41 protein-coding genes, 8 pseudogenes and 1 riboswitch are annotated in these 48,469 nt (G+C 55.5%); of the genes and pseudogenes, 24 read left to right on the top strand and 25 right to left on the bottom strand.

The window, feature by feature from the left end; genetic code table 11:
* From bioC to uvrB, 3 genes and pseudogenes are all read left to right on the top strand, one after another.
* On the top strand, positions 1 to 736 hold a 736-nt coding region (bioC, locus tag GM30_RS08315), incomplete at its 5' end, for a malonyl-ACP O-methyltransferase BioC (protein WP_072094072.1).
* A pseudogene (gene bioD, locus GM30_RS08310) lies at positions 729 to 1,345 on the top strand (dethiobiotin synthase). The gene bioC and the pseudogene bioD, both read left to right, overlap by 8 nt.
* A 548-nt stretch (positions 1,346 to 1,893) precedes the next feature.
* Positions 1,894 to 3,909: an excinuclease ABC subunit UvrB gene (uvrB, locus tag GM30_RS08305; RefSeq protein WP_049848230.1), complete on the top strand. Its 2,016-nt coding sequence runs from the start codon at positions 1,894 to 1,896 to the stop codon at positions 3,907 to 3,909.
* A gap of 173 nt (positions 3,910 to 4,082) precedes the next feature.
* On the opposite strand, the pseudogene pmrB reads toward uvrB, so the two are convergent.
* The 4 genes and pseudogenes from pmrB to yvcK all read right to left on the bottom strand — a co-directional run bounded on the left by pmrB (position 4,083) and on the right by yvcK (position 8,431).
* Positions 4,083 to 5,125 (bottom strand): annotated as a pseudogene (pmrB, locus tag GM30_RS08300) (two-component system sensor histidine kinase PmrB).
* Positions 5,125 to 5,796: a two-component system response regulator PmrA gene (pmrA, locus tag GM30_RS08295; RefSeq protein ID WP_049848229.1), complete on the bottom strand. Its 672-nt coding sequence runs from the start codon at positions 5,794 to 5,796 to the stop codon at positions 5,125 to 5,127. Before pmrA ends, pmrB begins: the two are co-directional and overlap by 1 nt.
* Complete coding sequence (gene eptA, locus GM30_RS08290; protein WP_049848228.1) at positions 5,793 to 7,433, bottom strand: phosphoethanolamine transferase EptA; 1,641 nt, start codon at positions 7,431 to 7,433, stop codon at positions 5,793 to 5,795. The genes pmrA and eptA overlap by 4 nt, the downstream gene beginning before the upstream one ends.
* A gap of 97 nt (positions 7,434 to 7,530) precedes the next feature.
* Positions 7,531 to 8,431: pseudogene (gene yvcK, locus GM30_RS08285) on the bottom strand (uridine diphosphate-N-acetylglucosamine-binding protein YvcK).
* A gap of 226 nt (positions 8,432 to 8,657) precedes the next feature.
* A riboswitch (molybdenum cofactor riboswitch) is annotated at positions 8,658 to 8,790 on the top strand.
* Here yvcK and moaA point away from each other — a divergent pair.
* The 6 genes from moaA to GM30_RS08255 all read left to right on the top strand — a co-directional run bounded on the left by moaA (position 8,778) and on the right by GM30_RS08255 (position 12,282).
* Complete coding sequence (gene moaA / locus GM30_RS08280) at positions 8,778 to 9,767, top strand: GTP 3',8-cyclase MoaA (protein ID WP_148097660.1); 990 nt, start codon at positions 8,778 to 8,780, stop codon at positions 9,765 to 9,767. (Overlaps the previous riboswitch by 13 nt.)
* Positions 9,768 to 9,803: 36 nt before the next feature.
* Positions 9,804 to 10,316: a molybdenum cofactor biosynthesis protein B gene (gene moaB / locus GM30_RS08275; RefSeq protein ID WP_049848232.1), complete on the top strand. Its 513-nt coding sequence runs from the start codon at positions 9,804 to 9,806 to the stop codon at positions 10,314 to 10,316.
* Positions 10,317 to 10,319: 3 nt separating this feature from the next.
* Positions 10,320 to 10,805: a cyclic pyranopterin monophosphate synthase MoaC gene (gene moaC, locus GM30_RS08270; protein WP_049848227.1), complete on the top strand. Its 486-nt coding sequence runs from the start codon at positions 10,320 to 10,322 to the stop codon at positions 10,803 to 10,805.
* The gene (gene moaD / locus GM30_RS08265; protein ID WP_049848226.1) at positions 10,798 to 11,043 is read left to right on the top strand and encodes a molybdopterin synthase sulfur carrier subunit; all 246 of its coding nucleotides are present in this window, start codon (positions 10,798 to 10,800) and stop codon (positions 11,041 to 11,043) included. The genes moaC and moaD overlap by 8 nt, the downstream gene beginning before the upstream one ends.
* A 1-nt stretch (position 11,044) precedes the next feature.
* On the top strand, positions 11,045 to 11,497 hold the full coding sequence (moaE, locus tag GM30_RS08260; protein ID WP_049848225.1) for a molybdopterin synthase catalytic subunit MoaE: 453 nt from the start codon (positions 11,045 to 11,047) through the stop codon (positions 11,495 to 11,497).
* Positions 11,498 to 11,577: 80 nt separating this feature from the next.
* Positions 11,578 to 12,282 (top strand): Bax inhibitor-1/YccA family protein, encoded by a 705-nt coding sequence (locus GM30_RS08255; RefSeq protein WP_049848224.1) that lies wholly within the window; start codon positions 11,578 to 11,580, stop codon positions 12,280 to 12,282.
* 37 nt (positions 12,283 to 12,319) lie between these two features.
* Here the strand turns inward: GM30_RS08255 and GM30_RS08250 are convergent, their stop codons facing one another.
* The 3 genes and pseudogenes from GM30_RS08250 to GM30_RS08240 form a co-directional block, all read right to left on the bottom strand.
* Positions 12,320 to 13,282, bottom strand: coding sequence for a lysylphosphatidylglycerol synthase domain-containing protein (locus tag GM30_RS08250; protein WP_049848223.1), 963 nt, complete (start codon positions 13,280 to 13,282; stop codon positions 12,320 to 12,322).
* Positions 13,282 to 14,515, bottom strand: a pseudogene (clsB, locus tag GM30_RS08245) (cardiolipin synthase ClsB). The gene GM30_RS08250 and the pseudogene clsB overlap by 1 nt, the downstream one beginning before the upstream one ends.
* Positions 14,512 to 15,273: an endonuclease/exonuclease/phosphatase family protein gene (locus tag GM30_RS08240; RefSeq protein ID WP_049848222.1), complete on the bottom strand. Its 762-nt coding sequence runs from the start codon at positions 15,271 to 15,273 to the stop codon at positions 14,512 to 14,514. The pseudogene clsB and the gene GM30_RS08240 overlap by 4 nt, the downstream one beginning before the upstream one ends.
* A gap of 132 nt (positions 15,274 to 15,405) precedes the next feature.
* On the opposite strand from GM30_RS08240, the pseudogene GM30_RS24050 reads away from it, so the two are divergent.
* Positions 15,406 to 15,775, top strand: a pseudogene (locus GM30_RS24050) (YbhQ family protein); the annotation flags it as partial.
* Between the two features lie 12 nt (positions 15,776 to 15,787).
* Here GM30_RS24050 and GM30_RS08235 read toward each other — a convergent pair.
* The 5 genes and pseudogenes from GM30_RS08235 to GM30_RS08215 all read right to left on the bottom strand — a co-directional run.
* Positions 15,788 to 16,810, bottom strand: a pseudogene (locus tag GM30_RS08235) (ABC transporter permease); the annotation flags it as partial.
* A gap of 61 nt (positions 16,811 to 16,871) precedes the next feature.
* A complete protein-coding gene (locus GM30_RS08230; protein ID WP_049848221.1) occupies positions 16,872 to 18,008 on the bottom strand; it encodes an ABC transporter permease in 1,137 nt (378 codons plus the stop codon).
* Positions 17,998 to 19,692, bottom strand: coding sequence for an ATP-binding cassette domain-containing protein (locus GM30_RS08225; RefSeq protein WP_049848220.1), 1,695 nt, complete (start codon positions 19,690 to 19,692; stop codon positions 17,998 to 18,000). Before GM30_RS08225 ends, GM30_RS08230 begins: the two co-directional genes overlap by 11 nt.
* Position 19,693: 1 nt before the next feature.
* Positions 19,694 to 20,680 (bottom strand): secretion protein HlyD, encoded by a 987-nt coding sequence (gene hlyD, locus GM30_RS08220; RefSeq protein WP_049848219.1) that lies wholly within the window; start codon positions 20,678 to 20,680, stop codon positions 19,694 to 19,696.
* On the bottom strand, positions 20,677 to 21,300 hold the full coding sequence (locus tag GM30_RS08215) for a transcriptional regulator (protein WP_049848218.1): 624 nt from the start codon (positions 21,298 to 21,300) through the stop codon (positions 20,677 to 20,679). The genes hlyD and GM30_RS08215 overlap by 4 nt, the downstream gene beginning before the upstream one ends.
* Positions 21,301 to 21,521: 221 nt before the next feature.
* Between GM30_RS08215 and rhlE the strand changes: the two genes are divergently transcribed.
* From rhlE to ybiB, 3 genes are all read left to right on the top strand, one after another.
* Complete coding sequence (rhlE, locus tag GM30_RS08210) at positions 21,522 to 22,880, top strand: ATP-dependent RNA helicase RhlE (protein WP_049848217.1); 1,359 nt, start codon at positions 21,522 to 21,524, stop codon at positions 22,878 to 22,880.
* 94 nt (positions 22,881 to 22,974) lie between these two features.
* Entirely contained in the window at positions 22,975 to 25,119 is a 2,145-nt protein-coding gene (gene dinG / locus GM30_RS08205) for an ATP-dependent DNA helicase DinG (protein WP_049848216.1), read from the top strand.
* Positions 25,120 to 25,138: 19 nt separating this feature from the next.
* Positions 25,139 to 26,104, top strand: a complete 966-nt coding sequence (gene ybiB, locus GM30_RS08200; RefSeq protein WP_049848215.1) for a DNA-binding protein YbiB — start codon at positions 25,139 to 25,141, stop codon at positions 26,102 to 26,104.
* A 90-nt stretch (positions 26,105 to 26,194) separates the two neighbouring features.
* On the opposite strand, the gene GM30_RS08195 is transcribed toward ybiB, so the two are convergent.
* The 3 genes from GM30_RS08195 to GM30_RS08185 all read right to left on the bottom strand — a co-directional run bounded on the left by GM30_RS08195 (position 26,195) and on the right by GM30_RS08185 (position 27,358).
* Positions 26,195 to 26,419, bottom strand: coding sequence for a YdgH/BhsA/McbA family protein (locus tag GM30_RS08195; RefSeq protein ID WP_049848214.1), 225 nt, complete (start codon positions 26,417 to 26,419; stop codon positions 26,195 to 26,197).
* 283 nt (positions 26,420 to 26,702) lie between these two features.
* Complete coding sequence (locus GM30_RS08190; RefSeq protein WP_049848213.1) at positions 26,703 to 26,969, bottom strand: DksA/TraR family C4-type zinc finger protein; 267 nt, start codon at positions 26,967 to 26,969, stop codon at positions 26,703 to 26,705.
* A gap of 125 nt (positions 26,970 to 27,094) precedes the next feature.
* Positions 27,095 to 27,358 carry a YdgH/BhsA/McbA-like domain containing protein gene (locus GM30_RS08185; RefSeq protein ID WP_049848212.1) on the bottom strand — a complete coding sequence of 88 codons (264 nt, stop codon included), beginning with the start codon at positions 27,356 to 27,358 and terminating at the stop codon, positions 27,095 to 27,097.
* Between the two features lie 310 nt (positions 27,359 to 27,668).
* On the opposite strand from GM30_RS08185, the gene GM30_RS08180 reads away from it, so the two are divergent.
* On the top strand, positions 27,669 to 28,145 hold the full coding sequence (locus tag GM30_RS08180; RefSeq protein WP_049848211.1) for a hypothetical protein: 477 nt from the start codon (positions 27,669 to 27,671) through the stop codon (positions 28,143 to 28,145).
* Positions 28,146 to 28,450: 305 nt separating this feature from the next.
* Here the strand turns inward: GM30_RS08180 and GM30_RS08170 are convergent, their stop codons facing one another.
* Positions 28,451 to 29,065 carry a flavin reductase family protein gene (locus tag GM30_RS08170; protein ID WP_049848209.1) on the bottom strand — a complete coding sequence of 205 codons (615 nt, stop codon included), beginning with the start codon at positions 29,063 to 29,065 and terminating at the stop codon, positions 28,451 to 28,453.
* A 96-nt stretch (positions 29,066 to 29,161) separates the two neighbouring features.
* Between GM30_RS08170 and rlmF the strand changes: the two genes are divergently transcribed.
* Positions 29,162 to 30,088: a 23S rRNA (adenine(1618)-N(6))-methyltransferase RlmF gene (rlmF, locus tag GM30_RS08165; RefSeq protein ID WP_049848208.1), complete on the top strand. Its 927-nt coding sequence runs from the start codon at positions 29,162 to 29,164 to the stop codon at positions 30,086 to 30,088.
* Here the strand turns inward: rlmF and ybiO are convergent.
* The 6 genes and pseudogenes from ybiO to GM30_RS08135 form a co-directional block, all read right to left on the bottom strand.
* Entirely contained in the window at positions 30,085 to 32,181 is a 2,097-nt protein-coding gene (gene ybiO / locus GM30_RS08160) for a mechanosensitive channel protein (protein WP_049848207.1), read from the bottom strand. The two genes, rlmF and ybiO, sit on opposite strands and share 4 nt — an antisense overlap.
* A gap of 118 nt (positions 32,182 to 32,299) precedes the next feature.
* A pseudogene (gene glnQ, locus GM30_RS08155) lies at positions 32,300 to 33,016 on the bottom strand (glutamine ABC transporter ATP-binding protein GlnQ); the annotation flags it as partial.
* Complete coding sequence (glnP, locus tag GM30_RS08150; protein ID WP_049848206.1) at positions 33,013 to 33,672, bottom strand: glutamine ABC transporter permease GlnP; 660 nt, start codon at positions 33,670 to 33,672, stop codon at positions 33,013 to 33,015. The gene glnP and the pseudogene glnQ, both read right to left, overlap by 4 nt.
* A 93-nt stretch (positions 33,673 to 33,765) precedes the next feature.
* Positions 33,766 to 34,512: a glutamine ABC transporter substrate-binding protein GlnH gene (gene glnH / locus GM30_RS08145; protein ID WP_049848205.1), complete on the bottom strand. Its 747-nt coding sequence runs from the start codon at positions 34,510 to 34,512 to the stop codon at positions 33,766 to 33,768.
* A gap of 360 nt (positions 34,513 to 34,872) precedes the next feature.
* The gene (dps, locus tag GM30_RS08140) at positions 34,873 to 35,376 is read right to left on the bottom strand and encodes a DNA starvation/stationary phase protection protein Dps (protein WP_049848204.1); all 504 of its coding nucleotides are present in this window, start codon (positions 35,374 to 35,376) and stop codon (positions 34,873 to 34,875) included.
* 130 nt (positions 35,377 to 35,506) lie between these two features.
* The gene (locus GM30_RS08135; protein ID WP_049848203.1) at positions 35,507 to 36,190 is read right to left on the bottom strand and encodes an EamA family transporter; all 684 of its coding nucleotides are present in this window, start codon (positions 36,188 to 36,190) and stop codon (positions 35,507 to 35,509) included.
* Between the two features lie 354 nt (positions 36,191 to 36,544).
* Between GM30_RS08135 and ompX the strand changes: the two genes are divergently transcribed.
* The gene (gene ompX, locus GM30_RS08130) at positions 36,545 to 37,060 is read left to right on the top strand and encodes an outer membrane protein OmpX (protein WP_038159858.1); all 516 of its coding nucleotides are present in this window, start codon (positions 36,545 to 36,547) and stop codon (positions 37,058 to 37,060) included.
* Between the two features lie 63 nt (positions 37,061 to 37,123).
* Here the strand turns inward: ompX and GM30_RS08125 are convergent, their stop codons facing one another.
* Positions 37,124 to 38,707, bottom strand: a complete 1,584-nt coding sequence (locus GM30_RS08125) for a phosphoethanolamine transferase (RefSeq protein ID WP_049848202.1) — start codon at positions 38,705 to 38,707, stop codon at positions 37,124 to 37,126.
* 282 nt (positions 38,708 to 38,989) lie between these two features.
* Positions 38,990 to 39,115 carry a manganase accumulation protein MntS gene (mntS, locus tag GM30_RS24045; RefSeq protein WP_072091805.1) on the bottom strand — a complete coding sequence of 42 codons (126 nt, stop codon included), beginning with the start codon at positions 39,113 to 39,115 and terminating at the stop codon, positions 38,990 to 38,992.
* A gap of 185 nt (positions 39,116 to 39,300) precedes the next feature.
* Here mntS and mntR point away from each other — a divergent pair, with 185 nt between their 5' ends.
* The 3 genes from mntR to GM30_RS08110 all read left to right on the top strand — a co-directional run bounded on the left by mntR (position 39,301) and on the right by GM30_RS08110 (position 42,022).
* Entirely contained in the window at positions 39,301 to 39,774 is a 474-nt protein-coding gene (gene mntR / locus GM30_RS08120) for a manganese-binding transcriptional regulator MntR (RefSeq protein ID WP_049848201.1), read from the top strand.
* Positions 39,771 to 40,880, top strand: a complete 1,110-nt coding sequence (locus GM30_RS08115) for an SLC13 family permease (RefSeq protein WP_049848200.1) — start codon at positions 39,771 to 39,773, stop codon at positions 40,878 to 40,880. The genes mntR and GM30_RS08115 overlap by 4 nt, the downstream gene beginning before the upstream one ends.
* 101 nt (positions 40,881 to 40,981) lie before the next feature.
* Complete coding sequence (locus GM30_RS08110; protein WP_049848199.1) at positions 40,982 to 42,022, top strand: aldo/keto reductase; 1,041 nt, start codon at positions 40,982 to 40,984, stop codon at positions 42,020 to 42,022.
* Positions 42,023 to 42,342: 320 nt separating this feature from the next.
* Here GM30_RS08110 and GM30_RS26580 read toward each other — a convergent pair whose 3' ends face one another.
* Positions 42,343 to 42,519 (bottom strand): hypothetical protein, encoded by a 177-nt coding sequence (locus tag GM30_RS26580; protein WP_162212985.1) that lies wholly within the window; start codon positions 42,517 to 42,519, stop codon positions 42,343 to 42,345.
* Between GM30_RS26580 and GM30_RS08105 the strand changes: the two genes are divergently transcribed.
* From GM30_RS08105 to GM30_RS27840, 5 genes and pseudogenes are all read left to right on the top strand, one after another.
* Complete coding sequence (locus GM30_RS08105) at positions 42,509 to 43,249, top strand: bile acid:sodium symporter family protein (RefSeq protein ID WP_238582622.1); 741 nt, start codon at positions 42,509 to 42,511, stop codon at positions 43,247 to 43,249. The genes GM30_RS26580 and GM30_RS08105 overlap by 11 nt on opposite strands.
* The gene (locus GM30_RS08100) at positions 43,246 to 43,665 is read left to right on the top strand and encodes a GlcG/HbpS family heme-binding protein (RefSeq protein ID WP_049848198.1); all 420 of its coding nucleotides are present in this window, start codon (positions 43,246 to 43,248) and stop codon (positions 43,663 to 43,665) included. The genes GM30_RS08105 and GM30_RS08100 overlap by 4 nt, the downstream gene beginning before the upstream one ends.
* Positions 43,662 to 44,315, top strand: coding sequence for an aspartate/glutamate racemase family protein (locus GM30_RS08095; RefSeq protein WP_049848197.1), 654 nt, complete (start codon positions 43,662 to 43,664; stop codon positions 44,313 to 44,315). The genes GM30_RS08100 and GM30_RS08095 overlap by 4 nt, the downstream gene beginning before the upstream one ends.
* An 862-nt stretch (positions 44,316 to 45,177) precedes the next feature.
* Positions 45,178 to 45,402, top strand: coding sequence for a hypothetical protein (locus GM30_RS08085; RefSeq protein ID WP_049848195.1), 225 nt, complete (start codon positions 45,178 to 45,180; stop codon positions 45,400 to 45,402).
* Between the two features lie 2,402 nt (positions 45,403 to 47,804).
* Positions 47,805 to 48,469 (top strand): annotated as a pseudogene (locus GM30_RS27840) (hypothetical protein); the annotation flags it as partial.

The raw sequence follows: 48,469 nt of genomic DNA, 5'->3' as shown, positions 1-48,469 counted from the left end.
GGCCGTGGCAGCCGCCTTTGGCCGCGCGGCCTCGCATTATCAACAGCACGACGAACTGCAACGCCGCAGCGCAGCACGGCTGCTGTCACAGTTGCCGCCGCACACGTTTTCCCGCGTGCTGGACGCCGGTTGCGGGCCGGGTTCGGTCAGCCGCTACTGGAAAGACGCGGGCAGTGAGGTGACAGCGCTGGATCTGTCGCCGCAGATGCTCGAGCAGGCCCGCCAGCAGCAGGTGGCGCATCACTACGTGGCGGCGGATATCGAAGCGCTGCCGCTCGCCGACGCGCAGTTTGATCTGGTATGGAGCAATCTCGCCGTGCAGTGGTGCGACGATCTCAACGCCGCGCTGAGCGAGCTGTACCGCGTTGTGCGTCCCGGCGGGGTGCTGGCGTTTACCACCCTGGTAGCCGGATCAATGCCGGAACTGAATCAGGCCTGGCAGACGGTAGACGATCGTCCGCACGCGAACCGTTTTCTTCCCGAGGAGACGCTCTGTACGGCGCTGTCCCGCTGGCAGGGACATTCCCGGGTGGAATCCATCACCCTGTCGTTCCCTGACGCGCTGAGCGCGATGCGCTCGCTGAAAGGCATTGGTGCGACGCATCTGCACGAGGGACGATCAGAACAGCTATTAACCCGGGGCAAGCTTCAGGCGTTACAGCTCGCCTGGCCGCAGCAGGTGGGCGTTTGCCCGCTGACGTATCATCTTTTTTGGGGAGTGATTGAACGTGTCTGAACGTTATTTTGTGACCGGTACGGATACCGAAGTCGGGAAANGGCTAAAAGCCGGTGGCTTCCGGCAGTGAATTTACCCCGGCGGGGCTGCGTAACAGCGACGCGCTGGCATTACAGCGCAACAGCACCGTTTCCCTGCGCTATGAACAGGTCAATCCTTACACCTTTGAAGAGCCGACGTCACCGCATATCGTCAGTGCTGACGAACAGCGTCCTATTGACGCAGAAACGCTCTCCGCCGGGCTGCGTGAACTGGAAACGCTGGCCGACTGGGTACTGGTGGAAGGGGCGGGCGGCTGGTTTACGCCGCTGTCGCCATCGCTCAGTTTTGCCGACTGGGTGACGGCGGAACGGCTGCCGGTGATCCTGGTGGTGGGTGTTAAGCTGGGNGGTGCAGCAGGCGGGGCTGCGTCTGGTGGGCTGGGTGGCGAACGATGTGACACCGCCGGGACGACGTCATCAGGAATACATGGCAACGCTGACGCGCATGCTACCGGCGCCGCTGCTGGGGGAAATCCCCTGGCTTGCGGGTAACGTTGAAAAAAACGATCTCGGCGGCTATCTCGATCTCAGTAAACTGGATCGGACTATTGATCAGATTTGTGATTAGGATCGCACCCGGATCTGACCCGCGCGTTAGCGAAAAAACATCAAAAAATAGCGATAAATATTTTTTGCCATGGAGGTTTCGTTGCTGAGGCATTTTCGCCGTTAAGCCCGGGATATGGCCTGGGCGCAGTTATCCACTATTCCTGTGGATAACCTTGTGTATTAGAGTTAGAAAACCTGCGGCAAACGAGAGACCACGCGGCTTACGCCTGAATTGCTGCGAAAGACGGCTTTTCGGAATTATTCTTTAAAATTAGCGAGTTAGATAAAAGCAATGGCTGTAAGAAAAGTGTCACGCCTTGCCATAAAAGTTTCATTACCTGACTTGACAAATGTTAAAAGAGAAAAAATTCTGGGGATAACCTGGGTTGTCTGGTGTTTTATATCGTCGCGGTGAAAATTACGCTGTGACTCTCGCCCCCTAAAGGGTGAGTAACAGAGATACGATAATACGTTACTGTTTTTATATCCAGTATTTTTAGTTGGCAAAATGGCACGTGGCGAGTAAAATTACTCACCTGCCGTCCATTCCTTCACAGGTCGCCATTCATGAGTAAACCGTTCAAGCTGCATTCCGCGTTTCGACCGTCAGGCGATCAGCCTGCGGCCATCAACAAACTGAAAGAGGGGCTGGAAGATGGTCTGGCGCATCAGACGCTGCTTGGTGTAACGGGCTCGGGTAAAACCTTTACCATTGCCAACGTGATTGCCGACCTTCAACGCCCGACGATGGTGCTGGCGCCCAACAAAACGCTGGCGGCGCAGCTGTATGGTGAAATGAAGGAATTTTTCCCCGAGAACGCGGTGGAGTATTTCGTCTCCTACTACGATTACTACCAGCCAGAAGCTTACGTGCCCAGCTCAGATACGTTCATTGAGAAAGACGCGTCGGTGAACGAACACATTGAACAGATGCGACTTTCCGCGACCAAAGCGTTGCTCGAGCGGCGCGATGTCATCGTGGTGGCGTCAGTATCGGCGATCTACGGCCTCGGCGACCCCGATCTGTACCTGAAAATGATGCTGCATCTGACGGTGGGTATGATCGTCGATCAGCGCTCTATCCTGCGTCGTCTCGCCGAACTGCAGTACACGCGTAACGATCAGGCGTTCCAGCGCGGTACGTTCCGCGTGCGCGGCGAGGTGATTGACGTGTTCCCGGCGGAATCTGACGACATCGCGCTGCGTATTGAGCTGTTCGATGAAGAAGTCGAACGCCTGTCGCTGTTCGACCCGTTAACCGGTCATATTGAGTCCACCATCCAGCGCTACACCATCTACCCGAAAACGCACTACGTCACGCCTCGTGAGCGTATTGTGCAGTCGATGGAAGAGATAAAAATCGAGCTGGCGGACCGCCGTAAAGTGCTGCTGGCGAACAATAAACTGCTTGAAGAGCAGCGTCTGAGCCAGCGTACACAGTTCGATCTGGAAATGATGAACGAACTGGGCTACTGCTCCGGCATCGAAAACTACTCGCGCTTTCTTTCCGGGCGCGGGCCTGGGGGCGAGCCGCCGCCGACGCTGTTTGACTACCTGCCCGCAGACGGGCTACTGGTTATCGACGAATCCCACGTTACTATTCCGCAAATCGGTGGGATGTACCGCGGCGACCGCGCCCGTAAAGAGACGCTGGTGGAATACGGTTTCCGTTTGCCGTCGGCGCTGGATAACCGTCCGCTGAAATTTGAAGAATTTGAGGCGCTGGCACCGCAGTCAATTTACGTTTCCGCTACGCCGGGCAATTACGAGCTGGAGAAATCCGGCGGCGATGTGGTGGATCAGGTCGTGCGTCCGACAGGGCTGCTTGATCCGGTCATTGAAGTCCGGCCGGTGGCGACACAGGTGGACGATCTGCTCTCTGAAATCCGTACCCGTGCGGCGATCAATGAACGCGTGCTGGTCACCACGCTTACCAAACGCATGGCGGAAGATTTAACCGAATACCTCGAAGAGCACGGCGAGCGCGTGCGCTACCTTCACTCGGATATTGATACGGTAGAACGCATGGAGATTATTCGTGATTTGCGTCTCGGCGAGTTCGACGTGCTGGTGGGGATCAACCTGTTGCGAGAAGGGCTGGATATGCCGGAAGTGTCGCTGGTTGCCATCCTGGATGCCGACAAAGAAGGCTTCCTGCGCTCCGAACGTTCGCTGATTCAGACCATTGGCCGTGCGGCGCGAAACATCAACGGTAAAGCGATTCTGTACGGCGATAAAATCACCCCGTCGATGGCAAAAGCCATTGGCGAGACGGAGCGTCGCCGTGAGAAACAGCAGCGCTACAACGAAGAAAACGGCATCGTGCCGCAGGGGCTCACCAAGAAAGTGGTGGATATCCTGGCGCTCGGCGCGGGGCTTGCGAAAACCAAAGCGAAAGGGCGCGGCAAGCTGCGTATCGTTGAGGAAGACAGCGTTGCGTTAACGCCGAAAGCGCTGCAGCAGAAGATCCACGAGCTGGAAGGGCAAATGATGCAGCACGCGCAGAACCTCGAATTCGAAGAGGCGGCGGCGATTCGCGATCAGCTCCATCAACTGCGTGATTTGTTTATTGCGGCGTCGTAATTTCTGACGGTATAGCCTGGCTTAATGTTCGCTTAATATAATCCGGCGACACTATCCTCAGTTTAATGAGGATAGTGCCCATGCCAAAATTACTTGCTCGTGAATATCTCGCTGTACTGGTCTCGCTGCTATTGATGACCGGTTTTGCTTACCACTGGGCCGTTACGTACTGATTAACGCTGCAGCGCGTGGAACCGGACCCATGCGCGTGCTCCGGCAGCGGGTTTTCGGTTATTGAGGAAGAATTTTNCCCAAGCCCGATGCCGCCGTAACGGCTGTCCATCCGCACGAAAGCTTTGCTGAGTTCGCCGCTTTTCGCTTCATCAATCCCCGGCCCTTCATCTTCCACCGCCAGAATCGGACCGGCGTCATATTCGACGCTGATCGTAATGGTGGAGCCTTCCGGGCTGTAGCGGTGGGCGTTTTCCACCAGGTTTCGCAACAGCACGCGCAGCAGGGTAGCGTCCCCCTGAACCGCCGCTTCCCGCGCTGACGGTTTCACCACCAGTGTTTGCTGGCGTTGCGCAAGAATGCGTTCCAGCTCAGGGCGTTCCACGTCCACCACATCGTCATCAAGATTTACCCGTTGATAGCTGCCCGCCGAAAAGGACTGGCCAACGCGCGCCAGTTGTAGCAACTGGGCAATGCTCTCTGTCATCTGATCGAGCCGCTGCAGCAGCGGTGCGACCTGAATGGCGTGAGATTTTGCCATCAGTTCCAGGTGCAAACGCAGCCCGGCAAGCGGTGTGCGCAGCTCGTGCGCGACGTCGGCGGTAAACAGGCGTTCACGCTCCAGCGTCTGCGTCAGACGGGAAACCAGATCATTAATGGCCGAGGTAACGGCTTCCACTTCGCTGACGTTATTAGCAATGCAAATGGGTTGCAGGTTATCCGGCGTGCGGGTTTCCAGCTCTTTTTGCAGATCGGACAGCGGACGGGTGATGCGTTTCACCGCCTGCACACAAATAAACAGCGCCAGCCCGATGATCAACAGGCTGGGGATCAGCAGGCTGGCCACGGCTTCGCGCACTTCATGCTGAATGTGCTTGCGGTTGTTATGGCCTTCGATGGCGCTCTGCACCAGCAATTGGATCTGCTCTTCGCTTTCGTGCCACAGCCAGAACACGCTGATGAGTTGGCATACCACCAGCACCGCCCCAATCGTCAGCAGCAGCTTGCTGCGCATCGTCCATTTTTGCGTCGAGAAAAGCGCCATCAATCCGCCTCAGGACCAGTAACCAGCATGTAGCCAAAGCCGCGTACGGTGCGGATGCGGAATTTGCCTACTTTGTCGCGCAGGTTATGGATATGCACCTCCAGCGTGTTGGTGGCGGGTTCGTTGTCCCAGCTGTAAATATCGTTGTAGAGAATTTCGCGATGCACCGGGCTGCCCGCTTTCAGCATCAGGCGGGAAAGCAACGCGTACTCTTTCGGCGTCAGCTCCAGCGCTACGTCGCCCAGCCAGACCTGACGGCGGGTGACGTTCAGGCGCAGGTTATCCACCTTCACTTCGCTGTCGCCCTGATTATGATGACGGCGGAGCAGGGCGCGGATGCGGGCGTTCAGCTCTTCGAGCGCAAACGGCTTCACCAGGTAATCGTCAGCGCCAGTATCCAGACCGGCGATGCGATCGCTGATGGTATCGCGCGCGGTGAGGATCAGCACCGGCTGGGTGAATTTTTCACGTCTCAGTCGCGCCAGAAAATGCAGACCGTCTTCGTCCGGCAAGCCTAAATCAAGGACCACCAGGCTGTAATGCCCGTTGGCAATCGACAGCGCAGCGTCATGCGCGGTAGCCACCCCGTCGCAGGCGTAACCCTCGCTTTGTATTGCCAGGATCAGCCCCTGTAACAGCAGCTCGTCGTCTTCAATGACTAATATTTTCATCGGCTTTCTCCTCTGCATGGCGCAAGAATATCGTCCGCTGCCTGATATTCCCGGGTCCCGACCCCAAGTATACCCAACATCGTCGAGAAGAGGTTATCCTGCGAATAGGGACGAGCGGCGGCACGCGTTTTCAGACACGAGTAATTAATGCCATAGCGCTGCTGATAATCCTCCGACAACCAGAGCAGCATCGGCACATGTTTTTGTGTTTCCGGGGCGATGGAATAAGGCAGACCGTGCAGGTACACGCCATTTTCCCCCAGCGATTCGCCATGGTCAGAGAGATAAACCAGGCTGGTGGTGAATGTGTCCTGTTTCGATTTCAGCAGGGAGATGGCCTTGTCGATAATATAATCCGCATACAGCACGGTATTATCGTAGGTATTAATCAACTGCTGTTGCGAACAGGTCTGGATTTCATTGGTATCGCAGGTCGGCGTAAATTGACGGAACTGCGCCGGATACCGGTTGTAATAAGTCGGGCCGTGACTGCCGATGGTATGCAGAACAATAATGCCGTCGTGCTGCAGGTTATTAATGTACTTATCGAGATCATGGAACAGCACCTCGTCTTTACATTCCCCTTCAATACACTCTCCCGGAAGGTTCATTTGCGTAATATCCTGATGCGGAACGCGGTCGCACGCGCCTTTACAGCCGCCGTCGTTTTCGTTCCACAGCACCTGAATACCCGCGCGCTGCAGCACGTCGAGCAATCCTTCCTGATGGTGCGCCAGCTCTTCATCGTATTTCGTCCGCGGCATATTCGAAAACATGCACGGCACCGATACGGCGGTGGCGGTACCACAGGAGGCGGTTTGCGGAAAATAGACCACATTGTCTTTTGCCAGTCGCGGGTTAGTATCCCGGGAATAACCGCCGAGAGAGAAGTTATCCGCGCGTGAGGTTTCCCCGACGATCAAAATAGTGAGGTTTTTACGCGGCCCGTTTTGCATTTCCGGGCGCTGTTTTGCATCTTCACCAATTCTCACCAGAGGCAGATTATCCATGCGGTTATGCGCATACCAGGAGTTCACCGCCGTAATACTGTTCGAAGGGTTTAACGCTTTCACCAGCTCTTTATTATTACGAAACAGCGACGCGTAATCTTTATAAAACAGCAGTGCGACGACCACGATCAGCAACGCGGAAACGCCGATATTTAACATGCGACGCAGAATGCCGCCCCACACTGGCGCGTTTTTTTTGGTTTTAATCCACCACGCAAGGATGATCACCAGCACGCCGGAAAGCAGCAGCGTCAGTACCATTTTGGTCGACAGCAGGGCATAACTTTCGGCAGGCGTGGTATCAAAAATATTGGTAATCATCGAGCGGTCAATGATCACCCCAAACGTCAGAATGAAATACTGCGCGGCGGCGCTGACCAGCACAAACAGAGTAATAAACAGACGCTCAAGAAATAAGAATGAAGACAGCGTCAGCACAATATTGATGACGCAAAACGCCACCACCGGCATGGTTAAAAAGACCAGCCAGTTATGCAGCGTATTTACCGGTAAGTCGGTAAAGGCTTGCTTATAAAAAGCAACGTTAAGAAACAGCGCAATGTAGAGCGCGAACAACATAATAAAAGTAAGCTGCCCGAGCACCGGGCGCCGTAAGAATGAGCGCATGACGAGATCCTGCTGATAACGATTGGCACATCGTGACAGCAGTTTTTTAAGACAACCTTAAGACCTTAATAAATCCTTCATACTTCAGGCAGCAGGTTTAACCCAGCGCCTGGATCGCTTTTTCCAGCGCCAGGTGCAGCAGATGGCGGTCATGGCGATACGGGATATCGCTGGCTTCGAGGATGTCTTTGATGACAATGCGATCGGTCACTGCGGAAGCATCTACTTTCGGGCCGACCACCAGCGCGTCGATCACCTGGCGGCCAACGTAGTGCTCCATCAGCGCCAGCTTGTCGGTGAGCGTTAAACTGGCGGCGGCGGGGCTCAGCTCGCGGCCGAGATTACCAATGTACACCATCGGCGCGGGGGTACGGCGCAGCGCCTGCGCTATCTCTTCCACTAACAAAATAGGCATCAGGCTGGTGTAAAAACTGCCGGGGCCGATGAGAATTAAATCGGCTTCTGCAATCGCCTGTACCGCTTCACGGGTGGCGGGCACGTTCGGGTAGAGCATCAGCTCTCTCGGCGGTATTTTCAGCTGATCAATATTCACTTCACCGTAGATTTCGTGACCCTCGTCATCTAGCGCCATCAGGTCGACCGGGGTTTCCGACATCGGAATAAGCGAAGCGTCGACTTTGAGGAGATTTCTGATTAAATTGATCGCCTCTAAAGGACGGATACTCAGGTGATCCAGCGCCTTTAACATCAGATTTCCGAGGTTATGACCAGAAAGTTCGCCATTACCGCCAAAACGGTACTCAAACATCGCCGAAGCGACGCTGGGTTCGGTGATCAATTGATTGAGACAGTTGCGCATGTCGCCCCACNCCTTCAGCGCGGCGAATGCGCCCGGTGGAACCGCCGTTATCGGTGGTGGTGACGATGCCGGTTAAGCGGGAACCTAACGAGGAAAGCGAGGACATCACGCGCCCGAGTCCATGGCCTCCGCCGAGTGCGACAACACGATCAAGATCCGCCAGAGTGCGAGTGCGCATACCAATTCCTTCCGTCAGGTGAGTGCCATAAAATACCCGATCTACCTCTAAAAGACGATAATTCGCCTGAGCTAAAATGATGCATATCAATGCAAAAGGGCGTTTTTTACGTATTCTGTAGTAAATATGCACGATCATGTCGCTATGTATATAATTATATAGCGAAAGCGCACGTGGCGAAAGTCGTCTGTACGCGCTACTATCGGCATACCAGTCTTAGCATAACGCTAAGGAAAAACACTCTAGCCTTTGTGCCTACGTCCCCGGATATGGCGCTCTGGCCGTGGCGAAAGCCACCAGGGTACAGGAAGAAATGACTGTGCCTCCCGTATTTGGAAAGGTGTACATGGCCACACAACTGACTGATGCTTATGCACGCAAGTTTTACTATTTGCGCCTGTCGATCACCGATGTGTGCAACTTCCGTTGCACTTACTGTCTGCCTGATGGCTACAAGCCCAGCGGCGTCAACAATAATGGCTTTTTAACGGTCGACGAAATTCGTCGTGTGACTCGTGCGTTTTCCGCGCTCGGCACGGAAAAAGTGCGCCTCACCGGCGGCGAACCTTCGTTACGTCGTGATTTTACCGACATTATAGCTGCCGTTCGTGAAAATCAGGATATCCGCCAGATTGCAGTGACCACCAACGGCTACCGTCTGGCGCGGGATGCTGCCGCCTGGCGCGATGCGGGATTAACAGCGGTAAACGTCAGCGTTGATAGCCTCGACGCGCGTCAGTTTCATGCGATCACCGGGCAGGACAAGTTTCAGCAGGTGATGGACGGCATTGACGCCGCCTTTGCGGCTGGCTTTGAAAAAGTGAAGGTCAACACCGTGCTGATGCGCGATGTCAACCATCATCAGCTCGACACCTTTCTGGCGTGGATCAAACCGCGCCGCATCCAGCTTCGTTTTATCGAGTTAATGGAAACCGGCGAGGGTAGCGACCTGTTCCGCAAGCACCATATTTCCGGCATGGTGCTGCGTGATGCGCTGCTCAGACGCGGCTGGATCCACCAGCTCAGACACCATAGCGACGGTCCGGCACAGGTCTTTTGCCACCCTGATTACGAAGGGGAAATCGGCCTCATCATGCCGTACGAAAAAGATTTCTGTGCCAGTTGCAACCGGCTGCGCGTATCGTCCATCGGTAAACTGCATTTATGCCTGTTTGGCGACGGCGGCGTTGACCTGCGCGATTTGCTGACGGAAGACGCTCAGCAACAGGCGCTGGAAACGCGCATTGCCGCCGCGCTGGCGCATAAAAAACAGACCCATTTCCTGCATCAAGGCAACACCGGCATTACCCAGAACCTGTCGTACATCGGCGGGTAAGTACGGGCAATCGTTATCAGAGATAGGGAGACTATGATGAGCCAGGTAAGCGCAGAATTTATTCCGACGCGTATTGCCATTCTTACGGTATCGAATCGCCGTGGCGAAGAGGATGACACCTCCGGTCACTACCTGCGCGACGAAGCGCACGAGGCCGGGCACAAGATCGTCGATAAGGCGATCGTCAAAGAAAACCGCTACGCCATTCGCGCGCAGGTGTCGAACTGGATCGCCAGCGAGGACGTGCAGGTGGTGCTGATCACCGGCGGTACCGGTCTGACCGACGGCGATCAGGCGCCGGAAGCGCTGCTGCCGCTGTTTGACCGTGAAATTGAAGGTTTCGGCGAAGTGTTTCGTATGTTGTCGTTTGAGGAAATTGGCACCTCCACGTTGCAGTCCCGTGCGGTGGCGGGCATCGCCAATAACACGTTGATCTTTGCGATGCCGGGCTCAACCAAAGCCTGCCGCACGGCCTGGGAAAACATTATTGCGCCACAGCTGGATGCGCGGACGCGTCCTTGTAATTTTCATCCTCATTTAAAGAAATAAATTATGTCGCAACTGACCCATATCAACGCCGCCGGTGAAGCGCATATGGTGGATGTCTCCGCCAAAGCGGAAACCGTGCGTGAAGCGCGCGCCGAAGCGTTTGTCACGATGCTGCCGGAAACGCTGTCGATGATTATTGACGGTAGCCACCACAAGGGCGACGTCTTCGCGACTGCCCGCATTGCCGGGATTCAGGCGGCGAAACGCACATGGGATCTCATCCCGCTGTGCCATCCGCTGATGCTCAGCAAAGTGGAAGTGAATCTGCTGGCGCAGCCGGAGCATAACCGGGTGCGCATCGAATCACTGTGCCGTCTGACCGGCAAAACCGGTGTTGAAATGGAAGCACTGACCGCAGCCTCCGTCGCGGCGCTGACGATTTACGACATGTGTAAAGCGGTGCAAAAGGATATGGTCATTGGACCGGTTCGCCTGCTGGCGAAAAGCGGCGGCAAATCCGGCGATTTCAGGGTAGAGACAGATGATTAAAGTATTATTTTTTGCGCAGGTGCGCGAGCTGGTAGGCACCGACAGCCTGTCGATCGACGCCGATTATCCGGTGGTGGAAGCCGTTCGTCAGCATCTGGCGGCCCGCGGCGATCGCTGGGCGCTGGCGCTGGAAGAGGGCAAACTGCTGGCGGCGGTGAATCAGACGCTGGTGGAGTTTGACCATCCGGTGGTTGCCGGTGATGAAGTGGCGTTTTTCCCGCCGGTCACCGGAGGCTGAGATGAGCGAAACGCGTATTCGTGTTGAGCCCGCGCACTTTCGCGTGGGTGATGAGTATACCTGGCTGGCGGAGCGTGATGAAGACGGCGCCGTGGTGACCTTCACCGGTAAGGTGCGCAATCACAATCTGGGCGACAGCGTCAACGCGCTGACCCTGGAGCACTATCCGGGCATGACCGAGAAATCCCTCGAGGAGATCGTCAATGAAGCCCGCAGTCGCTGGCCGCTGGGCCGCGTGACGGTCATTCATCGCATTGGTGAAATGTGGCCAGGTGAAGAAATTGTGTTTGTCGGCGTGACCAGCGCCCACCGCAGCAGCGCGTTTGCCGCCGGTGAGTTCATCATGGATTACCTGAAAACCCGTGCGCCGTTCTGGAAGCGGGAAGCCACGCCGGAAGGCGATCGCTGGGTGGAATCCCGCGACAGCGACAAGCAGGCCGCAGAGCGCTGGTAAGTCCGCCTGGAGACATTCGCGGGCTTATCAGGATGTGTTAGTCTTAAAAACACACACTTTTAATTGCTGAGGTTAGTATCATGGATCGATTCCCACGTTCGGATTCCATCGTACAGGCGCGTTCCGGCCTGCAAACGTATATGGCGCAGGTCTACGGCTGGATGACCTGCGGGCTGCTGCTGACGGCGTTTATTGCCTGGTATGCGGCAAACACCCCGGCGGTGATGATGTTTGTCTTTTCCAGCAAAATCACCTTCTTCGGGCTGATCATCGCGCAACTGGCGCTGGTGATTGCGCTATCTGCCATGGTTCAGCGCCTGAGCGCGGGCATGGCGACGACGTTGTTTATGCTCTATTCGGCACTCACCGGGCTAACGCTGTCGAGTATTTTCATCGTTTACACCTACTCCTCCATCGCCAGCACCTTTGTGGTTACCGGTGGCATGTTCGGCGTGATGAGCCTGTACGGCTACACCACCAAACGTGACCTGAGCGGTTTCGGCAATATGCTGTTTATGGCGCTGATTGGCATCATTCTGGCGTCTTTGGTGAATTTCTGGCTGAAGAGTGAAGCGCTGATGTGGGCAGTGACTTATATCGGGGTGATCGTGTTTGTCGGCCTGACGGCGTACGACACACAGAAGCTGAAAAACATCGGCGAGCAAATTGATACCCGTGACAGCAGCAACCTGCGCAAATACGCCATCCTTGGCGCGCTGACGCTGTATCTCGACTTCATCAACCTGTTCCTGATGCTGTTGCGTATTTTCGGCAACCGTCGCTGATCATGGTTTTTTCCCTCTCCCGTACGGGAGAGGGAACTCACTTCGCTAACGCCTTCTCGTTTTTCGCCCGCAGCTTTTTCGCCCGACTCTCCAGCCACAAATAGCAAATCAACGCCAGTAGCAGCGGAATAAAGTAATAGAGCACACGATAGGCGAGCAGGGCAGCGATAATGGTGCCCTGAGACGTATGTTCACCCGCCAGCAGCGCCATAAACACCGCTTCCAGTACGCCAATTCCGGCCGGAATATGGACGATCACCCCGGCAATACTGCTCACCAACAGCACGCCTAACACAAAGAAGTAATCGACAGACTGCCCGAGCAGGATCCAGATAATCGCCCCCATCACCATCCAGTTCGCGCTGGAAATCGCCATCTGTAACAGTGCAAAGCGCCATTTTGGCAGTACCAGCTTTTGCTTTTTGATAGTCAGACTACGGCGGCGGGCGAAAGCGCAGGCATAGAGATAGATAACGATGATAGCCAGCAGCACAATGCCGAGAATGCGCAGCGTTTGTTCGTCGATATACCAGTGGTCAGGAAGCTGCACCACGCCAAAGGTAAAAATCAGCCCGCCGAGCAGAATGTAGCCGAGCCAGTTGGTGGTGATGCTGAGTGAGAAAATGCGGGTGATGGTGGCGCCCGGCAGGCCAAGCCGCGCGTACAGCCGGTAACGCATGCCAATGCCGCCAACCCAGGTGCTGAGCGTCAGATTAAAGGCGTAGCAGATGAACGACACCAGCATCACCTGGCGTTTCGCCAGCTTGTGGCCGCAGTAGGCGCGCCCCAGCAGGTCGTAACAGCCGTAGAGCAGATAACTGACGATAACCAGCCCAATGGCGCTGAAAAACGCCGTACGGTTGTAATTCCGTACCACGTTCCAGACGTCTCCCCAGTCCACTTTTTGCGCGTACACCACCAGCAGCACCGCCACAGCGATGAAGAACAGCCACGTGAGGATTTTTTTCGCCAGACGCCAGCGAGGATGTGAACGGCTCATCAGGATTTCACCCCCGGATTATCGGCTTCAACCCGATCCTGCGTTTCCAGTTCGGGTTGCACCGGCGGCTCCACCTGCGCCAGACGGGGCGTATGGGCGGGCAACCAGCCAACCCAGGCCGGGAAATGGCGCAGGAAGTGGAAGGCGACGACGCTTTTACCGAGATTCCACCAGGTGCGTTTCGGCAGCATGGTTTCATCAACCCGTCGGCAGTCATGGTGCAGGATCGTCATTAAGTTATCGCGCAGGGTCTGGTTAAACTGGCGATCGTGAATGATCAGGTTAGCTTCGAGATTCAACGACAGGCTGAGCGGGTCGAGATTACTGGAGCCTACCGTCGCCCAGTGATCGTCCATCAGCGCCACTTTGCCGTGCAGCGGGCGGCGGCGGTATTCGTACACCTGCACGCCGCCTTTCACCAGATAATTATACAGCAGCCGCGCGCCGACCTTGACGATGGGCATATCCGGCTCGCCCTGCACAATCAGCTTCACGCTGACGCCGCGACGCGCCGCGTTCCGCATGGCGTGCAGCAGGCGATAACCGGGGAAGAAATAGGCGTTGGCGATGATCACCTCGCGGCGCGAGTTGGCCAGCATCTTCAGGTAATGACGTTCGATGTCGTCGCGATGCTCGCCGTTGTCGCGCCAGACAAACAGCGCCTGCGCTTCGCCCGGCGTGTGGTTCTCTTCCGCCCGGGTGCGACGTTTCCACCAGCGACGCAGCGTTTCGTTGCCCGGCAGATTTTCCAGTTCAAACTGGACGAAGTCGAGCACCACCGGCCCTTCAACCCGCACCGCGTAATCCTGCTTCGCTTCCGGGCCGTAGTCGGTCATGTGCTCGGCGGAATAATTGATGCCGCCAATAAATGCCACCGTGGTGTCGATCACCACAATTTTTCGGTGCATACGGCGGAACAGGTTGGTGCGCATGCCCAACAACCGCGGTCGGGGATCGTAATAGCGGAAAATCACCCCCGCGGAGGTCAGGGTTTCGACAAACTCATCGCTGNGAGCCGTAGCCGTCGAGCAGCACTTCAACCTGAATACCACGCTGCGCGGCGCGCAGCAGAACGGCATGCAGCTGTTTGCCCACGTCATCTTCAAACCAGATAAACGTTTCCAGAATGACTTTGCTTTTTGCCTGTTCGATCGCGCGAAACAGGGCAGGGTAGTAATTATCGCCATTTTCCAGCAGTTCGATACGGTTGCCGTCGCGCCAGCTACATTTCATAGATGGATCTCCGCACTGAGAGGGGCATGATCGGACAGGTGACGCCAGTTACTGAGCGCTAGCGCCGTCGGGCTGGAGGCGCTGGCGTTTTTTACATAAATACGGTCGAGACGGAGGACAGGAAAACGAACCGGGAATGTGCGTGCCGGCCGGCCAGTGGCGCGGGTGAAAATCTCCTCCAGCCCCGCCTGCACTTTCAGCGGATGATTCGCCCGCTGACGCCAGTCATTGAAATCGCCCGCCACCACCACCGGATGGCCTTCCGGCAGTTCGTTGACGTAATCCGAGAGCAGCGAAAGCTGCTGCTGACGGTGGATTTCTTTCAGGCCGAGATGCACGCACATCACGTGGATCGGGTGATCGAGATCGGGCGGCGTGATCTGGCAATGCAATATGCCGCGCTTTTCGCTTTCGCCAACGGAGATATCCAGATTCTGATACCGGGCGATAGGGTAACGGGACAGGACGGCATTGCCGTGGTGACCTTCCGGATAGACGGCGTTGCGCCCGTAGGCGAAGTCGCTCCACATGGTATCGGCAAGGAATTCGTAGTGGCTGGTGTCGGGCCAGTTCTCAACGTGCAGCGGGTGCACCTCATGCGCGCCGAGCACTTCCTGCAGGCAGACGATATCCGCGCTGACGGTGCGAACAGCGTCTCTCAGCTCCGGCAAAATGAAGCGGCGGTTGAGCGCCGTAAAGCCTTTATGCGTGTTAATCGTGAGCACTTTTAATGAAAATTGTTGCGTTCGTTGCGTCATGATTCTCCCGTCGACGTCACTTTCCTGATTGAAATAGTGTAGTCGGCGTCACAAAAAGATGCGGCGTAACAGAATTTTCCGTAAAGTGCGGTACTCTGAATAATTAGTTGAATATTTTCCAGGAGAGAAGCCATGAAGTGGCAACAACGCTCGTGTCGCAACGGGTCTTAGTTGCTGGCAGATAATGTTGCATTTGCTGGTTGTGGCGGTACTGGTCATGGGATGGACAAGCGGCGCGCTGGTGCGCGTCGGTTTAGGTCTTTGCGTGCTTTACGGCGTCACTGTGGTGATGATGCTCTTCCTGCAGCGTCATCATGAAGAACGCTGGCGCAACGTGGGTGATGTGCTCGAAGAGCTCACCACCACCTGGTATTTTGGTGCGGCAATGATTGCGCTGTGGCTGCTGTCACGCGTATTGCACAACAACCTGCTGTTAGCGATGGCAGGTGTCGTCATCCTTGCTGGCCCTGCCGTGGTGTCATTACTGGCGAAAGAGAAGAAATCGTTAGAGNNACACAATCTCCAGACTCGCATCCTTCAGATAGATTTGCTTGGTGATATCCGTAAAGTGGCGGATCGGGTTTATCCATGTCAGATCCTGCAACCAGACCGGCATGTTCTCCACCGGCGACACATAGCCCGACAGCAAAATCGCCGGCATCATAAAGACAAACACGCCGATAAACGCCTGCTGCTGTGTCGAGCACAGCGACGAGATCAACAGCCCAAATCCCACCAGCGACAGCCCGTAAATGACCATCGTGAAGTAAAACAGCAGCAGCGATCCGGCAAATGGGATCTCGTAGGCCCAGATACCCACCGCCAGCACGATACTGGCCTGAAACGTGGCGACGATCAGCGCCGGCACCGCTTTACCGACAAAAATCTGCCAGGTGGAGAGCGGCGAGACCAGCAGCTGATCCAGCGTGCCCTGTTCGCGCTCGCGCGCCACCGACAGCGACGTCACGATCATCACGCCGATGGTGGTGATCATGGCGATCAACGACGGCACCACGAACCACTTGTAATCAAGATTCGGGTTATACCAGTTGCGCACCACCAGTTCGCTGTTGTTTGGCTTCGCCTTACCCTCCATCAATTCCTGCTGATAGTCCTTCACAATCTGCTGCAGATAGTTGGCGGCAATCTGCGCGCTGTTGGAGTTGCGCCCGTCGAGAATCAGCTGCATCGGCGCGGGCTGGAAGGTATCGAGGTTGCGCGAGAAATCAGCCGGGAAACGCACCAGCAGCAGCGCGCGCTGGGTGTCGATGGTCGGCTGGATCTCCTGCGGGCTTTTCAGCAGCAGAATGTGGGTAAAGGCTTTGGCGCGGGCGAAGCGCTGGGTCAATTCAATGGCATGCTTGCCGCTGTCCTCGTTGTAAATCGCGATGGTGGCGTTGGTCACTTCCAGCGTCGCGGCGAAGGGGAACAGCAGCACCTGAATCAGCACCGGCAAAATCAGGATCGCCCGCGTCTGCGGCTCGCGCAGCAGGGATTGCAGCTCTTTACGAATTAATGTCCATAACCGATGAAACATAATGGTGTCATCCTCGTGCCCGGTAAGCGTAGCGCCACCGGGCGAAATCCTGGCACGATGGTTAGTCCAGCCGCCGTTTGGTTTTCAGCCACGTCAGACCGATAAACATCACCGCCGACGCAATCAAAAACAGCACGTTAACCAGCAACACAATGGGAATATTCCCCGCCAGAAACAGGCTTTGCAGGGTGCTGACGAAATAGCGCGCCGGAATAATATAGGTCACCGCGCGGATCACCGCGGGCATGCTGTCGATCTGGAAAATAAACCCGGACAGCATGATCGACGGCAGAAACGCCGCGTTGAGCGCCACCTGCGCGGCGTTGAACTGGTTACGGGTGATGGTCGAAATCAGCAATCCCATGCCCAGCGTGCTGAGCAAAAACAGACTGGTTATCAAAAACAAAATCAGCAGCGAACCGCGATACGGCACGCCGAGAATAAACACCGACACCAGCATGCACAGCAGCATCGCCAGCATACCGAGGAAATAATAGGGAATGAGTTTGCACAGCAGCAGTTCAACGCGGGTCACTTCAGTAGAGAGCAGCGCTTCCATCGTACCGCGCTCCCACTCACGCGCCACCACCAGCGAGGTCAGAATGGCACCGATCACGGTCATGATAATGGTCACCGCGCCGGGAATAATAAAATGCTGGCTGATGGCGGCCGGGTTGAACCAGTAGCGCGTCTGCACGTCAATCAACGGCTCAAAGGTTTCCCCGCGATCTTCCGCGCGCTGATGCTGCCAGAGCTGCCAGATCCCTTCGGCATAGCCCTGCACAAAATTGGCAGTGTTCGGCTCGCTGCCGTCGGTGATCACCTGGATGGGCGCGGTGTCGTTGTCCCGCGCCATTTTCGCGGCAAAATCCACCGGGATCACCACCAGACCGCGAATTTGCCCGGCCTGCATTTTCTGTATCAGTGCCTGGCGGTTGTCGCTGATGGTGGCGTCAATATAGGGCGAGCCGGTCATCGCATGAGTAAAATCCAGCGCCTCTTCGCTTTGTTGCTCAAGCAAAATCCCCACCCGTAGCTTGCTGGAGTCGAGGTTAATGCCGTAGCCAAAAATAAACAGCAGCATCAGCGGGATCACCACCGCAATCAGCCAGCTGCTCGGGTCACGAACAATCTGCCGCGTCTCTTTCACGCACAGGGCGCGTACGCGCCGCCAGGCGATCATGCTGCTATTCGGCATCGGCGTTCTCCTTATCCCAGTCGTGGATCAGCGTGATAAACGCCTGCTCCATAGTCGGGTCCGGCGTGTCGTCGTCAGCGGCCTGCGCTTTTAAATCATCCGGCGTGCCGCTGGCGATCAGCTTGCCGCGATACACCAGTCCGATGCGGTCACAGTACTCGGCCTCATCCATAAAATGGGTGGTGACCATCACTGTTACCCCTTTTTCCACCATGCTGTTGATGTGCAGCCAGAACTCGCGGCGGGTGAGGGGATCGACGCCGGAAGTCGGTTCATCAAGGAACAAAATATCCGGCTCATGCACCAGCCCCAGCCGCTGCTTGAAGCCGAGCGGCAGGGAATCGGTGGTATGACTGGCGATGTTTTTCAGGCCAAAGGCGTCACTCATGCGGGCGATTTTTTCGTTCTGCGCTTTCCCGCGCAGTCCGTACACGCCGGAGAAGAAGCGCAGATTCTGTTCAACGGTCAGGTTGCCGTAGAGCGAGAATTTCTGCGCCATATAGCCAAGGTGCTGGCGCGCTTTACCGGAGCTGACTTTCAGATCCATATCCAGCACCAGCGCTTTACCGGAGGTCGGTACCAGCAGGCCGCACATCATTTTAAAGGTGGTGGATTTCCCGGCACCGTTGGGGCCGAGCAGGCCGAAAATCTCGCCGCGCGTGACGGCAAAATCCACATGGTCGGTGGCGGCAAAATCCCCGAATTTTTTGGTCAGCGCTTTGGCTTCGATCACCGTTTCGCCGGGCTCGCCTTCGACCGTATGCAGAATCGCCCCCAGCGGTGATTCCGACGTCGCCGCGCCGCCGAGCAGGTCGATAAACGCATCCTCAAAGCGCGGGGCGGTGTCATTGATATCGATAGCTGACGGCATGCCGGGCGCGGAAAGCACGTCGTCGATGCTGGCCTCTTTTTTGAGGATCAGGCGCACCGACTTCCCCTGAATTACGCCGTCGCTGACCTGCGGCAGGGTGAGGGCGCGTTGCAGAAGCTGGCGGTTGTTGAGCTGCGGGCTGTGCATCAGAAAGCTGCGCCCGGCCATGGTTTGCGTCAACGCCGTCGGCTCGCCCTGCCAGAGCATTTCGCCTTCGTTCATCAGCAGCACGTCACGGCACTGCTCGGCCTCGTCAAGGTAGGACGTACTCCACAGGATCAACATGCCGTCGCCTGCCAGCTCATGCACCATCTGCCACAGTTCGCGGCGGGAGATCGGATCAACACCGACACCCGGCTCGTCAAGCAACAGCACTTTCGGCTCGCCGACCAGCGTACAGGCCAGCCCCAGCTTCTGTTTCATGCCGCCGGAGAGCTTCCCGGCCAGCCGTTCAGTAAACGGCCCCAGCGAGGTAAATTCCAGTAGCCGGGCAAAGGTTTTCTCACGCGTTTCACCCACCACGCTGCGCAGATCGGCATACAGATTGAGGTTTTCCATCACCGTCAAATCTTCATACAGACCAAACTTCTGCGGCATGTAGCCGAGCACCGCATGCAGCGCGCGGTCATCTTTCACCGGATCGTAGCCAATGACCGACGCGCTGCCTTCGTCGGGCTTCAGCAGCCCGGCGAGCATGCGCATCAGGGTGGTTTTCCCGGCGCCGTCAGNGCAGTCCAGCCGCGCTACGGCGGGTTTATCCATGCCCGCGAAGCGTTTGACCAGCCCGTTGAGGGTAATCACCGCCTCCGTCATCTCATTCTCCGTCAGGGAAACGGACGGTAACCGGCATGCCCTGGCGCAGCGCGTCGTCGGCGTCGGTCACGATGATGCGCAGACGATAGACCAGGTCGGTACGCAGGTCCGGTGTTTCCACGGTTTTTGGCGTAAATTCGGCCGTCGGTGACACAAAGCCGATTTTGCCGTGATAGGGCTTATCCGGGCGGCCATCGGTGTAGAGCAGCAGTTCGCGCCCCGGCTGTGCCTGGCTCAGGTTTTTTTCATCAACGTATGCCCGGATCCACACCGGGCGCGTCAGGGAGAGCGTCAGCACGGTACTGCCTGCGTTCAGCATGCTGCCGGGTTCAACGGCGCGGGTGAGCAGCGTGCCGTTCGATGGCGCGACCAGTGTAGTGTCGTGCAAATCGAGCTGCGACTGCGCCAGTTGCGCCTGTGCCTGCTCCAGATTCGCTTTCGCCTGCGCGATTTCCTGCGGGCGATTCCCGGCCCGGTACTGGCTGAGTTTATCCTGCGCGGATTTCAGGCTGGCCTGTGCCTGGTCGCGTGACGAACGGGCGTTCTCCAGATCGTTGGCTGAGATTGTGCGGCTTTTCCACAATCCCTGCTGACGCTGGTAGAAGTTCTGCGCGTAGTCGTACGCCGCCTGCGCCTGACGCACGGCCGCTGCGGCCTGGGCAATCTCTTCGGCGCGGTACCCCGCCATCATCAGATCATACTGCGCCTGCGCGGTGGAAACGTTCGCTTTCGCCTGCAGCAACGCGTTTTCATACGGCGCGCGGTCAAGCTCGCCGAGCGTCTGGCCGGCTTTGATCGCATCGCCTTCATCGACCTGCAACGCCTGCAGACGCCCGCCGACGCGGAAGCTCATATTGACGGTACGAATGTCCACATTGCCGTAGAGCGTCAGGGCTTGATCCTGACGACTCTGGTACCACGCGGTGCCGGCGCCAATAACAGCAACCACCGCCGCGACGACCAGTGCGATGACAACAGGCTTCTTCATGACTTCAGACTCCTTTGCGTTAATCCTTGCAGGATGAAATCGAGATGGCTGGTAATGACCTGATAAATCTGTTCGGTTTTTTGCTCATCAAACTGCGCCCAGCCGGTACGCAACAGAATAGTTTCCCGTCCGAGNNGGCTGGCGTCGCTGCCGGTATACGCCGCGATGAGCCGCGTCAGATGGCTGTGTAGCGGCGAGATCACTTGATCGTGAATCAACTGATAGGCCGGGGTCGGTGACAGCTGTTCGCGGGAGATAAACTTGCTCAGGTTCACCGTCTCGTCGTGGGTCAGCAGCCGGATCATATTCTTACAGGCGTTGAGGATCAGCGCGCGGATGGCGATTTTGTCTGGCTCAGGCTGCGCCAGCAATTGTTCGGCGGCCTCGGCGTGCGGACGAAAATTGCCGCCAATAAAATCGGCGATCCACTGGGCGCAGGCGAGGTAGAGATCTTCTTTCGAGCCAAAATAGTAGGTGATGGCGGCGATATTGTGCCCGGCCTGCGACGCAATCTCGCGGGTGGTCGCGTTCAGCCCGTACTCGCCAAACTGGGCGATGGCGGCGGCTATCAGCTGGCTTTTGGCCTGTTCACCTTTCGTGGTGATGGGAATGGTATTCATCGCTCACCAAAAATTAATCAATCGATTGATTAAGATTATGACTGATTTTTCGCCTTGTCCAGTTTGTACGAGACGCTTTCACTCAGGTGGGATAATTTATGCGCTACGTCACAAAAGCTGCTACACTCCGCGTCTTTCTGACATTGTGGTTTTTGTCATCTGCTTGTTTACTATCACCCTGAAAACTACACCTGCGATGGTCGGGGCGGTGCGGAGTTGTTATGTCGTTTGATACCCTTGGCCTGAACCCGGAGATCCTGCGCGCTGTTGCAGAGCAGGGCTACCGCGAGCCTACGCCTATCCAGAAGCAGGCGATCCCTGCGGTGCTGGAAGGCCGTGACCTGATGGCCAGCGCCCAGACCGGCACCGGGAAAACCGCCGGTTTTACCTTACCGCTGTTGCAGCATTTAGTGACCAAAGAACCTCACGGCAAAGGGCGTCGCCCGATCCGTGCGCTGATCCTCACCCCGACCCGCGAGCTGGCGGCGCAGATCGGCGAAAACGTGCGTGACTACAGCAAATACCTGAATATCCGTTCGCTGGTGGTGTTTGGCGGCGTCAGCATTAACCCGCAGATGATGAAACTGCGCGGCGGTGTGGATGTGCTGGTGGCAACGCCGGGGCGTCTGCTCGATCTTGAGCATCAGAACGCGCTGAAACTCGACAGCATCGAAATCCTGGTACTCGACGAAGCCGATCGCATGCTGGATATGGGCTTCATCCACGATATTCGCCGCGTGCTGGCGAAGCTGCCGCCGAAGCGTCAGAACCTGCTCTTCTCTGCCACGTTCTCCGACGACATCAAAGCGCTGGCGGAAAAACTGCTGCACAACCCGCTGGAAATCGAAGTGGCGCGCCGCAATACCGCCTCTGAGCAGGTGACGCAGCACGTCCATTTTGTCGACAAGAAACGCAAACGGGAGCTGCTGTCGCTGATGATCGGCCAGGGCAACTGGCAGCAGGTGCTGGTGTTCACTCGCACCAAACACGGTGCCAACCACCTGGCGGAACAGCTGAACAAAGACGGCATCCGCAGCGCAGCAATCCACGGCAACAAGAGCCAGGGCGCGCGTACTCGTGCGCTGGCGGATTTTAAATCCGGCGATCTCCGCGTGCTGGTCGCGACCGACATCGCGGCGCGCGGTCTCGACATCGAAGAACTGCCTCACGTGGTGAACTACGAGCTGCCGAACGTGCCGGAAGACTACGTGCACCGTATTGGCCGTACCGGTCGCGCGGCGGCAACCGGCGAAGCGCTGTCGCTGGTGTGCGTGGATGAACACAAACTGCTGCGTGATATCGAACGCCTGCTGAAAAAAGAGATCCCGCGCATTGCGCTGCCGGGCTTTGAACCGGATCCGTCCATCCAGGCTGAACCTATTCAGAACGGTCGTCAGGGCCGTGGTGGTCGCGGTCAGGGACAGGGACAGGGGCAGCGACAGAATCAGGGACGCGGGCAACCGCAGCCGCGTCGCAACAATGAAGGCGGTAACGCGAAGCCCAAAGCGCCGCGCCGTCTGGACGACAAACCGACCGGTGAAAAGCCGCGTCGTCGCCGTCCGCGTAAGACAGCAGAGTAATTTGCGNNCGGCCGAAAAGCCGGGCTTTTACTTTGCCCCACGGCCTGGAAAGTGCCACAATAGTGGCTGTTTATACAGTATTCAGGTTGTCCCGATGTCACTTACCGCCGCGCTGAAGGCGCAGATTGCCGCCTGGTATAAGGCGCTTCAGGAGCAGATCCCCGATTTTATCCCGCGACCCCCGCAGCGGCAGATGATTGCTGATGTGGCGAAAACGCTCGCTGGTGATGAAGGGCGGCATCTGGCCATCGAAGCCCCCACCGGCGTCGGGAAAACCCTCTCCTATTTAATTCCCGGCATCGCCATCGCCCGTGAAGAGCAGAAAACGCTGGTGGTCAGCACCGCCAATGTTGCCTTGCAGGATCAGATCTTCAGTAAAGATTTGCCGCTACTGAAAAAAATCATCCCCGACCTCCGCTTTACCGCCGCTTTTGGTCGCGGGCGCTACGTCTGCCCGCGTAACCTGACGGCGCTCGCCAGTACCGAGCCGACGCAGCAGGATCTGCTCGCGTTTCTTGACGACGAGTTAACGCCAAATAATCAGGAAGAGCAGAAGCGCTGTGCGAAACTGAAAGCTGATCTCGACGGCTACAAGTGGGATGGCCTGCGCGATCACACCGATATCGCCATTGACGACGATCTCTGGCGGCGGTTGAGCACCGATAAAGCCAGCTGTCTGAACCGCAACTGTCATTACTACCGTGAATGTCCGTTTTTCGTCGCCCGGCGGGAAATTCAGGAAGCGGAAGTGGTGGTCGCCAACCATGCGCTGGTGATGGCGGCGATGGAGAGCGAAGCGGTACTGCCGGAGCCGAAAAATCTGCTGCTGGTGCTCGACGAAGGTCACCATTTACCGGATGTCGCACGCGACGCGCTGGAGATGAACGCGGAGATCAGCGCCCCCTGGTACCGGCTCCAGCTGGATCTGTTCACCAAACTGGTGGCGACCTGCCTCGAACAGTTTCGGCCAAAAACCACGCCGCCGCTGGCTGTCCCGGAACGGCTGAACGCGCACTGCGAAGAGCTGTACGAACTCATTTCGTCGCTGAATACAATTTTGAATCATTACATGCCTGCTACCCAGGAGGCTGAGCACCGTTTCACCATGGGCGAACTGCCTGACGAAGTGATGGCGATTTGCCAGCGGCTGGCGAAGCTCACCGAGCAGCTGCGCGGGCTATCAGAGCTGTTTCTCAACGATCTCAGCGAAAAAACCGGCAGTCACGATATTGTCCGTTTACACCGCGTGCTGTTGCAGATGAACCGCGCTCTCGGCATGTTTGAAAGCCAGAGCAAGCTATGGCGGCTGGCGGCAATGGTACAGGCCTCCGGTGCGCCGGTGAGCAAATGGGCGACGCGTGACGTCCGCGACGGACAGGTGCATATCATGTTCCACTGCGTCGGCATTCGCGTCAGCGATCAGCTGGAAAAGCTGCTGTGGCGCAGTGTGCCGCACATTGTCGTTACCTCGGCGACGTTGCGTTCGCTGAACAGTTTTTCGCGCCTGCAGGAGATGAGCGGCCTGAAAGAGATCGCCGGCGACCGCTTTGTGGCGCTGGATTCACCCTTCAATCACGTTGAGCAGGGCAAAATCGTCATTCCGCAGATGCGCTACGAGCCGCTGATGGAAAACGAAGAGCAGCACATCGCCGAAATGGCCGCGTTTTTCCGCCAGTCGCTGGAGAGCAAACAGCATCTCGGCATGCTGGTGCTGTTTGCCAGCGGGCGGGCGATGCAGCGTTTTCTGGAATATGTCACTGACCTGCGTTTGCTACTGCTGGTGCAGGGCGATCAGCCGCGCTACCGGCTGGTGGAACTGCACCGCAAGCGCGTGGAGAGCGGGGAGCGCAGCGTGCTGGTGGGGCTGCAGTCCTTCGCAGAGGGGCTCGATCTGAAAGGCGAGCTGTTAAGTCAGGTGCATATCCATAAAATCGCCTTTCCGCCCATCGACAGCCCGGTGGTGATCACCGAAGGCGAATGGTTGAAGAGCCTGAATCGTTATCCGTTTGAAGTGCAGAGCCTGCCGAGCGCCTCGTTTAACCTGATCCAGCAGGTCGGGCGTCTGATTCGCAGCCACAGTTGCTGGGGCGAAGTGGTGATTTATGACAAGCGTCTGCTGAGCAAAAGCTATGGTAAGCGCTTACTCAACGCGCTGCCGGTATTTCCTATCGAGCAACCTGATATGCCAGAGGTTATAGTAAAAAGCAAAGCAAAACAGAGCCGTCGTAAACGACGGTAGCCTGAGGCAAGGAGTTCACATGGATTATCGCACTATCATCAAAGAAGTCGGGCGAGGAAAGAACCATGCCCGTGACCTCGATTTCGATACCGCACGCGCGCTGTATACGCGCATGCTGGAAGGCGACGTACCGGATCTGGAAATGGGCGGTATCCTCATTGCGCTGCGCATCAAGGGCGAAGGGGAAGCGGAAATGCGCGGCTTTTATGAGGCGATGCAGCAGCAGACCATTCGCCTGACGCCGCCCGTCACAAAGCTGATGCCGATTGTTATTCCCAGCTATAACGGCGCGCGCAAACAGGCTAACCTGACGCCGCTGCTCGCCATGCTGCTGCACAAACTGGGTTTCCCGGTGGTGGTGCATGGCGTGAGTGAAGATCCCACCCGCATCCTGACGGAAACGATTTTCGAGATGATTGGCGTCGAGGCGACGCGCCACGCCGGACAGGCGCAGGCAAAACTGGATGGCCACCAGCCGGTGTATATGCCGGTCAGCGCGCTTTGCCCGCCGATGGAAAAACAGCTTGCCATGCGCTGGCGGATGGGCGTGCGCAACAGCGCACACACGCTGGCGAAGCTGGCAACGCCGTTTGCGGAAAGCGCGGCGCTGCGTCTGTCGAGCGTCTCTCACCCGGAATATATCACTCGCGTCGCCAGCTTTTTCAACGATATCGGCGGCCGCGGCATTCTGCTGCACGGTACGGAAGGCGAGGTATATGCCAGCCCACAGCGCTGCCCGCAGTTAAATCTGATTGATGAAAATGGCGTTCAGGTGCTGGTGGAGCGGCAACGTGAAGATAACCAGGGCGTTGTGCTGCCGGAGTCAAAAGATCCGATGGTCACCGCGCGCTGGATCGAGCGCTGCGTGGCAGGTAGCGAACCGGTGCCGCAGTCGCTGAAAATCCAGCTGGCCTGTTGTTTGCTGGCGGCCGGTGAAGTGGAAAGCCTCGACGCCGGACTGGCGCGGGTGGCGGAATACTGGTAACGGATGGATTTTTCGCGAACCACGATCAAAAAAAAGCCCGTCCAGTGGCGAGGACGGGCAAGCAAGGGTAACAAACAGGGTTAATGAGGGTTAATCAACACAGAGGGTAAGTGGCTTACTTGTAGCCCCCCCCCCCGCCGCTTTCTCAGCCAGTTTTGCTTCCAGACCGTCCAGCGTGCTCGCGCCTTCAGCGGAAACCACACCAATTTTATTCAGGCTGTTTGCCTGCGCCGGAGAAACGGCGTCAGCAGCAAAAGCACCAAAAGACAGAGTAGAAAGAGCGATAGCAGCAACAGCATATTTAATGTTTTTCATGTTCAGATTCTCGCAGGTTATTCAGTAGAGGACGATGTTCCGTCGATGTGATGAGTATCACGGTTTTTGTCGGTGGAGAAAATCGAACATAATTGATGGTCTTCATCAAATAATTTGAATAATTATTAATTTATTGATTATTAATAAATTAATTTTTGAAATAGCACGAAAGGAAAATGTGACGACGATCACCTGGCGAAAAAGGCACAGATTGCGACTTATTTCGCCAGAAAACGTGGTCGTAAAGACGTTGGGTTGTTCTGTGTAAACCGGTCAGGATTTGTCAGCGAAGCTGGCTATCCTTTGATCCTCGGCGATTATATCCCGAAAATGTAGAGTTATGTAAATCTTTCTGCTGCTGGCATTTGATGCAGTATCTGACGCCGGGCACGGCCTTCCTGCGCGCTTCCGGGATCGCTTCACGGCATTCATCACAAAATTTGAGGCTTTCACCGCCTGAAATGGCATTTCTCACGCGTGCAACGGCATCATCAACGGTACTGTCGATCTGTTGCTGAACGGCGTCATCATTTGCCCAACCTGAAGCCATGTCTCACCTCCGGCGTTGTAATATCATGGAAGGTTATTATATGTGGTCAAAAATTAAACAAACAAGGGAAAAGAATAAATAATGCACCCACGGCGTGAGTGCATTCGGATGAAGCGCAAAGGGGATTATTTATAGATGGTGGCGGTACCGAACATTTTGTTCTCGCCGCTGGCACCGTTAATCACATAACCGGTTGCCCCTTCTTGATGGGCTTTTTCTGCCAGTTTATCCTGTAGATCGTCCAGACTGCTGGCGCCGCTGACGGACACGGTGCCGGCCGGAAGGAGCTGGCCGGTTTCACCCCGGTTCAGTTGCTGCGGCTCAGCCTGCAATGCGAAAGAGAAGGCGGCGAGTACGCCAGCAGCAATCAACGCAAGACTTCTTTTCATGGTGACAACCTCTCTGTTTCGACAACTTACTGTAGAAGTGTAGGTGGTCACGACGCGACGATTAGCGCAAAAAATTGATGGTGGACTGCGTATTTTTTGAATGACATAACCTGACATATAACGCATTGTTTTACATAGAGTAACGTAATATGAAGTATATATCGTGTGAATATGGGGAAGCATAATATACATTCTTCTCAAATAACAAATCGATTTATTAAAAATGAAGATTTCTTTTTTCTTTTCTGGCATTAAGATGAGTTGTCTCTTTCTTTAAAATATAAATATCATAAATGCTAAGGAAATAAAAATGGCTAACCCTGTATATCTAACGATTAATGGTTTACAGCAACGTTTTATATCTGCAGTAATTAATGCATGCAACTTATCTGCGGCTGAGATAGGTCAATTTTCCGTTATGTCAGTGACTGGTGCTCTGGCGAGCTTAAGAACGCGCCATTTTGCCCGGCAGTCTTTGGCGTATGCCATTGCAAAAAAGGCAGCGAATTCACTTTCACTAACGACGCATGTACGCCGAAAGTTAAATACTTATATCACCTGGGGTGCAATTGCATTGGATTTTCTTGGTGTAACGCATATAGCAAGTCTGTCCGCAAGGCGGTTAAAAATGTTGAATCGAGATTATTATGATTTATTATATAAAAATAAGCTTGAGATGTTCTTTTTTCTGTTAGAGGAACATCTTCCGGCTGAGTTTTATAACCCGCGCTTATTAATATCCAGTCAGAATGAAGTGGTTAGGTTTTTAAAAAGAGTGATTTTATAATGCCTTTCCTAAAAATATGCCTAAAAGGCATGGCTCTGATACTTTGGCTTTTGAAGGAAGCTGCCAGACTGTTATGGAAAGATATAAGGGATTATCTTATTGGTTTTGCGTTGTTAGCTGTATTTGTATTTTTAGGATATTACACCCATGAATGGTTTCCTGATTATCCAGCGCTGTCATTTATCATACCCTTTGGCGGGATAGCGGTAATCATGTGGTTCCTTTGGCGTATCACATAAGAACCACTTCCAGAATTGCCAATCCTGGTCTGGCTGTTGTAAGAAACAGCCAGAGTGTTATTGAAATTACCGCGCATCCGGCCGGACGAGATCAAACCGGTGGCTGTCGCTGATGGTGTAATAGGCGGTAGGGCCGCCAGCGCGCAGTACCGGGTTGGCTTTTGCGGTCTGGTAAATGCCGTTTTCCAGCAGTGTTTCATTGATATGAATGCCGACCACTTCGCCGAGCACCAGCCAGGTGTCAATGGGCGTGCCGTCGGCGGCGGTAAGCTGAATACACTGTGACAGCTTGCATTCAAAGTGTACCGGGCTTTCCGCCACGCGCGGCGCGTTGACGAACCGGCTTGCCGCCGGAGTCAGCCCGGCAAAGGCAAACTCGTCTTCGCCCTGCGGCAGACTGGCAGAGGTTTCATTCATGGCGCTGGCGAGCTCCCGCGTCGCCAGATTCCAGACGAACTCTTTCGTCTCCGCGATGTTCCGCACGCTGTCCTTCCAGCCGCTACTGGCGAACCCAATAATGGGGGGGCGATAGTTGAAACAGTTGAAGAAACTGTAGGGTGCCAGATTACGTCGCCCTTGCGCGTCAAGAGACGCTATCCAGCCGATAGGGCGTGGGCCGATAATGGCGTTCAGTGGGTCGTGCGGCAGCCCGTGACCCTGTGAGGGTTGATAGAAATACATAGCGCACCTTGTTGTGGTCATGATTTTTCTCCAGCCTCACTTATTTACCCCGCCGCCGTCAACGGGTATCTTACGCGCGGAAAACAGGAGAAAACCATGACAGCCCAGAAGCCGGGATTGCACCCGCGTAACCGCCATAACACCCGCTACGATCTCACCGCGTTGAGCCAGACCAGCCCGCAGCTGGCACCGTTTTTAACGTTTAACCCGGCGGGTGAGCAGACGGTCAACTTTGCCGACCCGCTGGCGGTGAAAGCGCTGAACAAAGCGCTGCTGGCGCATTTTTATGGCGTCGAAAACTGGGATATCCCGGACGGTTTTCTTTGCCCACCGGTGCCAGGGCGCGCGGATTATATTCACCATCTGGCGGATCTACTGGGTGAAACGACTGGCGAGATCCCGCGTAATGCCACTCTTCTTGACGTCGGCATCGGTGCAAACTGTATTTATCCGCTGATTGGCGCCCATGAATACGGCTGGCGGTTTACCGGCAGCGAAGTGAATGCGGAAGCCTTTGCCAGTGCGCAGGCGATTGTCAGCGGCAACGCCGGACTGAGCCGTCAGATCCGTCTGCGGCGGCAGAAAAACCCGGAGCAGATTTTTACAGGCATCATCCATAAAAATGAAGAATACGATGCCACGCTGTGTAACCCGCCATTCCATGATTCTGCCGCCGCGGCACGGCAGGTGAGTGAGCGCAAGCGCCGCAATCTGGGGCAGGATAAAAACGAAGCGCTCAACTTTGGCGGTCAGAAGCAGGAACTGTGGTGCGAGGGCGGCGAAGTGGCATTCATCAGCAAAATGATTGCCGAAAGCGCGTCGTTTGGGCGTCAGGTGATGTGGTTTACTTCCCTGGTGTCCCGTGGCGATAACCTGCCGGAACTGTACCGCGCGCTGACGCAGGCGGGCGCGGTGAAAGTGGTGAAAAAAGAGATGGCCCAGGGGCAAAAGCAGAGTCGCTTTATCGCCTGGACCTTTATGAACGACGAACAGCGTCGTCGTTTCGCCTCACGCCCGCGTTAGATTGTCGGCCCTTCGGGCGCGGCACCGCCGACAGGCAGCATCTGATAGGTCTGCACCGGGGCGCGAATGCCCGCGCGATCGAAGTGTTTTTTCACCTGTGTATCCAGCGCAAAACGTACGGTCCACTGCTTCAGCGGCAGGGTGGTGAAGGAGACGCGCAGGGTAAACGCGGTATTGGTCAGTCCCACCAGCCCGGCAAACGACGGTTCGCCGATGATCAGCCCGCGAATCGCCTCCTGCTCCATCAACTCGGCCACGGCGTCTTTCAGTGCCTGATTGGCTTTATCCGTATCTTCATGACGATCGACATCGTAGTTCGCCACCACCGAACCAATGCCGCGAACAAAGTTGGCGAAGGTGGTGATCGACGACCACGGAATGATGTGATACGCGCCGGTATCCTGACGCACGCCCACCGACCGAATTGACATCCGTTCCACTGTGCCGGTCAGCGGCCCGATGGTCACCAGATCGCCGGTATTCATGCCGTTTTCAAACTGAATAAAGATCCCGGTGATAATATCCTTCACCAGCGTCTGCGCACCGAACGAAATCGCCAGACCCAACGCCCCGGCACCGGCCAGCAGCGGGGCAATATTCACACCAATTTCTGACAGCACAATCATCACCGTGATAGTGCTGATCACCACCGCCAGCGCGTTACGGAACAATGTCAGCAGCGTCCGGGTGCGCGCGCTGGGCAGCGGGCGACCATGTATGTCCGAGGCGAGGCGGTTTTCGATAAGGCTGGCGAGCACTGTCCAGCCCACGGCAGAGAAAAAGAGGATCAGTGCGATGCGGATCAGGATATCAACGGTTTTCTCCCCCGCGCCGTAATGCAGCCATTGCCAGAAATCGAACAGCCCCCAGGCGCTGAGCATCAGCATCACCGCCACGCAGACGATCAGGAAGCGGGCGAACTTCAGCGATCCGGAAATCCAGCCGTTGAGCCGTTTTTGCAGCTCAGGATAGTTGCGCTGCGTCTCCGGCGACAGGGTGATGGTTTTCGCAATCCAGCGCGAGAGAATGCCGGAGGCGAACGCGGCGATGCTGATAATGGCCAGGCTGCGTACCGTCGCACCCATCATGAATTTCAGGCTGTTGCCCGGATCGAACAGTGAGAAAAAGAACAGTACGATGAAGTAGGCGCTCGCCACCCAGTGCCACACCAGCGCAAAGGCGCGGATAAACAGGCTGAAGAAGGGTAGCGAATGGTCGGCAAGCTGCTGAAGGCTGCGGGTGATGTGCTGTTTGTTGCTGAAAATCAGTCGCAGCGCCCAGAGGGTGATCACCAGCATAATCGCCACGTTCGCCAGCGCGCCAACCTGCACGTTGATCTGGTTAGAGATAATCGGCACCGCCACAATCAGCCCGTAGCCGATGAGACTGCTCAGCGCGCTCAGGCGCAAGTTCCAGTAGCGTGCGACGTCGTCCTGGGTGTTAAACGGTCGCAGATCCGCAACCCGTGGGCAAAAAATCAGCCGCAGAATGGCTTTGAAAAATTCAATCAAGGCGAAGGCATTTAAAAACAAGCTCTGCTGAAAGGCGATGGTGCGGCTGCCCGCGTTCAGGTTATCGCTCAGCATCTGGCCGATAAACAGCGTCAATGCCAGCAACATAAGATCGATAATAAACGCGCCGACAATCATTGACGGCAGTTGTAACCAGTTATTGCGCTCGCGGTTTTTCCGCCGTCCCCATTGCCCCATTTTGCGGTACAGCGGCAGCGCGCAGAGGCGCAGGGCACCGTAGATGGCGAACACCAGCGCTGCCAGTAGCAGGAAATGGGTCAGGGCGCTGGTGAAGGTTTGCGGGTTAAACGGCTTGTGCGGAGAGCCGGTGATGTTGCGCCAGAGCTGGGCGAAGCGCGACGACAGCTGCTCGCCATAATGACGGCTGAGATCGGTGACGTTCTCAAGCNTTTCCAGTCCGCCAGCCAGCGCCGCATAGGCCGCTTTTTTCTGCGCCAGATCCGGCTCCTGCGCAGGCGTCTGGCTGGCATCGGACGAGGTGCTGGGGGTTACGCCCGGGATGGTCACCGCCTGTAGCGGCGCACTGAACAGTGCGAAAAGAAGTAGCAAAACCCAGGGCACGATAACCTCCGTCTAAAAACTCTAACGAAATGATAAGTATAGAAGGCAGACGGAGGCGCGCGGGTTTTGAGATAAATCTGGTGGGGAAATCACTCTCTCCCCGGCGGGGAGAGAGCANAACGTGCTGCAGAAACTCCTGCAGACGCTGGCTCGGCGGATTTTTCACTAACGCCTGCGGGTTGCCATCTTCCGCGATGCGGCCTTTGTCGATGAAAATCAGCCGGGACGCTACTTTCTCCGCAAAGCCGATTTCGTGGGTCACAATCACCATCGTCATGCCTTCTTCCGCCAGATCCTGCATCACTTTTAGCACTTCATGACGCAGTTCCGGATCCAGCGCCGAAGTCGGCTCATCAAACAGCATCATTTTCGGTTTTACCGCCAGCGCACGGGCAATGGCGACGCGCTGTTGCTGACCGCCAGAAAGCTCAGACGGGTAGTGGTGCGCGCGTTCGGCAAGCCCCACTTTTGCCAGCAGATCTTTCGCCTGTTTTTCCGCCGTGGCTTTGTCTGCGCCACGAACACGCAGCGGACCAAACATGACGTTTTCCAGCGCCGTCAGGTGCGGGAACAGGTAGAACTGCTGGAACACCATGCCCGCTTCCTGGCGAATCAGGCGTTCGTCCACTTTCGGATCGTTTACTTTCAGACCATCGACGATAAGCTCGCCGCTGGTGATCTCTTCCAGCTTGTTAATGCAGCGCAGCAGCGTGGATTTACCGGAGCCGGACGGCCCGATAATGACCACCACTTCGCCCTGTTTAATGCTCAGATCGATGTTATGCAGCACCTGGGTCGGGCCGAAGTGCTTGGAGACGTTTTTAAATTCAATCACAGGATTTTCATCCTTCTTTCAAGACGACGCAGAATGAAGCTCAGCACCAGGGTGATGATCAGATAGAACACGGCGACCGCACTCCAGATTTCCAGGGCACGGAAGTTACCCGCGATGATCTCCTGGCCCTGACGGGTCAGCTCGGCGACGCCGATAACAATAAACAGCGAGGTATCTTTGATGCTGATGATCCACTGGTTGCCGAGCGGCGGCAGCATACGGCGTAGCGCCAGCGGCAGGATCACGTGGCGAATGGTTTCGCGGCGGGACAGGCCCAACGCCAGACCGGCTTCGCGGAAGCCTTTGTGAATCGACAGCACCGCACCGCGGGTGATTTCCGCGATGTAGGCACCTGAGTTAATCATGATGGTGACGACGGCGGCGCTGAACGGATCAATGCGCAGGTCGGTAAACGCCATCGGCAGGGCGAAGTAGATAAACATCACCTGCACGACGATCGGGGTGCCGCGGATCACTTCGATGAAGACCAGTGCGATATGGTTGGCAATCCAGCCGCCAAAGCAGCGCGCAAAACCCGCCGCCAGACCGATGATCAAGCCGCCAATCAGGCCGACAACAGAGATCAACAGCGTCATTTTGGCGCCTTCCATCAAAAGCGGAATGGCAGGCCAGATGGCACTCCAGTCAAACTGCATGATGTATTCCTGTAAACCGTGGTGAAAAATGAAAAATGTAGGCCCGGTAAGCGCAAGCGCCACCGGGCGTTACAAACCTGAATTCAGGCGGAATTATTTAGGTTCGGTACCGAACCATTTTTTATAGATTTCGTTGTACGTACCGTTTTCGCGCAGGGTTTTCAGCGCGCCGTTCACTTTCTCACGCAGCTCGTCGCTGCCTTTCGGGAACGCGACGCCATACTGCTGCGCTTCCAGCGATTCGCCCACCGCTTTAAACTGGCCGTTGCCGGCGGTTTTGATGAAGTACAGGATGTTCGGCGTGTCGTGCAGCACGGCGTCCGCACGGTTGGTGCCCAGTTCCATATACGCGTTATCGATGTTCGGGAACTGACGCAGATCTTTGGTTTTGATATTGGCTTTCGCATAATCAACCGAACCGGTACCGCTCTTCACGGCCACGACTTTGCCGTCCAGGTCTTTCACGCTTTTGACGTCGTTATTATTGGCCTTAACCATCACCAGCAGACCACTTTTGTAGTAGCCATCGGAGAAGTCGATCGCTTTTTTACGTTCGTCAGTAATGGTGATACCGGCCAGCGCCAGGTCAACGTTTTTGGTTTGCAGCGCCGGAATGATCCCGCTGAAATCCATCGGTTTCAGGGTGTAGTCAAGCTTCAGCTCTTTGGCGATAGCCGCCCACAGATCAACGTCAAAACCGACGTATTTATCGCCTTGCTTAAATTCAAAGGGGACAAATGCGGTGTCGGTCGCGACAACCAGTTGTTTTTCCGCAGCCTGAGAGGACATCGCAAAAGCCAAGGTCAGTGCAGCCAGTGATACGTTGAGTACAGACTTCATAGAATTTCCTTTTTTTATCCACGGGGCGATCCCCTGCAAGAACACAGGGCAATATGAAAAAATCGTGCCATGTTTGCAACTTGTTGTTTTATAACAACTGTAGAAACTGGCGATGCACAGCAACGGGCAGGATTCAGCCTGAATGCACCGTTATGGGGCGTCATTTTGGTGCAGGTTTTGTGCACCGCGACGGAAGGTGTTTTTTAACGCAAGAGCCGGTGATAAAACAATCTTTTGTTAACGATTGTGTGAGGAGATTATTACAATTAATTTACTTAGGCGAGTTATGGTGCAGAAAGCTGCACCATAAATGTGCAAAACCCCCCACGAAGGTGGAGGGCTTCAGAGTGGCATGATGAATTACGCGATGTTGGATTCGATAAACCACAGGAATTTATCGAGGTCGCGGGACGCCGCGGTGAAGATATCAGCGGTATCGTCGTCTTTCGCTTCGCTGATGGCCTTACGGACATCGTTCGCCACGATAGCGTAGCGGTCAGCCAGCTCTTTCAGGTGATCCTGAACGTCATGAATATCCAGCGGATAGCTTTTCAGCGGCGTTTTGGTGTTGATAACCTGCGTGGTGCCCAGCGCTACGCCACCAAGCTGAACGGCACGTTCTGCCATGGTATCCAGATGGTCAGTCAGCGCAGTACGGAAGCCATCCAGCATTTCATGGACGGCGATAAAGTTTGCACCGCGCATATTCCAGTGGGCTTGTTTGGTGATCAGTGACAGGTCAATGAACTGGACGACCTGGCGGTTGAGCAGTTCAACCGTGGCTTTCTTGTCACTGTCCGATACATCGTTGCGAGTATAAAGCAGATTAGATGTTTTAGTTTTTACCAGTTTAGCGGTAGCCATAATCTCATATCCTCTTGAAATGTATTATCCCCGATAATTAACGGAAATAAGTATAGCACCGGATCCTGACAGTATGATTCACGCTGTACCTATCGGTTTGATAGCGAAAAATGCATGTCACTGTCAGAAATTAGCTGATATCCACCTCTTTGAGTTTGCTGCTGCCGCGCACCGTTAACGCCGACCCCATCGATGCGGTAACAATCGCCAGCAACGCCATCCACTGGGTAAAGGTGAGCGTTTCGTTGAGGAAAATCATCCCGGAGATCGCCGCCAGCGCGGGCTCCATGCTCATCAGCGTGCCAAAAGTGCGCGTTGGCAGGCGGGTGAGGGCAATCATCTCCAGCGAATAGGGCAGCGCGGTGGAGAGTACCGCAATCGCCAGCCCCAGCGGCAGCAGCGACCACTGCCACAGCGCTTCGCCGGTCTGCATCACGCCAATCGGAACGAATACAATGGCGGCGATCAGCGAGCCTGCGGATACCGTCGCCGCGCCGTGCTCTTCGCCTACCCGTTGACCGGTCAGAATGTACACCGCCCAGCCCGCGCCCGCGCCCAGCGCCAGCGCCGCACCGGGCNGTCCATATAACAGCAACGGCAGGCGCTTTGATTTTTCAAAACGCAGCCGCCATGGCTTAAACACCACCACCAGGATCAGGGTGCCAAGCGCCAGTCGCAGCGCGGTGACGCCCGGCGCGCCGACCAACGGAAACAACGATTTAGCCAGCGATGCGCCGCTCTGTATGGAGCACATTGCAATGATAATTACCAGAATTGGCAGCCAGGCTGGCGTGGTGCGGGACGACCCAGGCATCCTTTCTCCTGTCAGTTTTTGTCAAAGGACGTAAAACCGTCAGTGTAAATGAATTACCCCTCCGCGGTTTAGCGATTGTTGAAAAAAAACCAGCCGGAAAGTCGTAGAATGCCGTCACGCTGTCGGTTTTTTACGCTACCAAATTAGGATTAATCTGGATGAGGTGCGGGTGTAATACTCGCCATAATGGCGTAATATTCCGTAAATTCGCTGATTTATGAAAGGTATAGTCAGTCGTGGAAACGTTTGGTTACATGAAATGGGTCTTTAGACAGCGTAAAGTGGAAAGAGTTTCTTAACAATTTTTGATATATTTAAAACTTAGGATTTACTTGAAGCACATTTGAGGTGGTTATGAAAAAAATTGCATGTCTTTCAGCACTGGCCGCAGTTCTGGCTGTTTCCGCAGGTTCTGCTGTTGCAGGTACTTCTACCGTTACCGGTGGTTACGCTCAGAGCGATATGCAGGGCGTTGCTAACAAAACTAACGGTTTCAACCTGAAGTACCGTTACGAGTTCGACGACAGCAACCCGCTCGGTGTTATCGGTTCCTTTACTTACACTGAAAAAGATCGTACCGAAAACGGCATCTACAACAAAGGCCAGTACTACGGTATCACTGCGGGTCCGGCTTACCGCATCAACGACTGGGCAAGCATCTACGGTGTAGTGGGTGTTGGCTACGGTAAATTCCAGGCGAACGACTTCCCGGCTAGCAAGTCTGACACCAGCGATTACGGCTTCTCCTACGGTGCGGGTCTCCAGTTCAACCCGATCGAGAACGTGGCTCTGGACTTCTCCTACGAGCAGTCTCGCATTCGTAACGTTGACGTTGGCACCTGGATCGCAGGCGTTGGTTACCGTTTCTAATCACGTCGGTGATAATAAAAAATCCGCCTCATGGGCGGATTTTTTTTGCCTGCGATGTCGCGCTTAACGGCTTTTGGTACTGAAGATGTCGGTGCCGAGGTGGTTGTAATCGACCTTCTGCAGTTTGAAATTGGTGATATACACCGCACCGGCTTTCTGCTCAGAGATGAAGCGGTAGCGCGAGGCAATCTCTTTCGCTTTAATGCCCGTCCACTGAGAGAAGAAGTTCAGGAAGTCGTTCGCTGAACGACGCGCTTTCACGATGCGGTGCGATTTATCATCGCTCGACAGCACCATAAACGGCACCTGGAAGTTCTGCTGGAACTTATCGTCATGCGCCAGGTACTGCACTTCTTTGCCGCGCTCTTTAAACGCCAGCCCGTGGTCGGAGAAATAGACCATCGAAAAGCTGTCGCCGGTATTGCGCAGCTGATCGTACAGCTTGCTCAGCAGTTCGTCGGTTTGCGTCATGGTGTAGAGGTAGCACGACGTCTCTTTTGACTGCACAAACTCCGCGTATTTCCCCTGCGTCCGGTCACATGCCTGCGGGTGTGAGCCCATCAGGTGCAGCACAATCAGCTGCGGCTGCGTGCGCTCGGTAGAAAACACCTGGGCGGTCATTTTCAGCAGCGCCTCATCGCGGGTGTTTTTGTCCGCTTCGAAATCGCCGCTTTTGAGAAACTGCACTTCGTCGGCACGTTTAGCGATACTGGCGATGGCGGTGTCGTACTCGCCAATCTGCCCCTGGTTCGAGAACCACCAGGTCTGGAAACCCGCGCGGTTGGCGAGGGTGACGAAGTTATCCTGATACTGCGGTTTGCCGTCGACCACGCGGTTGAGCGTCAGGCCGAGGGACTTCTGCGTCGAGCCGCTGGCGGCAATATAATCGGTAAACAAATAGCCGTTCACGTGGCTGGCGAACGGCGTGTTATCCCAGTGACCGCCAAAGGCACCGAGCGCGTCGCGGCGCGCGCTTTCGCCGATCACCACCACGTAGGTGTGATATTTCGGCTTCACCGCCACGATATTCCACGTGTCTTTCATGCCCGACAGTTCCGCCATCCGCGCCTGTTCATCCAGCACTTCATGGTTGCTGACGATCACGTCTTTCACAAAGCGCAGCGCCGGGTAACCGGTGTCGATCACTTTAAACACGCCGCCCCACGCCAGGTTTTGCACCGGCTGGACGAAAAACGTGCCGGCGCAGAACACCAGCGCCAGTTTTTCCAGTTTTCCCCACGGCTTGCTTTCCGTCACGTTGCGGCGCACGGCAATCACGCCGAGGGCGAAAATAAACACGGCGATAAAATAGCTGTACCATGGGAAAATAGTGAGAATTTCCGTCGACTCTTCCATATTGGTCGAGTGCAGCGCCAGCAGGGTATTGAAGTTTGGTGCGCCGTACGCCTGCGAGAACGGAAAATAGAAAGCCGCGACCAGCGAATATCCCCCGATAAGCACTTTCTGTACGCGCGGAAAAGAACGCCACAGCAGATGCAGGACGCAGGCAAACGCCACTGTATAAAGTGCGCTAAAGGAATAACCCAGCGCGAGGTTAATCAGCAGAGATTGCAGAACATAGAAACCAGTCCACGGGCTTAAGGCCACACCGCGGGCAGCAAGTGAATCTTTCAGGGTTAAATTCATAGGTCACTATCAAAAAAACGCCATGTGCTTCCCCTGGCGTCAAGGGTTAAAACCTGCCGGGATAGTGCGAGAAAAACGAGAAAGGTTCTCAGCTGTATGCCATAAGCCATGCAGGGCTGCACGAAGATAGAGCGGCGCTATAAGAAGGTCAACTACTGATAAGCAAATGTTTTGCGAGGAAGTCTGCAAATCCGTAAAAATCACGCGGATTTTTTGATGCTGACGCCAGTCTGGCAGGGGATTGTGACAAAAAAATGAAGCGGCGTACCGCGACGCCGCTTTTTAGTGTGAAGGTTTATCCGGCTGCGGTTTGTTGTTGATGTAATCACACAACATGTTGAGCAGCATCAGTCGTACTCTAAAAGGAGAGTGAGTAAACACGCGTAAGCACCTCTTCAGTTCGTTCATCGTGACCTCCCGGGACATATGGCTTCTTCAATCCATGAAGACTGTCTGTCTTATATACAGATATAGCACAGGCTATATTATATAGCTATGGCTAACGCGTTAAATTTTTGTGCTATCGGCGCGATCCTTTACAATGGTGCTTCTTTATATGATGCTTTGACGCGTTGCATTAATGGGGAAGTACAATGAGTCGTCGCGAGGGGTCGCCAGTGAAGAAAAAAGTGACGCACCTGGTCAATGTGGAAGAGCACGTTGAAGCCTTTCGCCAGGTGCGCGAGGCGCATCGTCGCGAGCTGATTGATGACTATGTCGAGCTGATTTCCGATCTGATCCGTGAAGTGGGCGAAGCCCGTCAGGTGGATATGGCCGCCCGGTTAGGCGTCTCGCAACCCACCGTCGCCAAAATGCTCAAGCGGCTGGCGAGCGTCGGGCTGATCGAACAGATCCCGTGGCGTGGTGTGTTCCTGACCGCTGAAGGGGAACGACTGGCGGAAGAGAGCCGTATTCGTCACCATATCGTAGAAAATTTCCTGCTGGTGCTTGGTGTCAGCCCGGAGATCGCCCGCCGTGACGCGGAAGGCATTGAGCACCACGTCAGCCAGGAAACCCTCGACGTCTTTCACCAGTTCACCCTCAGGCAGGGGCAACGCTCTGAATGAATCTGCCGTTTTTGCGCGCGCTGGCGCGCGATAGGTTCCTGCATCTGCTGATTGTTATCGGCATCCTGTTAAGTTTTTGGGTTCCCTTTGCCCCGCAAAAATGGCTCGCCGCCATTGACTGGCACACTATTATCACGCTCTGTGGCTTGATGCTGCTCACCAAAGGGGTGGAGCAGAGCGGCTACTTTGACGTGCTCGGGCGAAAAATGGCCCGCCGGTTTGTGACTGAACGGCAAATCGCGCTGTTTATGCTGCTCGCCGCCGCGCTGCTGTCGACTTTTTTAACCAATGACGTCGCACTGTTCATCATCGTGCCGCTCACGTTGACGCTGAAAAAGTGGTGCGCGATCCCGGTCAACCGGCTGATTATTTTCGAAGCGCTGGCGGTCAACGCCGGTTCACTGCTGACGCCCATCGGCAATCCGCAAAACATCCTGCTGTGGGGGCGCTCCGGCCTGTCGTTTACCGCGTTTATTGGCGAGATGTTCCCGCTGGCGCTGGCGATGATGCTGTCGCTGCTGGTGCTGTGCTGGTTCTGTTTCCCGGCGAAAGCGCTGGTTTTTCAGAGTAGCGACCGCACGCCGCAATGGTCGCCGGTTTTAGTCTGGAGCTGTCTGGCGTTTTACCTGGTCTTTCTCATCGCCCTTGAGCTGAAACTGGAGCTGTGGGGGCTGGCGCTGATCGCCGTCGGTTTCCTGCTGCTGGCAAGGCGCGTGGTACTGAGCGTCGACTGGTCATTGCTGCTGGTGTTTGTGGCGATGTTTATCGATGTGCATCTGCTGACGCAGCTTCCCGCGCTGCATTATCAGCTGACCGGCGTGGGTCACTTCTCAGATGGCGGCCTGTGGCTGACGGCCATTGGCCTGTCGCAGTTTATCAGTAACGTCCCATCGACGATTCTGCTACTGAATTACGTGCCGCCGACCACGCTGCTCGCCTGGGCGGTGAACGTCGGCGGGTTTGGGCTATTGCCAGGGTCGCTGGCCAATCTTATTGCGCTACGCATGGCCAACGATCGCCGCATCTGGTGGCGCTTTCACCTCTATTCGCTGCCTGTTCTCGCATGGGCCGCCATCACCGGTTATCTGCTGCTGCAAAGCAGATAAACAGGATCAGGCAAGAAACGGGCAGAAATGCCCCATTCGCAATAATTCACCACTGGCTATAACTATAGGGCACTCGCATCATTCAATTCGAGGAGACTCCTGTGAGATACCAGAAACTAGGCAATACCGGGTTGTTTGTGTCTGAACTGTGCCTCGGCACCATGACGTTCGGTGGTGAAGGCGGCATGTGGGGCAAGATTGGTCAGTTGCGTCAGGCAGAAGCGGAACAACTGGTGGGCAGCGCACTGGATGCGGGCATTAACTTTATCGATACCGCCAACGTCTATTCTGAAGGACGTTCGGAGGAGATCACCGGTCAGGCGCTGAAAAACCTGAAAGTGCCGCGTGAAAATGTGGTGGTGGCAACCAAAGTGTTTGGCGAAACCGGCACCGCGGGCGTCAACTCGCGTGGCAGCTCGCGCTATCACATCATCAATAGCGTCAAAGAGAGCCTGCGCCGTTTGCAGCTGGATCATCTCGATCTCTATCAGCTGCACGGTTTTGATCCGGCAACGCCGATGGAAGAGACGCTCCGCGCACTGGACAGCCTGGTGCAGCAGGGCCACGTGCGTTACGTCGGCGTGTCGAACTGGGCGGCATGGCAAATCATGAAGGCGCTGGGCATTTCCGACAAGCTCGGGCTGGCACGCTTTGTTTCGCTGCAGGCGTATTACACCATCGCCGGGCGAGACCTGGAGCGCGAGCTGGTGCCGATGATGCAAAGCGAAGGCGTCGGGCTGATGGTCTGGAGCCCACTGGCGGGCGGTCTGCTGAGCGGTAAATACGACCGCAACGGGCAGGGCGAAGCCGGTGGTCGCCGACTGGAATTTGACTTCCCGCCGGTGAACAAAGATCGCGCGTTCGACTGCGTGGACGTGATGCGCACCATCGCCGACAGCAAAGGCGTATCCGTCGCGCAAATCGCCCTTGCGTGGCTGTTGCACCAGCCGGTGGTCAGCAGCGTGATTATTGGCGCTAAACGCGCGAACCAGTTACAGGATAACCTGGCCGCAACGGATATTCGCTTCACCGAAGATGAGCTGCAGCAACTGAATGCCGTCAGCGAATTACCGCGTGAATACCCCGGCTGGATGCTGGAGCGTCAGGGGGAATATCGTCGTAATCAACTGGCCGCGAAATAAGCGTAACTGGCGGTGACTATATTTATATATATTTACCGCAATTATGATTAAAGTAAAATATCGATTTACATTGATGAATTAAGTTTTCCTGAAAATATCATGTAGATAATATACATCCTCATAACCCACTGTAATTCAGTGGGTTATTGTTATTTTCGAATCGGGCACGATCCCGATCTATTTCTTTTTCTGACCATTGCAAAAATAATATTCCCGCGCTGGATTGAACCCCTTATTACCAGCAAAAAATAACTCATTCAGGACGGGTAATTGCAATGGAAAAAAGACGAAGCATTCTTTCGTTATGTATCGCCATGGCCTTAAGCGGCAACAGTTTTGCGGCGGATACCAACGACACGACCAAAAACGAACCCCAGACCATCAGCTGCAGCGACGACAGCAGCACACTCAGCACCACCGACAAAGAAAAATACACTTCCCGCCACTGTGATGACGCCGCTGTGGGTCAATCTGCTGGCCGGGTCGATGATCGACATCCAGCTCACCGCGATGGTGATGGACGTGGTGAAAATCGTGCTGATCCCGATTGGTGCCGCCATTCTGCATGACTACCTGAAAACCTACGCCAGCGCCAATGGCCGCCGTGTGGTGCAGGGGCTGGCAGGTATCAGCGCCGTCTGGCTGTTGTACATGATTGCCGGTGGCTGGGATTCGCTGTTCGGCACCGCCAGCGCCGACGCGCAGATGTACGCCGTGGTCCTGAACTTCGTTACCGGTGGCATTATCTGGGCGCTGTTCTACAACTGGCTGTACGGACGCTTCACCAGCATCAAAAACATCATGCCGACCATCTCGATGCTGGGCATTATCTTCTTCACCACCACGGCCGCCGCTGCCGGGCGCGACAATCTGGTGCAGGTCGGTTTCCTGCTCTGCTTCGCCATGCTGATGCATAACCTCGGCGGCTTCTTCATCGGCTACCTGATGAGCCGCTGGATCTTCCGCATGGACGTGCAGTCCGCCCGTACCGTGGCCTTCGAAGTGGGCTTACAGAACGGTGGGATGGCCTCGGGGCTGGCTGCCGCGATGGGCAAACTGGCTACCGTCGGTCTGGCCTCGGCGGTGATGACGCCGCTCGGCAACGTCAGCGGATCACTGCTCGCCAACTACTGGCGTAAGAAAGACGCCCGCGCCGCGAAAGCCGCCGCCGCTGCTGACGCACCGCTGGCCGCGACTGACTCTCTCTCAAAAGGAAAATTATCATGACCACATTGACGTTGCAGCAGGCACGTCGGGCGCAGGAATATGCCCTGACGCTCGCCGAAACCCAGTACAACCAGCGACCGCTCAGCGTGGCGGTGTGCGATGCCACCGGGGAACTGCTGTGCTTTGCCCGCATGGATAACGCGAAACTGCTGACGGTCGAACTGACCCAGCGCAAGGCACACACCAGCAGTCGCATGGGCTGCACCACGCAGGCGTTCCTGCAGCGCCTGCAAAAAGAACAGCTGGATATCAGCTACTTTGCCGACCCGCGCTTTACCGCGCTGCCCGGCGGCGTCCCGGTGATGCGTGACGGTAAATGCCTGGGTGCCGTGGCCGTCGGCGGACTGTCGGCGGTAGAAGATCACGACGCGGCGGTGGCGGTTGCCGCCCTGCTCACAGAGGAAATTGCACAATGAAAAAGATTGCCATGCTGCACACCAGCGCCGCCACCCTCGCCATGATGCAACAGCTGATGGCTGACATCATGCCGCAGGCGGAGGTGATGCACCTTGTTGAAGAATCGATGATCAAGCAGGTGATGAAAGCCGGTGGCGTGACCCCGGCCATCAGCGCGCGCATCGCGGGTTACATTCAGATTGCGGAAAAAGCGGACTGCGAGATTTTCATGACCGCCTGTTCGTCCATCGGTACCGCCGTTGAGCAGTGCCAGTTTATGACGCCGCTGCAGCTGACCCGCATCGACTGCGCGATGGTGGAAAACGCCATTGCACAGGGCCAGCGCATTGCGGTGCTGGCGACGGTCGCCACCACGCTGAAACCGACGCTCAGCTACGTACAACGCAAGGTGCAGGAGAGCGGCAAACCGCGCGAGGTAGTACCGGTACTGATGGAAGACGCATTCCACGCGTTGCTGGCGGGTGACAACGCCACCCATGACCGCATCGTCAGCGAAGGGCTGAAAAACGCCTTTGCCTCAGCGGACGTGATCATGCTGGCGCAGGCGTCAATGGCCCGCGTATTACAACAACTCCCCACCCCGCCAGTGCCGGTGCTGACCTCGCCGGAAAGCGGCGTTCGCTGGCTGAAAGCGCTGGCAGAAGCGTGAGTTAGCTGTTTTTCAAAAACACAAAAGCCTGCCCTTGCGCAGGCTTTTTTATATTCACCGCATGAATGAATAATATATTCAAAATACTCAATCCTTATTTTTTAATTATTTCTACATTTACTGTTTAATATTTATCAGCCCAATAAAAACCCTAAAAATAATCATGTAAATTAACACGTTAACAATAATTACATTATTTTTGCACATTCCCACCCATTTATTCGGTGAACGTTTGCCGTTTTAATATTGCCACGGTGCACACCCACTCCCTTTTATTTTATCCCTCGCACTGTGTGATTTATTCCCAGGAGACATACAATGAACCTCAGGCAGAGAAGTACCCTTTCGATCTGCATTGCTATGGCCTTAAGCGGCAACAGCTTTGCGGCGGAAACAAACGATATTTCTAAAACCGAACCCCAGACCATTAACTGCAGCGATGACAGCACGAAACTCAGCGCCGCCGACAAAGAAAAATATGCCGCACAATGTAAGACCGACGACAACCTGCTTGAATGGGTTGCCGCTGGCGTTGCGGCCGTCGGTGCCGCCGTGGGCATTGCGGTGTACAGCGACGACGATGGCGACAGCCATTCCTCCGCTGACACTGGCCCGACCCCGCCAGACCCGGACCCGACGCCCGATCCCGACCCGACACCCGATCCCGATCCATCACCCACAGTGATGACATACAGCAATGGCGTGACCCTGGATGAGACCACCAAAACCATCACCTTTGACGCCGTTACCGGCCAGAGCGACGGCCCGGTCACCTTTACTTACGTCAAATCCGGNCGACGGTGCGGAAGTAAACAACAACGGCAACACCATCGTCGACGGCGACGGCTCCACCGGTACGGCGGTGACCGGCGATGACGCGGTGGTCAACAACGGTGATACCGCCGCGACGGGCGGCGGCACCGGCACTAAAGTCGATGGCGATAACGCACAAATCAACAACAACGGCAACGCGACGGTGGACGGCAGCGGCTCAACCGGTACAGCGATTACCGGCGACGGCGCGGTGGTCAATAACGGCGCAGCGGCGGCGGTACCGGCACTAAAGTGGACGGTAACGACGCGGTGATTGTGAACACCGGTGACACCACCGCCGACGGTGAAGGCTCCGCAGGCACCATCATCAACGGCGACAACGCCAGTTTCGACCAGCAGGGCGACATTACCGTTACCAACGGCGCGACGGGCATCGCGGTGAACGGTGCGACGGCGAAGATTGATAACAGCGGGACGATTACCGTCAAAGACGCAGGCTCTGTGGGCGTCAGCGTCAGCGGCGACAACGCCAGCTTTAACAACAGCGGAACTATCAACGTCGACACCTCTGCCACGGGTGTGACTATTTCAGGGTTGGCCGCTAACGTTGATTTGAGTGGCGACTTAAATGTTACTGCATCCAATACTGATGGTTTGAATGATGATACTGGCCTGCGTTTCGCGCAGGGTGATGGTTTTATTGGTGTTAATATTACCTCAAATAATACTGCCGACAGCGCAGGGACTGTGCTGATTGATGGTAGCGTTACTGTCAATTCAGAACGTGATATTTCACTTGATGTACCTTATGGTCGAGATCTGGTAGGGGTTGCCGTTAATGGTGATTTTAATAACATTGCTATTAGCGGTACACTGGATGTTAAAGCGACACCATATTACACGGACCAGGCTGCTTATAGTTCGTCACTCTATCAGGATAATGTCACGGGCCTTAACGTATCGGGGAACAATAACACTGTATCCATCGCGGATGGTGTAGATGTGTCCAGCCTTGATACCACCACAGGATGGAATGCCGCTCCTGTAGTGACGGGGATAGACGTAAGCGGTCAGGGCAACAGCGTTAGCATCAGTGGTGAGTCCAGTTACGCAACACGTAGCGGATATAGCAACAATGTGTCATTTGCAAAAGTCAATGATTCGGCATTGTTGACACTGAATGAGGATTCGACTCTCAGTATTGATTCTGAAATGTCATCGTATGCTGCAGTGTTAAACAGCCACGGTATCATTCAAGCCAGTAACAGAAGCCAGGTGCTAAATGAAGGCGAAATTACTAGTGATGCGTTTTATAGTGTGTCACAACTTTCCGTTATTTCTGGCGAATCAGGAAGCACCATCGTCAATACAGCAACCGGGAATATTTCATTAGCTGTCGATCGCAGTGCATATGCACAAGTGGCCTCATATCCCAGTGCGTTGGCAGGTAATTCAGCAACAATAGTTAATGATGGAGCCATTCAGGTAACACAAACCAGCGGTGCGGCTTTTAATGATAAAATGGGCTTTAGCTCAGGTACATTAATTAACTCTGCGTATCAATTTTCTGCAATTTCCGGAAATAACACATCTACCGTTGAAAACAATGGATTCATCACATCTGATGGTGGCAATACATGGGGCATTATCACAACCGCTGACTCTTCTGCAACAAACAGTAATACAGGCGTTATAAGTCATAGCGGAGACTGGAAAACCATTGATGGTTCTTTACTGGACTGTACTTCACTCAATTGCATTGTCGCCTATGGTGGTGCAATGGCCTCAACAACGAGTTCGACTTCTACCAACAATGGTGCTATTGAGGTTATAAACGCGGGAACCGGGATGCTGGCTACCGGAGCAGGAAGCGTGGCGACCAACGCCGGAAGCATCACACTTTCATCAGATCCTACTGTAGGAGAGGATACACCGTGGTTGGTGGCAATGGCGGTTACCAATGGCGGTACCGCCATCAATGATGAAACCGGCGTTATTAACATTAACGCCGATTATGGTCAGGCGTTCTACAACGACGGCACTGGGGTGATTGTTAACTACGGTACCATCTGCGCCGGTGGCGACTGCCAGGACGCGGCGACCTACAACCCGACCGACAGCGCTGTCAGCACCGTCTATGCCGACGGCAGCGTGATGGCGCAGGCGGGTGATACCACGACGCTGACCAATAACGCCCTGATTGACGGCAGCGTCAGCAACGCCGGGACCGTCACCGGGCAGAAAATCGCTCTTACTGATGCAGACGCGGTGCTGACCAACCAGACCGACGCGGTGATTGATTCTGCCATGAACGTCAACGGCGGACAGTTCAGCAACGATGGCACCCTGAACGGGACACTGACGCAGACGGGCGGCACATTCAGCAACAGCGGTGTCTATGCCGGGAAACAAATGGCAATCAGCGGTGGAGCCGTGGTGAACGCCGCTGGCGGCGAAATACACAACGGGGGCAGACTGACAAATAACGCTGCCATTACCAACCACGGTACCTGGTATGCCGACAACGGCCAGGATTTCTGGACAGACAACACCACGCTCAACAATGCCGCAGACGGTACGCTGGTGTTAACCGGCCAGCGGACGTGGCAGGGTGATAATGGCAGTGTCCTGAATAACCAGGGAACGATTACCACTGATGGCAGCCAGGGCAGCAGATCCAGCCTGCGTCTGGGAAACGGTGATAATAACGCCATCATTAACAGCGGTACCATCACGCAGACCGGTGGCAGCGCAGTACTGATTGACGCGCAGGCTGATTATGCCACCCAGAGTACCTTCTGGAACCAGAGCGGGGGTGTGGTGAACTATGACGGCACCTCGACGGCTGTCAACATGAACCACAGCAATACGGTTGCCCTGAATGACGGCACTATCAACCTGTCGCAAAGCAATGCCGTCGCCATGAACGGCAGCAACAATGCTCAGCTGGTGAATAACGGCACCATCAGGGTACGGAAGGTACTGATGCCACCGGCCTTATCGGTATGCAGCTGGATGCCAAATCCACAGCAGACGCGGTGATTGAAAACAACGGTACGATTAACATCTACGCCAGTGATTCATACGCCTTTGCCAATGCCGGTGCGGGCCATGTGGTCAATAACGGCACGGTGTATATCGATGACAGCGTCACCGGCTCTGGTCTGATTTCCCCGGACAGCACCAACACCACGGTGGAAGGGGTGAACGGTAACGACGGCAGCGGCAGCGAAGTGCATTACACCGACTACACCCTGCCAACGCAGCCTTCCAACAGCCTCAACGGTTACGTGGTCGGTACTAACGCCGACGGCAGCGCCGGACAGCTGATGGTCAGCAATGCCAGCATGGACGGGGTCAGCGTCAACACCGGCTTCACC

It is taken from the genome of Trabulsiella odontotermitis (assembly GCF_001188485.1).
Taxonomy (GTDB): Bacteria; Pseudomonadota; Gammaproteobacteria; order Enterobacterales; family Enterobacteriaceae; genus Trabulsiella; species Trabulsiella odontotermitis_A.
The sequence above is the reverse complement of the archived record's forward strand: the minus strand, read 5'-3'. Positions and strand labels throughout refer to the sequence as shown.

Coding starts and splice junctions, on each gene's coding strand:
- uvrB (WP_049848230.1), top strand. CDS start 1,894: ATGAGTAAACCGTTCAAGCTGCATTCCGCGTTTCGACCGTCAGGCGAT.
- pmrA (WP_049848229.1), bottom strand. CDS start 5,796: ATGAAAATATTAGTCATTGAAGACGACGAGCTGCTGTTACAGGGGCTG.
- eptA (WP_049848228.1), bottom strand. CDS start 7,433: ATGCGCTCATTCTTACGGCGCCCGGTGCTCGGGCAGCTTACTTTTATT.
- moaA (WP_148097660.1), top strand. CDS start 8,778: ATGGCCACACAACTGACTGATGCTTATGCACGCAAGTTTTACTATTTG.
- moaB (WP_049848232.1), top strand. CDS start 9,804: ATGAGCCAGGTAAGCGCAGAATTTATTCCGACGCGTATTGCCATTCTT.
- moaC (WP_049848227.1), top strand. CDS start 10,320: ATGTCGCAACTGACCCATATCAACGCCGCCGGTGAAGCGCATATGGTG.
- moaD (WP_049848226.1), top strand. CDS start 10,798: ATGATTAAAGTATTATTTTTTGCGCAGGTGCGCGAGCTGGTAGGCACC.
- moaE (WP_049848225.1), top strand. CDS start 11,045: ATGAGCGAAACGCGTATTCGTGTTGAGCCCGCGCACTTTCGCGTGGGT.
- GM30_RS08255 (WP_049848224.1), top strand. CDS start 11,578: ATGGATCGATTCCCACGTTCGGATTCCATCGTACAGGCGCGTTCCGGC.
- GM30_RS08250 (WP_049848223.1), bottom strand. CDS start 13,282: ATGAGCCGTTCACATCCTCGCTGGCGTCTGGCGAAAAAAATCCTCACG.
- GM30_RS08240 (WP_049848222.1), bottom strand. CDS start 15,273: ATGACGCAACGAACGCAACAATTTTCATTAAAAGTGCTCACGATTAAC.
- GM30_RS08230 (WP_049848221.1), bottom strand. CDS start 18,008: ATGCCGAATAGCAGCATGATCGCCTGGCGGCGCGTACGCGCCCTGTGC.
- hlyD (WP_049848219.1), bottom strand. CDS start 20,680: ATGAAGAAGCCTGTTGTCATCGCACTGGTCGTCGCGGCGGTGGTTGCT.
- rhlE (WP_049848217.1), top strand. CDS start 21,522: ATGTCGTTTGATACCCTTGGCCTGAACCCGGAGATCCTGCGCGCTGTT.
- dinG (WP_049848216.1), top strand. CDS start 22,975: ATGTCACTTACCGCCGCGCTGAAGGCGCAGATTGCCGCCTGGTATAAG.
- ybiB (WP_049848215.1), top strand. CDS start 25,139: ATGGATTATCGCACTATCATCAAAGAAGTCGGGCGAGGAAAGAACCAT.
- GM30_RS08195 (WP_049848214.1), bottom strand. CDS start 26,419: ATGAAAAACATTAAATATGCTGTTGCTGCTATCGCTCTTTCTACTCTG.
- GM30_RS08190 (WP_049848213.1), bottom strand. CDS start 26,969: ATGGCTTCAGGTTGGGCAAATGATGACGCCGTTCAGCAACAGATCGAC.
- GM30_RS08185 (WP_049848212.1), bottom strand. CDS start 27,358: ATGAAAAGAAGTCTTGCGTTGATTGCTGCTGGCGTACTCGCCGCCTTC.
- GM30_RS08180 (WP_049848211.1), top strand. CDS start 27,669: ATGGCTAACCCTGTATATCTAACGATTAATGGTTTACAGCAACGTTTT.
- GM30_RS08170 (WP_049848209.1), bottom strand. CDS start 29,065: ATGTATTTCTATCAACCCTCACAGGGTCACGGGCTGCCGCACGACCCA.
- rlmF (WP_049848208.1), top strand. CDS start 29,162: ATGACAGCCCAGAAGCCGGGATTGCACCCGCGTAACCGCCATAACACC.
- glnP (WP_049848206.1), bottom strand. CDS start 33,672: ATGCAGTTTGACTGGAGTGCCATCTGGCCTGCCATTCCGCTTTTGATG.
- glnH (WP_049848205.1), bottom strand. CDS start 34,512: ATGAAGTCTGTACTCAACGTATCACTGGCTGCACTGACCTTGGCTTTT.
- dps (WP_049848204.1), bottom strand. CDS start 35,376: ATGGCTACCGCTAAACTGGTAAAAACTAAAACATCTAATCTGCTTTAT.
- ompX (WP_038159858.1), top strand. CDS start 36,545: ATGAAAAAAATTGCATGTCTTTCAGCACTGGCCGCAGTTCTGGCTGTT.
- GM30_RS08125 (WP_049848202.1), bottom strand. CDS start 38,707: ATGAATTTAACCCTGAAAGATTCACTTGCTGCCCGCGGTGTGGCCTTA.
- mntS (WP_072091805.1), bottom strand. CDS start 39,115: ATGAACGAACTGAAGAGGTGCTTACGCGTGTTTACTCACTCTCCTTTT.
- mntR (WP_049848201.1), top strand. CDS start 39,301: ATGAGTCGTCGCGAGGGGTCGCCAGTGAAGAAAAAAGTGACGCACCTG.
- GM30_RS08115 (WP_049848200.1), top strand. CDS start 39,771: ATGAATCTGCCGTTTTTGCGCGCGCTGGCGCGCGATAGGTTCCTGCAT.
- GM30_RS08105 (WP_238582622.1), top strand. CDS start 42,509: ATGATCGACATCCAGCTCACCGCGATGGTGATGGACGTGGTGAAAATC.
- GM30_RS26580 (WP_162212985.1), bottom strand. CDS start 42,519: ATGTCGATCATCGACCCGGCCAGCAGATTGACCCACAGCGGCGTCATC.
- GM30_RS08100 (WP_049848198.1), top strand. CDS start 43,246: ATGACCACATTGACGTTGCAGCAGGCACGTCGGGCGCAGGAATATGCC.
- GM30_RS08095 (WP_049848197.1), top strand. CDS start 43,662: ATGAAAAAGATTGCCATGCTGCACACCAGCGCCGCCACCCTCGCCATG.